Origin of the sequence: Pseudomonas sp. SCB32 (assembly GCF_009189165.1) — a bacterium.
Taxonomy (GTDB): domain Bacteria; phylum Pseudomonadota; class Gammaproteobacteria; order Pseudomonadales; family Pseudomonadaceae; genus Pseudomonas.
Map to the genome: position 1 here is coordinate 5093633 of NZ_CP045118.1, position 57671 is coordinate 5151303.

Here is a 57671-nt window from a genome sequence, read left to right on the forward strand (position 1 = left end):
CGAATCGCGGATGAATCCGCTACTACAAAAGCCGCTCATGCCCAAACCGAACCGTAGGGCGTATAACGTTCGACGTTATACGCCGCCTCACCTTGGCCACAATGCGCTCCATTGCTGGTCACAGAGCCGCAGTTTCACGACACTCCGGACCTCACCAGGGAACCGACCAGGCGCACAGTGAATCAGCGTACAACCGCGAACGGTTGTACGCCCTACGCTCCAGTTCGTGCCTCAACTCTCCGTCACCACCCGCGCCCGCGACGGCGACGCCGGCAGCAAATGGCTCACCAGCCACTTGCGCACCGGCACCACGCAGCGCTCCTGCACCAGCACGCAGCTCGTCACCATGAACAGCAGGAACAGCGGGTACAGCCACAGCGACAGCTGCTGGCGAGTCGCTGCATCGACGCAGAAGGCCCAGTCGGCCAGGCAGTCCCCCGGCGCGCGGATCAGCTTCTCGGTCCGCGAGAACAGGGTGAACAACGGCACGTGCAGGGCGAACAATGACAACGATGCCGCACCCAGGCGCGGCGACCAGCGACAGATCATGCTGTTGCGGGGATCGCGGAGCAGCCCGCAGAGGTACACCAGCATCAATTGCGCCGGCAGCAGCAGGCCGTTGTGCAGCAGGAAGTACCAGAACTTGGCGCCGTGGGTGTACAGGTAGTCCGCCACCAGGAAGTTCACCAGCACGAACGCGACCATCGCCAGTGTCATCCCACGCCCCGGTGTGCGGCCGGCATCCTTGTACTGGCGGAACAGCCCGTAGATGAGGATGCCGCTGAGGAACTCCGGCAGGCGCAGCAATGGATTGCGATGCAACAGGCCCGTCCAGGGCATGCCGTACTGCTGGCTGGCGACCACCAGCAGCGGCGGCACCAGGTACAGCAGCCAGAGCACGATCAGCAGCCGCCATTTGTTCTGCGCCCGCGCCAGGCGCGGTGCGACACAGGGGAAGCACAGGTAGAAGAAGAACAGCGTCGACAGCGACCAGAGCGGGGCGTTGAAGGTCAGGTAGTAGGGGTTCCACGCCTGCATCATGGTGAGCTGCAGGATGCTGTTGAACAGCAGCTCGCGGTCGCTCATCCAGTGATGGAACAGCTGCGGCTGAAGACGGCCGATCACCTCGTTGGTGTCATAGACGACGAAACGCGGCGTGGCCTGGTCGAGATCCGGGCCGATCCCCAGGCCACTGACCGTCAGCAGCACCGCGATGGTCAGCAGGATCGAGAAGATGTGCAGCGGGTAGAGGTTGGACAGCCGCTTGGTGAAGAAGCTGCGCGGGCTTTCGCGCAACTGCCCGTCACTGACGTAGACGTGACAGAGCAGGAAGCCCGACAGCACGAAGAAGGTGCTGGTGGCAAAGAAACCCAGGCTGGTCAGGTCGTCGAGGCCTGGGAACTTTTGCTCCGCCGGGTAGTTGTGCAGGGTGTGGTAGACCACCACATAAAGACCTAGCAGGAAGCGCAGCCATTCCAGGCCGATGAAGCGTTCCTTCTGACTCGTACTCACGCCGCTCTCCTATTCGAAACTTCGGTTCGGGCGCCCCGCCGGTTCAGCGCCGGCGGTCGAGAAAATTCACCACCAAGCGGTCCAGGGAACCCCATAGCCGTTCACGCAGACGCTTCCACCAGGGCCTGGCATGCCAGCTGCCAAGGTCTATTTCGCGGCTTTGCTCGAAGTCCGTACGCAGACATTCGGCGACCGCGGCAGTGAACTGAGGATCGAACGCTTCTACATTGGCCTCCAGATTGAAGCGAAGGTTCCAATGATCGAAGTTGCAGGACCCAACGCTGGTCCAATCGTCGACCACGACCATTTTCAGGTGCAGGAAGCGTGGCTGATATTCGAAGATGCGCACGCCCGCGCGCAACAGGCTCGGGTAGTAACGCTGCCCGGCGTAGCGTACCGGTGCATGGTCGGTGAGCCGGCCGGTGAGCAGCAGGCGCACGTCGACGCCGCGCTGGGCGGCTCTGCGCAGCGCCCGGCGGACCTTCCAGGTCGGCAGGAAATACGGCGTGGCCAGCCAGATGCGCTGGCGCGCGCCGCGCAGTGAACGAACCAGCGACTGCAGGATGTCGCGGTGCTGGCTGGCATCCGCGTAGGCGACCCGCGCCAGGCCTTCGCCATAATGCGGCGTCGGCGGCAGGCGGGTGAGCAGCACCTCCTCGCGCGGCTTCCAGGCGCGCACGCCGAAGGTGGCGTGCCACTGGCGCTCGAACAGGCGCTGCCAGTCGGCAACGATACTGCCGGTCATCTCGACCATCACCTCGTGCCAGTCGCTGCGGTTGTCCCGCGCTGACCAGAACTCGTCGCTGGCGCCCGTGCCGCCGACATAGGCGATGCGCTCGTCCACCAGCAGCAGTTTGCGGTGGTCGCGGTACAGGTTGCGCAACCCGGCCTTCCAGCTCAGCGGGTTGTACTGGCGCAGCTCGCCACCCGCTTCCAGCAACTGGCGCGTCCAGGCGCTGGAAAGCTTCAGGCTGCCGTAGGCATCGAACAGGCAACGTACCCGCACGCCACGCGCACGCACCGCCAGCAGGCGGTCCAGCAGCGCCTCCGCGCAGCTGCCGCTTTCCACCAGATAGAGTTCCAGTTCGACCTGGCGCACGGCGCCGTCGATGGCCTCGAACATGCGCGGAAAGAAGTGCTCGCCATCGCGGAGCAGGGCGAAGCGGTTACCGCTTCGCCAGGGGAAGATCGGTCCGCTCACCGCGAGGCGAAGATCAGCACGGCGCCCACTGGCACCGACAGGCCGATGCTTTTCAGCCCGGCGAGTTTGCGCAACTTCGATACGCCCGGCGCCAGGCCGAAGTCAGCGGCATTGACCACCAGCGGCGAGAGGGTCACCACCTGGAAGCGATGCTCGTCCAGGCGCGTGATCAGCACATCGGTGCGGTAGTCCTTCGACTGCCCGCGCAGCTCCAGGCGCAGCGGCAGGCGCATCTCCATCTGCACGCCGCTGGCCAGGTCGGTGATCGGCCGCAGGTCCAGGCGTGCGGCGATCCGCGCATCCGGGTAGTTCTCGGTATCGAACAGCGTCTCGCGTACCCGCTCGTCGCGCAGCGGAACGCCGGTGCTCACCGAGTCCATCTCGATACGCAACTCGGCCTGCCCCTGTTCGTCCACCTTGCCGTGCATCACCAGGAAGCGGCTCACTTCGGCAATGTCGGTGTTCTTGCTGGTGACGAAGGTCAGCCGCGACGACTCGTAGTCGAGGTACCAGGCCGCCTGGGCGGATGCGGCAAAACAGGTGGCGAGGAGGAAGGCGAGCAGCGAGCGCATGAAATCCCTTACATGAAAACCGGATGGATCAACGGCCAACGATAGCGGCCCACCGATAGCTTGCAAACCAGCCGACAGGCGAGCCGTTGGGCAGGCGAAGTGGGCAATGGTTCAGTCGGCCAGCAGCGCGGGAATTCCGGCCACCAGCGCATCGATGGCGCAACGGATCTTCGATGGCATATAGCGGGTCTTCGGCCAGACCGCATGAATCTCCAGCGGCGGCAGGTTGCAGCGCCCCTTCACCACCACCAGCTCGCCGTTCTTCACATGCCGTGCCAGCAGCCAGGACGGCAGGCGCGCCAGGCCGAAGCCGGCCACGGCGGCAGCGGTGATCGCCTGCAGGTCGTCCATGCTCAGTTGCGGGTCGATATCGATGCGTTTTGCGTGGCCATCGTCGTCCCGCAGGTCCCAGGGCGAGGTGACGCCGGCGACGGAATAGCTGATCGCTGCATGGCCGACCAATTCGTCGAGGTCCTGCGGCATGCCGTGCGCCGCGATATACGAAGGCGCCGCGCCGATGCTGGTGTACTGCACGCCCAGCTTGCGCGCGGCGAGGGTGGCGCTGTCGCCCAGCGGGCCGATGCGTATGGCGAGGTCGAAGCCCTCCTCCACCAGGTCGACGCGGCGGTCGGTGAAGGACAGGTCGATCTTCAGCGATGGGTACCGCCGCGCCAGCTCCAGCATCAACGGCACCACGCACAGGTGGCCGAAGGAGATCGGCACGCTGACCCGCAGCCGCCCGCGCGGCTCGATTCGCCCGCCTTCGAGCACGCTGTGCGCGGCATCCAGCTCGGCCAGGGCGCGCACGCAGCTGTCGTAGAACACCTGGCCGTCGTCGGTGAGGTTCTGGCTGCGCGTGGTGCGCTGCAGCAAGCGCACACCCAGGCGCGCCTCCAGCCGGGCGATGGCCTTGCCCACCGCCGAGCGCGTGAGGTTCAGGCGCTCCGCCGCCAGGGCGAAGCTGCCGGCATCCACCACCTGGACGAAGGTGGCGATGCCATCGAGTCGGTCATCCATCGGCCTGTCCGTTTGGGTCCTGACAAACCCCAATGATGGGACGAAATGGAGCCAATGGGGAACCCTGTTCTTTTCCAGAATGGTGCTTCGGAAACGGAGCCCCGCCCATGACTGCCATCCACAACCCTCGCAATCTCATCGCCCTGGCGGCGGTGTGCCTGTCCTCGATGATGTTCGGCCTGGAGATCTCCAGCGTCCCCGCCAGCCTGCCGGCCCTGGAGCGCGTGCTCCAGGGCGACTTCCAGGACCTGCAATGGGTGATGAACGCCTACACCATCGCCGTCACCAGCGTGCTGATGGCCGCCGGCACCCTGGCCGACCGCTTCGGCCGCAAGCGCCTGTTCGTCATCAGCCTGGCGCTGTTCGGCCTCACCTCGCTGCTCTGCGGGCTGGCGACCAGCATGCCGGCCATGATCGCCGGACGCTTCCTGCAAGGCGCCGCCGGCGGGGTCATGCTGATCTGCCAGGTAGCGGTCCTGAGCAGCCAGTTCAGCGACCCGGCCGAGCGCGTCCGTGCCTTCGCCGCCTGGGGCGTGATCTTCGGCATCGGCCTGGGCTTCGGGCCGATCATCGGCAGCGCCATCGTCGCCCTGGCGAGCTGGCAATGGGTGTTCCTGGTACACGGACCGATCGCCCTGCTCACCCTGGCCCTGGCGCAGTACGGTGCGGTCGAATCCCGCGATCCGGACGCCGTGAAGCTCGATCTCGGCGGCATGCTCAGTCTGTCCCTCGCGGTGCTCGGCACGGTCTTCTACATCACCCAGGGCGCCGAGCTCGGCTTCACCAGCCCGGCGGCGCTGGCGATCCTGCTGGGCAGCCTGGTCTGCCTGGCGGCGTTCATCGCCATCGAACGACGCGTGCCGCACCCGATGTTCGACTTCTCCGTGCTGCGCATCCGCGCCTTCGCCGGCGCCATGTTCGGCTCCGCGGGAATGAACGTCAGCTTCTGGCCATTGATGATCTACCTGCCGGTTTACTACCACGGCGTGCTCGGCTACGACGATGTGAAAGCCGGCTGGTCGCTGCTGGCCTACACCCTGCCGACCCTGGTGGTGCCGCCCATCGCCGAGCGCCTGGCACAGCGCTTCCAGCCGGGCTGGGTCATCCCCGGCGGCCTGCTGGTGATCGGCGCCGGCTTCTTCCTCATGCTCTGGGGCAGCGCCGCCGACAACGCCAGCTGGCTCACCCTGCTGCCGGGTTGCGTACTGGCCGGCATCGGCCTGGGGATGACCAACACCACGGTGACCAACACCTCCACCGCCGCCGTACCGAGCGCGCGCGCCGGAATGGCCTCGAGCATCGACATGAGCGCGCGGATGATTTCCCTGGCGCTCAACATCGCGGTGATGGGGCTGATCCTGCTCTGGGGCGTCGACGCGGGATTGCCGGGCGTGGATGACGGTGAGCGCCTGCAGCGGGCCGCGACCATCGCCAGCGGTCAACTGGGCAGCGACGATCCGGAGCGTGCGCGGGCCGCACTGGTGCAGGGCTTCGGCTGGGTGCTCGGTTATGGCGGCATCAGCGCCTGGCTATTCGCCGTGGGAAGCTTCCTGGTCTTCGGCGCACAGCGGACCACGGGGCGTAGACTGGAAGTCGCCCGATCCTGAAACACAGGAGAATCGCCATGAAGACCGCCCTGCTACTTGCCCTCGTACTCATCAGCGCCTCCAGCTGCGGCGTAGGCACGGGTTATCAATTCCACCATCCGGTGCCTGCCTTCGCGCTCAACACACAGGCCTGAGGGCAGCTCCCGCGGGCCTTTTCCCAAGATACTGAGGGACACGACGGAAGCCCTATCCAATCCATGGATGCGGCCACACGTCAAAAGCTAATATCATCGAACGTTATAGACAGTAAGCGGCGTATTCTCAGCTGTTTAACGCCTGATCAGCACACGCCTACTCAACAGAACAGGGTCCGGAAGTGCCGAACGGCGAGGACCAAAAGGAGTTTTGCACGACACCAAAGACGCGGGCCCAAGGTGGTTGCACACCCTGAGCCCGCTAACCACAAGCAGCTGACTAAGGAGCTGAATATGGCTACCGCCAATGATACGTCACACCCCGCTATAACTGAACGCGCCACCACCCACGGCTTCATCCCGCTGGCAACGACGTCACAACACAGCTACTTCCCCCGCGAAGCCATGCTGTACCTGCGTGCGGATGCACCCGCCGATGCCCTGTATGACGCGGCGGACAATCGGCTGGGCGCGGTGATCGATCTGCTGGCCGTGCTGGAAATGATCAATCAGGACGACATGCCAATCAGGAACGTCTTTCGCATCAGCCGTGCACTGTTGTTGCTGGTTTCTGATGCGCAGTCGTTGTATCAGGCCGACCACGAGCAGCGGCGGAAGCAGTGACGGCGTGAACTGGCGCCCGGCCCGACCGGGAGACTGAAATACCCCACACCCTGCCAAGGGAAACCTTGGCAGGGTGTTTTCATTCAAGGAGGTGTAATGCTGCGCAGGGGATGGCGAAGGTTTTGGCACTGGCTGCTCAGGCTCTTTCGGCGCCGCATTCGGGTCAAGCCTTCCGGCTGGCAACGCACCCGGCACGGCGGGGTGATACGGCGGGCACGCAAACCCGCCTGGGTCATCGATGAATTGGTGCGTTTGAAAGCACTAATGCCTAAGGCGGGATGTCGGCAGCTAACCGATACCTTCAATCGCCTGCATGCCCGACGCCGGCAGATGACGGTGAGTAAATCTTTCGTGGCTTACACCCTGTGTCGCGAGCAGTACGCGATTGAGTGCAGGCGCCGTGCATTGCGCAGGCGCGAACCCTACTCACCTGAACGGAACGCGGTGTGGGCACTGGACATGACCGGCAAGCAGGATGTCCACGGGGAACAACATGCGATCTTCGGCCTGATCGATCACGGCACGCGGCGGCTACTGCGTTTGGAAAACCTGACCAACAAGAACGCCTGGACATTGCTGGGCCATCTGTTTCTGGCCATTGGGCGTTACGGCAGACCAGCGGCGATTCGCACGGACAACGAGCGTGTGTTTACCGGCAAGGTCTTCAGCGGCGTAGTTCGGCTGGCGGGTATTCGGTATCAACGCACGGACAGGGGCTGTCCCTGGCAGAACGGCAGGATCGAACGGCTGTTTGGCACCCTGAAGGCCAAGCTCGATCAGTGGCGCGTGCTGGACGGCGGGCAATTGCAGGCGGCCTTGCAAACCTTCCACTTCTGGTACAACGCGGTGCGCCCACATCAGAAACTGAACGGGCGAACACCGTTGGAAGTCTGGAACGGGGTCGATCCTTACCGGCGAGCTCTAAAACGGGTGGAATGGTTTGAAGCCTGGGACGGATTGCTTTCGGGTTTTTACCTGAGCGGATAGCTGCCAACGCGGTTTGCCTTGGGAAAAGCCACCCGTCCACGGAGCAGGCGAATCCGGCTGGTCGGGCGCTGAAAAATTCAGGAAAGCGAGGGCTTTACGCAGAGAAAGTCAGTCGAAAAACCGACAGGCGGAAGGTGGCGAAGCGGGATTTCGGTAGTCCGTCTACGAAAAATCACCCCGCCAGCAGGCGGGGAAGGTGGTTTGGACGCTTGGACGGGACACCAGCTCGTTGGCTGGGGTTTTATATAAAGGGACCAAGATTACTAAACTGAAATTACGCATATAGCTGTAATACGCTGATCAGGTCTCTCATCTATAGGCACTCCCCAGCCCGTAACTTCAAGAACCCCATAGTTTCGATCAGTATAAAACTACTCCTCGGCCTCATCGAATTCTAGCGTTGTGAATGACAACAAATCTGAGACCAAGCTACCCAACCCTATAGCTCCCGGCAAAAATCCCTTATATATAAACCCCTCCGCAAGCTCTCCCGGAAAACTAAAATCATAAACCTTAATGGCAAACACCCTTCGATCCCGAACAAGAATAGAAAGAGCCGGCATCCCTCTTTTCAATTCATGGACGATCTCGTCATTAGCGATAGAAAAAGAATATCCACCATTTCCATGCTCATCAAAACCGCATACCAAACGAAGATCAGGGCCTTGGTCAAATCTATAAACCCTGCCATCTCTATCAACTAAATACCGCAGTAGCAAACACTCCAGCAAATCCACTTCTATATTCAGAGGCACTCCTGCCAAGGAGGCACTTGGAACAATAGGGGCGCACCAAGAGATAGCCAAGCTATTAGATTCTATCATTTGGGAATCCATGTATTGGCAACAGGATTTAACAGCACCTTCTGACCTTGCAGGTTTAAATACACCGTATTAGCGTCATAGATTGGAGTGGAAGGCCCCTGGAATGTAGGCCTATAAGTTAGAGGATCAATAACTTTAGCCTTGCTACCATCAACATATGTGACCTTATAGTACTCACCAACGTGAATTGACTTCACATCGCCGCTAACAGTTGACGGACTGTATTGAATTTCTTTAATACCAGTTGTACCACCTTCAACCTTATAAACCTGAGCATTACCCGACGTTCCAGTTTTTGGCGGAACATATGTGAGCTTTGCGCCATCCATTTTGAACGACTGCTGAATATCGTCGACAGACTTACCCCAAATGTTCGCAGGAGATTCAACCATATTCCGAGGAATACCGGCTTGTGCTGCGAGATCTTCTCGTAACCCTATCCGTGCGGCCATAGAGTTAGCAGGTACTTCCGGCGTTACAACCCCTTTTGCACTCCCCGCCGCTGACTTGTCAACCGGCCCCCACACCCCCATCGTCGGCAACGGATCGGCGCTGTCCACCTCGCTCAGCAGCCGCTGGTGCTCCGGCGAGCGCGCCTTTAGCGGTATCGGTCGTCCCTTTAGGTAGCTCTCCCGCCTTCAGCGCCTCCAGCAGGGCCTTGGCCGTGGGTTTACCTGTCACAGCGCCGCTCAGGCCCAGCGCATTGATGCTGAACGGATTGAAGCCCGATTGATCCAGATAGGCGCTGCCTTCGGCCAACCAACTGGCGTCGTTCTTCAGCCAGAGATTGGCAATCTGGTCCAGATGCATTTGCCCCGCCGCCGTCCAATCGACGACGTTGCGACTCATCATGAAGCCGTAGGCGATGTCGCTGTCCGTGCCGCCGGGATTGGCCGTTTCCTGACGCGTCACCAGGTCGTTAAGCGCCTGCGAGCCCGCATCGATTTCGGCACGTATCGCGGCGCAGGTTCCAGCCGCTGCACAGCCATTGAGGCGTTCGCGGTTCGCGTCGCTTCGGGCCTGGAAGTCGGGGGAAAAAAGGGGACAGATTTATTTTCTTTACTCTAATCCTGACTCGCCAAACCGCTTTAGAGTAGAAAAATAAATCTGTCCCCTTTTTCTCTGAGCTGGCGGATCAGTTCCGCATCGCTCACCCCCGGCGTTACTTTCAATACAATTTCCTCACCGATACGGCGTTGCAATACTAAATATCCCATCGCTTTCGTCCTCCATGTCGAAGATTACACAGTGAACGAATAGGCCAGATAAGCAATGACTGCCGGACGGCTTCGGCAATTACTGACACCGGACACGGCAAGATCAACATGAGGTGAAATAAAAACCCCCGGCAAGTGCCGGGGATTTTTGATTACGACGCGCTCAAGCCACAGACGGAAACAAATTCTGATATTGGTATATCTACAGAGCTTCCATCCCCAACAGAAAGGGCATCCTGCAAGTTGACAATGCCTTTCTGAAAATCAAAAGCAACATCAAAGCAATTAAACTCAAACTCCCTCATAAGAACACTTTCTGACTGCGCCCTCTCATCAAGAGCACCGTTCAAAATAGACCGAACATTGTTGTTCAGCTCCTGCTCGAGAAAGCGATCTACAAGGGATTTATTACAACCCATAAACCACCACCAATTAAAGAGGGAACGCTGTCTGAATTACACCATCCCGCACATTCACCTTAATAGTAGTTGTCGGCGCACCAGCAGCATTGGTACCGATAACCTTGCCCGCGTTGTACTCAATAACATACCCGCCGGGACCATTAGGGGAAACCTTTCCATATCGCAATGCGCTATCTACGTAACTAGAAACATCTTTGACAGATGTTCCTTGTGAGAACTTACTAACGTTCGAAAATCCTGAATCGGGCCCGTGACGATAGAAGACATGCTCTATCCCCGTCATCAGGCCGCCTTTGTTGTAAGTGCTTGCACTCCACGATGCATCTATTTGTCTTGGGCCTGGCAGAGCTTTAATTGCTTCGTCTGCCGCACCAGCAGTCCCTTTTGCACTCCCCGCCGCTGCCTTGTCAACCGCCCCCCACACCCCCATCGTCGGCAACGGATCGGCGCTGTCCACCTCGCTCAGCAGCCGCTGGTGCTCCGGCGAGAGCGCGCCTTTAGCGGTATCGGTCGTCCCTTTAGGTAGCTCTCCCGCCTTCAGCGCCTCCAGCAGGGCCTTGGCCGTGGGTTTACCTGTCACAGCGCCGCTCAGGCCCAGCGCATTGATGCTGAACGGATTGAAGCCCGATTGATCCAGATAGGCGCTGCCTTCGGCCAACCAACTGGCGTCGTTCTTCAGCCAGAGATTGGCAATCTGGTCCAGATGCAGTTGCCCCGCCGCCGTCCAATCGACGACGTTGCGACTCATCATGAAGCCGTAGGCGATGTCGCTGTCCGTGCCGCCGGGATTGGCCGTTTCCTGACGCGTCACCAGGTCGTTAAGCGCCTGCGAGCCCGCATCGATTTCGGCACGTATCGCGGCGCAGGTTCCAGCCGCTGCACAGCCATTGAGGCGTTCGCGGTTCGCGTCGCTTCGGGCCTGGAAGTCGCGTTGAACCTGATCGCAATTGCCTTGCACCTTGCACTTCTGCAAGGCCGCTTCAAGGTCCTTCACATCCTGGTGGTTGAGGAAGTTGTACTGCGTCGAGTTCTTCGCCGCCCAGGCCCCGGTTTCGAGCTGGCTGGAGCTGGCATTACTGTCCTGCGCCACCGCACCGATCAGGCCCACCAGTTGCGAACTCATGGTCAGCAGGGCTTCGCGGTTTTCCGGCGAGTAGCCGCTGACCAGTTTGTCCAGGTCCGCAACCAAGGCTTCGTTGAGCCCGGCACCCGCTGCGCCGGCGGCGAAGCTGTCGCCACGCGCCTCTGCGGCGAGTCCGCCCATCAGGGCGTGCATCACCACCATCTGCGCATCGCCGGCATTCAGGCCGTTCGCCTTGCCAAAGTCGCCAATGGCGTTGAAGCCAGCGGCGGCGAAGGTGTTGTAGACGCTGTCCTTGAGCGCATCGCCGAAACTCCCGCCTTCGCCCATGGCCTTGTTCAGCGCAGTGGCGGTGACGTTCTGCAATGCCTGATTCGCGGCGAAACCACCAATGCCGTTAGCCGTGCTCAAGGGCGAGACAATTTTGTCGGTCGGTACTTGGGTCTTGGTGCCGGTCAAGTCATCGAAGTAGCCTTGGGTCAGGCCGCCAACGAGGCTGGCGATGGCGACCTGCTTGAGGGTGTCGCTGTTGAAGGTCTTACTCAGATCGCCTTGGTTGTTGATCAGGTTGACCGCGGTGCTGCTGGCGAGACTGCCCGCCGCACCGACGCCGGCGCCCATGGCAAAGGTGCCACCCGCTACTCCCGCGCCACTGAGCGCTCCCGCTGCCGCCATGCCGCCAATGGCCGCCGCCGCAATGGCCACGGCCAGTTGTGTAGCCGGACCCATGCCGGAGTTGCTGTAGCTGTAGGAATCGTGGAATTCCTTCACCGCCCGCCAATCCACATCGCCCCTTTGCTCGGCGTCCTTGAGCCAAGCGAGATTCGGATCGGCTTTCACCATCGCATCGATGGCCTGGCTGACGCTGGCCTTGTCGATCTGCTTGTAGTCGATCTTCAGCCCGTCCACCGCCTTGATGGCGAGGTTGCCCTGGGCGATCAGTTCGCTCTGGCGCACGGTCTCATCCGTGCGGCCCTTGCCGCTGGAGCTGCTCCAGCTGAGGTCGCTGTCTTCCTTGCTATGGGCTTCCTGGTGCAGGTCCTTGACCGCTTCAAAGGTCACCGCCCCGCCGCTGACGATGGCGATGTCGTTGCCGGCGTCGAGCTTGGCGGCCTGGTATTTCTGGTCGCCGCCGCTGAGCAGGGTGATGTCGCCGCCGGCGCTGATTTCGCTGCTCACCGCTTTGACGTCGGTGACTTCGTCGTGGCGGGTCTGCTTGCTGCCCCAGGCGCCTTTGTCCTTCTTGTCGTAGAGGCTGTAGTCGCTGTCGTTGGCGGCAAGGATTGCGATCTTGTCGCCGGCCACCAGATAGGCCTCGTTGCCGGCGCTGACCTTGCTGCTGATGAGGGTGAGGTCGTTGCCGGCGGCGATCAGTACGTCGCGGCCGGCGCTCAGTTCGGTGCCACGCTGGGTGACGTGGTCTTCCTGGGTGGTGACCTTCTTGCTCTTGTCGTAGCTGTGCTGCTCGTCGGCGGCGGAGGCCAGGGTGACGTCGCGGCCGGCGCTTATGCCGGCGTCGCGGCCGACGTCGATGCGGCTGCCGACGACGCTGATGTCGCGGCCGGCGTCGAGGGTGAAGTCACGGCCAACGCTGATTTCGCTGCCCAGCTGGGTGGTGCTCTGGTTGTAGTTGCGGCCGCGCGTGGTGCCGTTTTCTAGCTCGACGCTGTGCAGGTTGATGTCGCGTCCGGCCTGCATCGTGAGGTCGCCGCCGCTGCTGATCGCGCCGCCCAGGTTGTTGATGTCGCGGCCGGCGCTGATGTCCATGCGCCCGGCGGACTCGATGCGCGCGGTGCTGTCGGCGAAGCTCTGGGTCCAGGTGCGGTTGCCCACGCCGCCGTCATGCACGGTGACGCTGCGCTGGTTGATGACATCGCCGGTGAGGGCGCTGAGGCTGACGTCGCGGCCTTTGATGATGCCGCCCTGGCTGTTGCTGAGGGTGTTCAGGGCGAGCAGGTCGAGGCGCCCGGCGGCTTCGATCAGGCCGGTGTTGTCGAGGTTGGCGGCGCTGGCGGCGAGGTCGCCGCTGGCGCGCAGGGTGCCCTGGTTGAGCAGGTTGCCGCCGCTGATCAGGGAGACGTCGTTGCCCATGATCAGCGCGCCGTTGGGCGCCAGGCGGTTGTTGGCCTGGGCCAGGTAGAGCACCGGCACCAGGACCTTTTCGCCATTTACGATGGCTTCTTCGAGCCAGACGAGGTCGTGGGTCAGGGCGGCGACCTGTTCCGCCGTCAGGCCGACGCCCAGGCTCAGGTGCAGGCTGTCCTTGTAGGCGATGGCGTTGTCCATCAGGTACTTGAACAGGCCTTCGTCGCTGGTCAGGCCGTCGATGTAGCGCTGGCCGGTCCGGGCGATGACGGCGTCGCGGATCAGGCGTTGTTCGTAGAGGCCGTCGCCGAGGCGCTTCTGGGAATGGTCCGGGTCGTAGCCGAGTTGGCCGAGCAGGTAGTCGGAGCCGAGGAAGCTCTTGAGGCTGGTGAGCTCGGGGTTGGTTTCGATGAGGTATTTGTGGCGGTTGTCCGGGCGTGCCGTGCTCGGTACGCCTTGCACCTGGGCAACGTTCAGGGAGGCGCTGGCCGCCGCGCCCTGGGCCGCGGCGGCGCCGTTCAGTTGTACGCTGTCGGTGCTGTCGACGGAGGTCGCGCTGCGTTGAACAGTACCGGTGGTGGTGGCGTCGCTGCGCTGCAGGTCGGCGGTCAGGCTGGTGGTGGCGTCGATGGTACGCTCGCGCTGGGACAGGCTGATGCTCTGGCCGGCGAAGCTGTAGTTACCGTCGCCGGTAACGGTCTGGGCGCTGCTCTGGGTGCCTTCCTGGCCACTCAGGCGGAACAGGCCGTTGCTGCCGGTGGGCAGGCTGAAGCCGGGGAGCGTGACAGGGTTGACCTGCTGCTGGGCGAGGTCGGGGGGCAGTTGGGCGTTGAGGGCGACGACGTTGGCGCTGTTGCCGGCAACCCCCGTATCACCCACGCGCGAGGCGCCGGACGATTGCGGGACGCCTTCGCGGATGACGCTGTTTTTCAGGTCCTGGGTGGCATTGATGGCGACATTGCCGCCGGCCTGGACCACGGCGCTGACGAATGAGCTGCCGGGGCTCTGGATGGTCAGTTCGTCGAAGAAGGTGGCGTTCTTGACCACCGCCGGCGCATCGACCAGGGCGCCCGGCTGGTAGTGCGGCATCTGGAAGTCCGCGAAGGGCGATGTGCCTGGAAAATCAAGACGAATAGAACCGAACTGGGCAAAGCGAGGGGCCTCTCGCCCGCCCTGCCTGATAGTTACCAGACTAAGGGACTCGTCCCAACCCCGGTTCCAGAAGTGAAGGTTCGGCCGTGTCATGTCGCCGGTAGGCGAGCGTAGACCGGCGTCATAATCCGGATCATTCGCGGCGTTGTACGCCATGACCTGGTCCCAGAAACTCACACCGCCCGAGAAGAGACCGCCGTATGCGTCCGAGCCATACGGAATCTCGAAGGAGCGCCGCACGGAGTGGTCGCCAATGGCGACACCGCTGTTGGTGAAGCTGTCCAGCATCATCGAGATGTTGCCGCTGGCGGCGATGGTCGATGCCTGGTTGAGCAGATTCTGGCCTTCGACTTTCAGATTGCCGCCTGCGCTGATGGCGGCCGAGGGAGAGCTTTCGCCCAGCTCACCTCGGTAGTTCTCGACCCAGACCATATGGCTGCTGGGTGTGCGCTCACCGGGCTGCGGGGCTACGGAGCAGTCATAACAACGCACTCCAATGGCGGCGGAAAGCAGCTCGCCGGCCGTCGTATTGAGCACGTCGGTGCGGTTCTCCGTCGTGCGAACCTTCAGGCTCATGTCGCCCAGGCTTTCCACGGTCGCCGAGATGTTTTTCAGCGCGCCGGCCAGGGCTTCCGGGGTGGCCCCGGTGATATCCAGGTTGCCCAGGCTGTAGATGTCGGCATAGCGGTTGATCAGGCTGCCGCCCACGCGCAGGGTCATGTCGCCGCCGCTGAAGATCAGCGCGCCATTGCTCTGGCCGTCGTTGAGCAGGTCCCAGGTGTTGATGCGCAGTTTTCCGGCGCTGCCGAGAGTGCCGAAGTTGTTCAGGCTACCGGTGTTGGCGGTGAGGTCACCCGCGGCGGTGATGCGGCCACGGTTGTTCAGGGTGCCGGCGCCGAGGGTGACGCCCTGGCCGCCGGTCACGCTGGCGCCCTGGCTGATGTCGAGCTGGTTGGCCGCGAGGTTGAGCGCGCCCAGGCTGGTGACGCGGCCGGCGCCGCTGTAGGTGCCGCTCAGCTGGATGTCGAGGCTGCCGTCGCTGGCCAGCAGGCCGTCGTTGTTCCAGTGGCCGCCGCGCCCGGTCAGGGCCTGGCTGGCGAGCAGCCGGCCGCTGGCGGTCTGGGTGAACTGGCCGATGTTGAGGGTGAGCCAGCCGGCCTGCAGGACGCTGCTGTTGCTCCAGCTGTCGGCAGTGATGTCGAGGTGGCCAGTGGTGACGAAGCTGCCGCCAGCTTCGGCGATCTGCCCGGCGTTGACCCCGAACTGGCCGCTGCCGACGTGCAGGAAGGCGCCGCCGTCGTTTCCAAGCCCGCCCAGGTCGAGGATAAGGTCGCTGTTGGCGCTTTCGACGCGGCCGTCCTGGTTGGCGAGGAAGCCGCTGCGGATCGTGGTGGCACCGTTCTGGCCCAGGGCGCGCAGGCGGCCGTTGCCGTTGTGGATCAAGTCGGCGCTCAGGTTGAGGCTGCCGCTGCTCTCGATCAGGCCATCGGTGTTGGCCAGCTCACCCAAGGCGAGGTCAATATTGGCGGCGCCGATCTGGCCCAGGGTGTTGCGCAGATAGTCGCTCTTGAGCGTAAGGGTCTGCCCGGCGTAGAGGCCGCCCTGATCATTGCCGATGACGGTGGCGACGATACGGCTGTCGCCACTGACGGCAGAGATATGGCCGCCACTGTTATTGAGGTTGCTGCCGGCGTCGATGTCGAGGCTCTGGGCCTGGGTGATGCCGGTGCTGTTGGTGAACCAGCCGGTGACCAGGTTGAGCGTGCCGTTGAGACTGGCGAGGGTGCCGCCAGCGTTGTAGGCGCTGGCGCTGGCGATGTCGACCGCGCCGTTCTGGCTGATGAGCCGGCCACCTTCGTTGCGCAGGTCCTCTTGCAGACGCAGGGTGATGTCCTGCTGGGCTTGCAGGCGGCTGCCCTGGTTGTCCAGGCGCTGGGCGCTGAGCAGCAGGGTGCCGCCCTGGCTAACGATGAGACCATCGTCGCGGTTGTCCAGGGCGCCGCTGAGCAGCAGGTTGAGCCCTTGCTGGCTGGCCAGGGTGCCGGCGCGGTTGTCGAACTGGGCGGCGTGCAGGTTCAGTTGGCGCTGGCTGATCAGTTGGCCACCCCGGTTGTCGATGTCGCCGGCAGTGAGCAGCAGGTCGCCGCCGCTGGCAAGCTGGCCGGCGGCGTTGTTCAAGGTGCCTTGTACGCTGAGGTTGAGGTCGCTCTCGCTGAGCAGGCGGCCCTGGCTGTTGTCCAGTTGTCCGGTTCGCAGCTGCAGTTGGTGGGCGACGATTTCGCCGCTGGCATTGTTCAGGTTGGCGGTGTCGATCTGCAGATTCTGCTGGGCGTTGATCAGGCCGCCGGCGCTGTTGTCCAGGGTGCCGGCGATGGTCAGGTCGAGGTTGCCCTGGCCGGAGAGGATGCCGCCCCGGTTGTCGAGGTTGGCCGCGCGCAGGTGCTGGTCGCCCTGGCTGACCAGGGCGCCTTCGCCGTGGTTGTCGAGGCGGCCACTCAAGGTGACGTCGAGTGCGCCCTGTTTGCTGGAGAGGGTGCCGCCGGTGCTGTTGTCGAGGTCGGCGGCGTTGATGGCCAGGCCTTGCCAGCCGGAGAGCAGGCCAAGGTTGGCGTTGCGCAGGCTGCCTGCGCTCAGTTGCAGTTGGCCGGCGCTGATGATGCGGCCGGCGTCACCGTTGTCGAGGCTGGCGCTATTGAGCTGGAAGCTGTGCTGGCTGGAAATCTCGCCGCCGCGGTTGTCGAGGTGGCGCAGGTTGTCGATGCGCAGCAGGCCGCCGACGCTGAGCACGGCGCCCTGGTTGTCGAAGTCGCCGCCGGCCAGGTCCAGGCTCAGGTCGCCGCCGGTGATCAGCCGGCCCTGCTGCTGGATCAGTTGCTGTACGCGCAGTTGCAGCGTGCCGCCCGCGGAGAGTTCGCCGCCCTGGCTGTTGTCCAGGCGGCTGGCGGTGAGCTCCAGGCCACCCTGGCTGGTGATGAGGCCGGCGCGGTTGTCGATGGCCTGGGCTAGCAGGCGCTGGCTTTGCTTGCCGCTGAGGATGCCGTTGCGGTTATCCAGGTCGCCGGTGGTGGCGTCGAGCTGGCCCTGGGCGGTAATGCGGCCGTGCTGGTTGTCGGTGGTGCCGGTGACGAGGGTCAGGTCCTGCCCCCCGGAGAGGCTGCCGCCCTGGTTGTTCAGGCTCGCGCTGGTGACGCTGAGACCGCCGCCGGCTGCAAGGGCGCCGTCGGCATGGTTGTCGAGGTGGACCTGTAGGCGGGCTTGTATCGCGCCCTGGCTGGCAACGGTGCCACCCAGGCTGTTGTTCAGGCCTGCGGCGTCCAGTTGCAGTTGGTTGCGCCCGAAAAGCACACCAGCCTGGCTGTTGTCCGCCGTGCCCTGGACCTGCAGGGTGAGGCTATCGCTGGAGAGGATGCGGCCGCCCTGGTTGTTCAGGGCGTTGCCGGTGACGCGCAGGGCGCCGCCGCTGGAGAGCACGCCGGCGCGGTTGTCGACCTGGGCGGCGCCGAGGTTCAAGGTGCCTTCGCTGAGCAGTTGGCCGCCGGCCTGGTTGTCGAGGCTATCCGCCAGGTTCAGGTCGAGGTCGTGCAGGCTGCTCAACGTCCCGCGCTGGCTGTTGTCCAGGCTGCGGCCACGCAGTGTCAGCCGGTCATCGCTGGCGATCAGGCCGGCGCTGTTGTCGAGCTGGCCGACGGTAAGGTTCACGGTGGCGCGACTGCTGATCTCGCCTCCCTGGTTGAACAGCTCGCTAGCCTGCACTTCGATGCCGTGCAGCGCGCCGACCCAGCCGCCCTGGCGGTTGTCGAGGCGTTGCGCGGAGAGGTTCAAGGCTCCTTCGCTGAGCAGTTTGCCGCCCTGGTTGTTCAGGGCCGCCAGTTGCAGGGCGAAGCCCTGTTGGCTGGACACTTCGCCGCCAGCGCTGTTGTTCAACTGCGCCAGGTTGCGCAGCAGCAACGCACCCGGAGTGGCGAGCAGGCCGCCCTGGCTGTTGTCGAGGCTGCCGCCGGCAAAGTCGAGATCGATACCGCCGTTGCTGACCAGTTGTCCGGCGCCATGCTGATCCAGCGTCCGGACCTGCCCGCTCACGCGACCGACCGCTTCGATGCGGCCGTGGTCGCTGTTGTCCACACGGGTGTGAGTGAGCTGCAGACCGGCACCGCCGAGGATGCGCCCGGCCTGGCTGTTGAGCAGGGTATCGCCACGCAGGTCGAGCGCGCCCTTGGCACTGATTACGCCGCTCTGACGGTTGTCGAGACTGTGCGCGGCAACGTTCAGCGTGCGGTCGGTGACCAACTTGCCGCCCTGGTTGTTCAGGGTGGTGCTAGTGACGTTCAGGGCGCCCGCGCTGGAAAGCGTGCCGGCACGGTTGTCGACCTGGGCGGCGCTGAGGTTCACGGCGCCTTCGCTGAGCAATTGGCCGCCGGCCTGGTTATCCAGCCGCTCGGCCAGGGTCAGGTTGAGGTCGCGCTGGCTGCTCAGCGTGCCGCCCTGGCTGTTGTCCAGGCTGCGGCCATCGAGGTTCAGGCCGCCCTGCCCGACCAGGCTGCCCGCACGGTTTACCAGGCTGTCGCCCTGCCAGTGCAGCAGGCCATCGCTGGCGATACGGCCGGCGCTGTTGTCGACGCTGGCGGCACGCAGGCTCAACGCGCCTCGACTGGAGATTTCGCCGCCCTGGTTGAACAGCGCAGCGGCTTGCAGGTCGACGCCCTGCATGGCGCCGATCCAGCCACCCTGGTGGTTGTCGATCTGCTGGGCCAGCACCTGCAGGTACGCTTCGCTGAGCAGCGCGCCGCCGTTCTGGGTCAGGCTGCCGACCTGGGCGTTGAGGTTGCCCTTGGCGGCGACCTGCCCGCCCGCTGCGTTGGCGACCGTGCGCGCTTGCACGCGCACGGCGCCGTCGCTCTGGATGGAGCCGGCATTGTTCAGGCTGTCGAGCGTGAGCTGTAGGTCCTGGCCTGCGCTGACCAGGCCCTGGTCGCGGTTGTCCAGGCTGCCGCCGGCGAGGTTCAACGTAGCGTCGCTGACCAGCGTGCCGCCCCGGTTGTCCAGTGCATTGGCCTGGACGTCGAGCGGGCCACGGCTCGATACCCGCCCGCCGTTCTGGTTGCTCAGCTGGCCCGCGCGCAGGTGTTGCGCGCCCTCGCTGATCAGCTTGCCGGCCTGGCTGTTGTTCAGCATGCCGCTGACCTGGGCGGTGAGTGCGCCCCGGCTGGACAAGGTGCCCTGCTGGTTGTCGAGGCTGGCCAGGTCGAGGTTGAGTGACTGCTCGGCGCTGAACAGGCCGAAGCGGTTGTCCAGCGCGCCGCCACGGACCTGGATGAACGGCGCGCCGACCTGGCCGCCGATATTGCTCAGTTGCTGGCCGGAGAGGCTCAGGGCGTTGGCAGCCAGCACGCGGCCCTGGTTGTTGCTCAGGCTACCGGCGCCCAACGTGGTGTTGCTACCGCGCAGGCTGCCGCCCTGGTTGTCGAGGCTGCCGCTGGCATTCACGTCGAGGTTGCGGCTGGCGACCACGCTGCCGCTGTTGCGCAGGGTCTGGCTGTTGATCGCCACGTCGCCCTGGGTGTTGCGGCTGTTGTCCGAGTTGACCCCGGCTTCGACGATGCCGTTGTTGCTGACCTGGGCACCCTGCAATTGCACGCGGGAGCCCGCCGCCAGTTGGCCGCTGTTACTCAATTGTCCGTTGGCCGTCAGTTCGACCGCCCCCGCCGCGTAGGCCGGGCCTGTGACGGCGATGTCCTGCGCCTTGGCACGCAGGCTGCCGACAGTGCTGGTCTGGGCCAGGCTCAATTGGCCGTTGGCATCGAGCTGGATATCGCCGGCGCTGGCGGCCAGGTTGCCGGCCAGCTTCACCCCCACGCCCTGCTCGGTGCCCACCAGGCGGATGGCTCCCGCGTACATGCCACCCAGCGCCGAACTGTCGATGGCCAGTTGCGGCTTGGCGCTGCCGTTGTCGGCCTTGGCGCTGGCGGCGAGGGTCTCGGCGTCCACCTGGTTGCGGCCGGTCACCACGGTCAGCTGGTTGGCGTACAGCTCGGCATTGAGTCTGGCGCTGCGGGTGATCAGCTCGAACTGGTCGAGGTTGCCGGCATTGAGGCCGGCGCCCTCGATGGCGATCTCGCCGCCGTCGACGTCATAACCCTGCAGGCGCCCGCCGTTGAGGACCGGCCTGCCGGTGGTGAGGGTGGCGCGCGGGGTGTTGATGAAACCGCAGCCGTTGCAAGTGATGCCGTGCGGGTTGGCGACGATTACATGGGCCGACTGGCCGGCGACCTCGGTGTAGCCGCGCAGCTGCGAGGGGTTGGCCCCGGTGACCTCGTTGAGGATCTTACTGGCGGCGGCACCCTTCAGGTTCGGGTTGCCGATGATGATCCCGCCCAGCTGGGTGGACTGGGTCTTGCCGGTGGCGTTGTTGAGGATCAGGCCGTTCTGGCCGACGCTGTAGTCGGAGAATTTATTGTGAGAGAGACCCGCACCGTCGGGCGTGGCGATATTCACCACCGGCACGCCATTGCCCGCCACGCCAAGCTGGGTATTGCCGCCCGCCGCCGCATCCACCGCCAGCTCGGCCGCTGCCGCGACGAGGGGGTTGAGGATCAGCAGGCCAGACAAGACGCTGGCAATCAGTTTGCAGGCGGGCTGGCGAATGTCCATTTTGCGCGTCTCGTCACGGAAACCGGGACGCAACACTAGCTTCAGGTCATTTTTTAGCCGAGTCGGTGCTTTCCCAACTTGCCGTCTGATGCTTCCTCATCCAACCGTTACAACCGTAGGAACCCGCTTGTTTGCGCTAACGTCACGCCTCACTGGAGGCTCAAGCTTCGCCATGAAGCGTTTTGTTTTCAGCACGTTGGAATCAGGCAGCGGGAGTATCGGGACGGTGAAAAGTCCTCAGACATGCGTTGATGACGAACTGGCGCAGGCACGTTACGACCACCTGCACGCCGAGACAGAGCGCGTGGGCATGGAGCGGCAGGGGGAATGGAAGGGGTTTCAGGCAACCTACTGGTTTCGCTGCCGCGAGGGGCACGAAATCAAGCGGTATATGAGGCCGTTTACCTTGCATTCGAAGCTTCCCGAATGCCAACTCTGTCTGGGAAAGCAACGTCTGCAACAGCTTCGCACCAAGGCCAAGAAAGCTGGCATCACCTTGTTGGACAAGCAATGGCTCGGGGAAAAGAAGAATCACCGTTTTCGCTGCGCCCAGGAGCATGTCTGGGAGCGGACAGGACGCACCGCGCTGGAGAATATGAGTTGTCCCGTTTGCAACGAAGGCCGGGCAAAACAGGCAGACACGCTATTGCTACCTGACGGTCTGAAACGCTTGCGTGCAGCCGCGAAACGGCATGCCGGAGAGTGCCTGTCAAAGCAGTATCTGGGGCTCATGAGAAAATACGAGTTCCGCTGCGACAAGGGACACGTCTGGCAGGTACGCGGATCGTCCATCATCAAGCAAGGTAGTTGGTGCCCCCGTTGCCAAAACTGGCCTATTGAGCGTGATATCTGGCAGGCGGATGGGTTGGCGCGTCTACGAGCCGCCGCCGCCCAGCATGGCGGCGTGTGTCTGACCAAGGAGTATCAGGGCGCCACTTCACGTTATCGTTTCCGCTGTGCGGGGAACCACGAATGGGAAGCAAGGGCTCACCATGTACTGGCAGGCACCTGGTGCCGAACCTGCGTGACGCTAGCCCAACGTCTGACCATCGAAGATGCCCATCGCATCGCCAAAGAGCGCGGCGGTAAATGTCTTTCCAGCGAGTACGTGAGGTGTCAGGAAAAGCTGCATTGGCTCTGCCATCGCGGCCATAGTTGGAACAGCGCATTCAGCAATATCCGTGCGGGTCAGTGGTGTCCCACCTGCGGACATATGAGCCGTCTGTCGAGCAGCAAATCGAAAGTACGGCAACGCTACGAAGCCTTTGACCGTTGACAGCAGGGCTACACGCTGGTGATTCCGCTCTGCGGCGGCGACAAGGGCATGAGCGAACTGGCGAGGGAAACCGGGCTACCCCGCGAGCAGCTCTATCGCTCCTTCAGCGAGCACGGCAACCCGACTCTGAAGACACTGCTGGCCGTCATGAAGGCGCTGGGTGTCGATATGACAGTGCGTCCTCATGTGAGTCATTAACCCTTCGGGCCCAGGTCATCAGACTGCAGCGCTCTACACGCCTTGGGTAGAAGCGGACTCTGTCCGCGATAAGCTTCGTGCCAAGCGGTCCTTGCCGGCTGAACGAGGACGGAGCCCGCTCCTACGAGAACCATCACGGCACCTGCTTGATCACCTGACGGAACCCCAGCACCGCGAACACGGGTACCTCAGGGGTGATCGACGGGAGATTGGCGACCGCCTTGAGCGGCTCCAGCCTCTCCTCCAGATCGAAGTCGATCAGCTTGAGCACCAGTGGCTCCAGTGTCGTCACCTCGATACGCCCCTCGCCGGGCCGGCTGACCAGCACTTCGGATTTCAGCCGGCGCCGCTGGCCATGCAGGTCGAGGATGAAGTCGATGGTTTCCGGCCGCGACTGGCCCACCTGCAGATCGTCATAGCGGCTCAGGTCGAGCTGGCTGGTGATGGTCGCCTCCGGGTAGCGCTCGACCTCGAAGAACGCGTTGCGCATACGCTCGTCGCGCAGTGCCAGGCCGCTGTCGATGGAGGCCAGCGATACGACCAGGCGCACCGCTCCCTTGTCGTCGATCTGCCCGGAAAGCTGGTCGAAGCGCTGGACCTCCGCCATCTTGCCGCGCTTGACCGAGACGAAGCTGATCCGCGAGGTGCCGCCGTCCAGTTGCCACTCGGCCAGCGCCAGGGGGCTGGCGAGAATCAACAGCGCGCCCAACAGCGCACATTTCAGAGAAGGCATCGTTCCTCCAGAGCGGGTCGCCCCGCTCCGTGGAACGCGCCCGTCAGTGGTTGGGCAATTCATCCGCCTGGGGCATCAGCCGGCATCCTTCGCGCGCGCCGAGCCAGGTGGCTGTCTGGGTACTGCCGAGGCCACGGGCGGTCACCCGCTTGTGCGCTTCGTCGTCGCGGAAGGCGCTGATCGGCACGTACTGCTGGGTATAGGCCCGGCAATAGTCCGCAGAGTTCCCCATGACGTAGCGGCAGGAGCAGTACTCCTTGGCGGTGTAGGCGCCGATGATGCCGGGGAAGGCGGCGAGATGGACGCGGTTCTGCCAGGCCGTGGCGGCAAGCATGAGCAGCAGCAGGACCAGGGCGGTGATGACCGGATGACGGCGGATCATGGCTGCACCTCCCCATGGGCGAAGGCCGCCCGGGCGAGCTTGAGGAAGGCGTCGTGCTGGTAGCTGCCGTCGCGGTCGTCGGCGTAGCGCACGATCACCAGTTTCTCCTCGGGGATCACGTAGAGCGCCTGCCCCCAGTGGCCGAGGGCGGCGAAGGTATCCTCCGGCGCGCTCGGCCAGGGCGCCGGCGCGCCGGCCACCGCGCGATTCAACCACCATTGGCCGCCGGGCACCGCTTCGCCGGGTTTCTCCGCCTGCGGCTTGTAGTTGGGGAATGGCGCCAGGACGAACTGCAGCCACGCCTGTGGCAGCAACTGGCGCTCCTTCCAGCGCCCGCCGCGCTGCATCAGCAAGCCGATGCGCGCCATGTCGCGGGCCGTCATGTAGGCGTAGGACGAACCAACGAAGGTGCCGCTGGCATCACGCTCCCACACGGCCGACTGGATGCCCAGTGGCTGGAACAGCGCAGTCCAGGGGTAGTCCGCATAGGCCTGTGGTCCGACCATCTGCCTGAGGGTCGCCGAGAGCACGTTGCTGTCGCCGCTGGAATAGCGGAAGCGCTGTCCCGGGATCGCGTCGAGCGGGAAGTCGGCGGCGAATTTCGCCATGTCGTCGCGCCCACGGGTGTAGAGCATCGCCACCACCGAGGAGCGCACCGGGGCGTATTCGTAGTCTTCCTGCCAGGCCAGGCCCGAGGCCCAGTTGAGCAGGTGGCGCATGTGGATGTCGCGGTGCACTGCGAAGGGTGCGTAGTGGCTCGCCACCGGGTCGTCGAGCTGGAAGCGGCCCTCGCCGTAGGCCACCCCGAGCACGCTGGCCATCACGCTCTTGCTCATCGACCAGGCCAGGTGCGGGGTCTGCGCGCTGGTGGGGCCTGCGTAGCGTTCGTAGATCAACTGGCCATCGCGGATCACCACCACGGCGTCGGTACGCACACCCTTGCGGGTGGCATCGTCGCGGCTGGGGAAAGCGTAGCTTTCGAAGGCCTGGACAGCGGCGCCACTGGGCGTGGCGCCGTGGGGCCAGTCGGCCTCGGGCCAGGTTTCGGCACCAAAGGCGTGGCCGCCCAGCAGGCAACTGGCGAGCGCCAGGGCACGCAATAGCGGCCTGCGCGGGGAAAAGCGCGGGAGGGTGGGCATCGGTGGGCCTCTTGTTATCGGGTCGGCCCGCACCCTAGCACGGCGAAGATGACGAAATAAGCGCCGATCGTGCCGAGTTCAAGGACGATTGGCGCAATCGGTCAGAGCCTGTTCACGATCTGCTGCGCATGAGCTGACTGCGACTCTCAGCGCGGTACCTGGTAATCCTCCGGGCCCAACAGGTCCATGCCGCACTGCAGGTTTTCGATCCAGTAGAGGAAGGCGCTGATCATGGCCTTGCCGACAAAGGGCCGGCCGTGCTGCGGCACGATCATCTCGACGTCCATGCCACGGACCATCGAGGCCCACAGTCGGGCAACCTTGTTGGACGCCATGTAGCGGCGGTGGAAGCCTTCCATGTGCGGCAGATGGGCGGCGAAGTCCTGCACGGGGCTCGCGTCGTCCACCAGGGAGGCGCCCATGTCGCCGGAGAAGAGGATCTTGCTCACCGGGTCGAAGACCTGGAAGTTGCCCACCGAATGCAGGAAGTGCGCGGGGATCATCTTCAGCTGGCAGCGCCCCAGTTGCACCGACTCGCCACGGTCGGGGAGCGGAATGACCCGGTCATAGGTGGAGATGCCGTGGTTGACCGCCAGGTAGTTGGCCGTCAAGTGCGGCAGGAAGCGCGCCCAGAGCTTGGAACAGATGACCTTGGCGCGGGTGTGCAGCAACCACTTGTCGAGGGCGGCGATGATGTCCGGGTCCTGGTGCGAGGCAAAGATGTAGTCCAGGTCCTGCAGCGGGAACAGCTTGGACAGCTCGAGCGACAGCGGCGTGTAGGTCAGGTCGCCGCCCGGATCGAGCAGCAGGCGCTTCTCGTGGTCGACGATGAGGAACTGGTTGGACTGCACCCCATCGCCACTCACCAGATCGTCGAAACACAGGCACTGGTGTTTGCCGTCGTCGAACAGCACGATGGGTTCGCGTCGCATGGGGAGATTTCCTGTCGAGAGAGTGGGAAAACAGTGGGTAGCCTTGCGGGTATTTCTGGGTATCACCTCAGAAACGGCCGCAAAGGCTAACCACCCCTTCCCTCGCGCTCACTGACCTGGATCAAGCCCCAATACCGCACGGGCTTTCTCCAGGCGCTTGGCCCGCGCAGCGCCGGCGATCGCCAGGACGCCTCGGTCGCGCTGCCAGGCTGCGGCCAACGTCGGATCAGCCCCGGCGAACGCGGCGTCCAGTGCCGCCGACAGGCCTTCGAACTGACTGAATACCCCAGCCAGCAGCAGATGGGTTTCAGCCTGGTCGGCCGGTTGCCGGCTCACTTCCGCGCAACCGGCCAGCACGCCGACCAGGCGCAACGTCAGCTCAGCCGGCCAGCGCAGTTCAGTGCCCAGGCCGTAGAGCCAGGCGCAGATCGCCGCCAGCACATGGGTGTCTTCCAGGGTGCGGAAGGGTTTGCTGTAGGTCTCCCAGCCATCGCCGGGCAGGCGCTCGCAATGGGCGCCGTCGAGCAGCAGGCGGGCGTGGGGGATGTCCGGCAGCAGCGGCAGGGCCGGCAACGGCTCAAGCCGTGCGCCCGGCGCGCCGGCCAGCACCACGGCCATGGCCAGCCGTGGTGCTTCGCCATCGTCTTCGTCGCGCGCCGCCACCAGCCACCAGGCCGCGCGGTCGGCGGCGGTGGCGAAGTCCTTCTGGCCGTGCAGCACCAGGCCGTCCAGGCGGGTCTGCAGGTCCGCCGGACGCACGCTCTTCTTCTCGGTCACGCACAGCGCCCCCAGCCCCAGCGGCGCGGCCGGCCAGAGGGCGCGCAGGGCTGCCTGGTAGCCGGCAAGGAATGCCAGCCCCGGAGTAGCCGCGAGACGGCCGCCGAGCACCGCCAGTTCGAAACTGCCGACATGACCGGCGCGCTCGAGCAACTCGGCGAACCAGTCGTCCAGGGGGACTCCAGCGGGCAGTCGATCCTGCGGGCCGAGCAGGCATTTCCAGGACATCACGGCGCTCCTTCTTCAAGCCATTCGTCGTTGTCATACAAGCATCACTGCACCGTCATGGCCGTGACACTGCTGATTTCTAGCCTGAGCTTGCACAACAAAGCCGACCGGCCGCAACCCGCATGGCCGGCTCACGGAGGCACTCGCATGAGTCAGATCGTCCTCTCCTGTGACACCCCGGCAGAACGCCGTCTCAAGGCCGTGCGTCTGCGCGGCGCCCGCGCCCTGCGCGAAGCCCAGGCCCTGCGTTACCGTGTGTTCAGCAGCGAGTTCGATGCCCAGCTCAAGGGCGCGGACCAAGGTCTGGACATGGACGACTACGACCGCCACTGCGCCCACATCGGCGTGCGTGACCTGACTACCGGCGCGCTGGTCGCCACCACCCGCCTGCTCGACCACCGCGCCGCCCAGCGCCTGGGCCGCTTCTACAGCGAGGAAGAGTTCGCCCTCGACGGCCTGGACAACCTGCAAGGCCCGGTGCTGGAAATCGGCCGCACCTGCGTCGACCCGGACTACCGCAACGGCGGCACCATCGCGGTGCTCTGGAGCGAGTTGGCCGAAGTCCTCAATGAAGGTGGCTACCGTTACCTGATGGGCTGCGCCAGCATCCCCATGCGCGACGGCGGCATCCAGGCCCGCGCGGTGATGCAGCGTCTGCGCGACCGCTACCTGTGCCAGCAGAACCTGCGCGCCGAGCCGAAGACCCCGCTGCCGCCGCTGGACCTGCCGGACAACCTCACCGCCGAGCTGCCGCCGCTGCTCAAGGCCTACATGCGCCTGGGTGCGAAGATCTGCGGCGAGCCCTGCTGGGACCCGGATTTCGGCGTTGCCGACGTGTTCATCCTGCTCAAGCGCGACGAACTCTGCCCGCGCTACGCGCGCCACTTCAAGGCAGCGGTGTGATGCGCAGCCTGCGCGCCTGGCTGCGCGTCGTCCGCCTGCTGCTGGTGCTGACGATGGGCCTGGCGCTGGCTTGCTTCGTCAGCCTGCTGGAACGCCTGCCCGGCCGCGACTGGATGCCCCTGCGCCAGCGCCTGACCCGCTGGTTCCTGGCACGCCTCACCGCCGCCCTGCCGTTCGAGGTGAAGGTGCACGGCGAGCCGTCCAGCCAGCCGATGCTGTGGGTTTCCAACCATGTGTCCTGGGTCGATATCCCGCTGCTCGGCGCGCTGCTGCCGCTGACCTTCCTGTCCAAGGCCGAAGTGCGCCAGTGGCCGGTGGCCGGCTGGCTGGCGGAGAAGGCCGGCACCCTGTTCATTCGCCGTGGTTCGGGCGATTCGCGAATGATCAACGCGCAACTGGCCACGCACCTGTCGCGTGGCCGCTCGCTGCTGGTCTTCCCGGAAGGCACCACCACCGATGGCCAGGGCCTGCGCACTTTCCACGGCCGCTTGATGGCCAGCGCCATCGAGGCCGGCGTACCGGTGCAGCCGGTGGCGCTGCGCTACCGCCGCGACGGCCAGGCGTGCGAACTGGCGCCCTTCATCGGCGACGACGATCTGGTCAGCCACCTGAAGCGGTTGTTCGGCAATGATCGGGGAGTCGTGGAAATCCATCTGCTGCCGGCGCTGTCCAGCGCTCACCAGGACCGCAATCTCCTGGCGAAACAGGCGCACGCAACGATCCACGCTGTGATCTGCGACGTACAGGAAGAGTCGGCCATAGCGGCCTGATCAGGAAAGAAGGCAGGCAGGAATGATGTGGAGCCCGCCGTAACCTACGGCCGGCGGGTTCCCACTCTGACGAAACGGCTTTCAAACGGCACCGGGCAGCACCCTCGAGCTGCCCGGTGAAGCCTGAAAACAGTCTCCAGGCGCCGGAGGATCAAGCCTCCGGCGGCACGACCAGGATGTCACAATCCAGCTCGCGCAGAGCGTAGTCGGCAACACTGCCGATCAGGGCACGCTTGATCCCGCCCATACCCCGAGTCCCCATGACCAGCAGGTCAGGCCGATGCTTGTCGACCATCCGCTGCAGCACGTTGCCCGGCAGCCCGACGGCCACCAGTTGTTCGTCGATGCGACCGTCCAACTGTTCGTCACGCAGGAAGGTCTTCAGCTCCTCCACGGCCTGGCGCGTCTCGGTGCCGACGAATTCGTCGACCCGCTCCTCGCTCACCCCGGAGTACTGCATCATGCCCTTGGCCAGCGGGCTGAAGGCGTAGACCCCACGACGCACCGCGCCGTCGAGCAGGCCCAGCGCCCCCGCGACATTCACCGCGTTGGCCGAGGCATGGGAAATGTCCAGCGCCAGCAGCAGGTCGCGGTACTCGCCGGTCGCCGGCTGGTTGACCACCAGCACCGGCAGCTCGCCAGCTCGCAGGACGCGCTCGACCGTGGTGCCGACGAAGATGTCGCGCAGCACGCTCTTGCGATGGGCACCCATCACCAGCAGTTCGACATTGCAGCTCTTGGCGGCAGCGAGAATCTGCTGATTCGGATCGCCCCGCTCGACCATCAGTTTCGGGCTGCTGCCGCCCAGTTCGGCAAGCTCGACCAGGCGCGCCTCCAGCATCATCTTGACCTGGGTCGCCTCCTGCTCGACCAGCGCAGCCGGCTGGTCCTCGTCGACCACGTAAAGCACGGTCCAGGGGCAGGCGAAGCGCTTGGCAAGTGCCGCGGCGCGATGCAGAGCCTTTTCCGAACGGCCCGACAGATCCGTTGCGACCATTAACGACTTCATCTTGCAGCTCCTCTCGTCGTCCTTCAGATGTGTCTATTGCACACGCGATGGAGCGGCGGGCGGTTGACGCACATCAAGTCAAGTCGGACCGTCCATCGATTCCGGCAGCGTTCTGACAAAGGCTTGCAATTCGGGATAGAACTCACGGAAATCGTGGCTCAATGGCAGGTACAAGCGCTCCAGTTCATCCCAGGCGCCCTCCAGCAGGGCCGGACGCGACAGGCGCCGGGACATCCCGGACACCACGTCCTGCAGCACCTCGAACTCCCGATAACTGCCGAGCCAGTCCTGCGCGGCCATGCGCGGTGCAATGCGGGCCAGACGCTCCGGCAAGCCGGGCGTACGGCCCAGTACACCGTAGACGCGATGGGTGAACTGCTCCAGCGGCTCCTCGGAGAAACGCCCCCAGTCGCGGGCCAGGCAATGGTCGAAGAACACGTCCAGAAGCACGCCAGCCATGCGCCGGCGCTCCTGCGGGAAGCGCGTCTTGGCAATGTGTATCAAGGGATGACTGTCGGTGTAGGCGTCGATGCGCCGATGCACCCGGATCGCCGCTTCGATGTCGGCCGGCCATTGCCCGGCCAGCGGCCCTTTGACGAAATCGCCGTAGAGGCTGCCGAGCAGCTGGGCGGGCCGGTCGCCGCCCAAGTGGAGATGCGCGAGGTAGTTCATGGGGCAGAGAGTAGCGCGGAATCGAGGCAAACCTGTAGGAGCGCCCAATGGGCTCGAATCGCAGGCATGGCCCGCTCCTATGTTGCTTTCTGGGTCCCCGCGTTCGCGGGGATTACGCCAAGGGAGGGCAAGTCCCACCCCGTCACTCCCGCGAACGCGGGAGCCCAACAGACAGTTGCTCCTGCAACCGCACCGGAGTCCGCTCCTACGACGGTGCCAAAGGCTAATATCACCCCTGTCGATCATTACTATCGCCTCAAACGAATTCATATCGTTTTTCACCGATATATAGTTCGTCTCAACGCGATATACCGATGCGCCCATGACTGAACATCCCACTCTCGATCCTGATATCGATCTCGACGAAATCTTCAAGGCCCTGGCCCATCCGGTGCGGCGCGACATGCTGCGCTGGCTCAAGGACCCGGAGCGCTACTTCGTCGAGCAGGAGCACCAATCCTTCGAGATCGGCGTCTGCGCCGGCAAGTTCGACCAGCGCACCGGTCTGTCGCAATCCACCGTCTCCGCGCATCTGGCCACCCTCCAGCGCGCGGGCCTGGTGACCAGTCGAAAAGTCGGCCAATGGAACTTCTTCAAACGCAATGAAGAAACCATCCAGGCCTTTGTTCGCCACCTGAGCGAAGCGCTGTAACCCGGCTACTGCCAGCCAAGACAATTTCCACTTCCAGGAGCAGGCGCATGCCCACTTCGCTTCTCGTCCTCGCTTTGTCCGCGTTTGCCATCGGCACCACGGAATTCGTGATCATGGGCCTGTTGCCCGAGGTCGCCGGCGACCTGTCCGTGACCATCCCCGCCGCCGGCTGGCTGGTCAGCGGCTACGCCTTCAGCGTCGCCATCGGCGCGCCGATCATGGCCCTGCTCACCGCCCGCCTGCCGCGCAAGACCGCGCTGCTGATGCTCATGGGCATCTTCATCCTCGGCAACCTGCTCTGCGCGGTGGCCGCCAACTACGGCCTGCTGATGCTGGCGCGGATCATCACCGCCCTGTGTCACGGCGCCTTCTTCGGCATCGGCTCGGTGGTTGCCGCAAGCCTCGTCCCAGCCAACCGCAAGGCGTCCGCCGTGGCCCTGATGTTCACCGGCCTGACCCTGGCCAACGTGCTCGGCGTACCGGCCGGCACCGCGCTGGGCCAGGTCGCCGGCTGGCGCTCGCCGTTCTGGGCGGTGACCTTGATCGGTGTCTTCGCGCTCATCGGCCTGTGGCGTGTGCTGCCGAAGAAACACGATGAGGAAGCGGTGGACATGCGCAAGGAATTCGCCGCACTGCGCAACGGCCCGCTGTGGCTGGCGCTGGGCACCACCGTGCTGTTCTCGGCAGCTGTCTTCGCGCTGTTCACCTACGTCGCGCCGCTGCTGGTTGAGGTCACCCAGGTTTCCCCGCGCGGCGTTACCTGGACCCTGGTGCTTATCGGCCTCGGCCTGACCCTGGGCAACATCATCGGCGGCCGCCTCGCCGACTGGCGCCTGGGCACGACCATGGCCGGTGTGTTCGCCACCATGGCCGTGGTCTCCACCCTGCTGAGCTGGACCAGCGCCTCGCTGATCCCGGCCGAGATCACCCTGTTCATCTGGGCCGCCGCCGCCTTCGCCGCCGTGCCTGCCCTGCAGGTCAACGTGGTGCGCGTCGGCGGCGCCGCGCCGAACCTCGTCGCCACCCTGAACATCGGCGCCTTCAACGTCGGCAACGCCATCGGCGCCTGGGTCGGCGGCAGCGTCATCAACCACGGCCTGGGCCTGACCCGCGTGCCCCTGGCCGGCGCCGTGCTCTCCGTACTCGCGCTGATCGCCGTGATGATCGCCTTCAGCGGCAAGCCCAACCAGACCCAAACCGTCCTCGATTGATCCTCCACCTCACGCCCCGGAGTAACGCAATGACCACGCTTTTCGATCCCATCGTCATCGGTGACCTGGAACTGCCCAACCGCATCGTCATGGCACCGCTGACCCGCTGCCGCGCCGACGAAGGCCGCGTACCCAACGCGCTGATGGCCGAGTACTACACCCAGCGCGCCGACGCCGGCCTGATCCTCAGCGAGGCCACCTCGGTGACCCCGATGGGCGTGGGCTACCCGGACACCCCCGGCATCTGGTCCGATGACCAGGTTCGCGGCTGGAGCAACATCACCAAGGCGGTGCATGCCAACGGCGGGCGCATCATGCTGCAGCTGTGGCATGTGGGCCGCGTCTCCGATCCGCTGTACCTGAATGGCGAAACCCCGGTGGCGCCGAGCGCGATCAAGCCGGCCGGCCACGTCAGCCTGGTGCGCCCGATCAAGGAATTCGTCACCCCGCGCGCCCTGGAGACCGAAGAGATCGCCGACATCGTCGAGGCCTACCGCCAGGGCGCCGAGAACGCCAAGGCCGCCGGTTTCGATGGCGTGGAAATCCACGGCGCCAACGGCTACCTGCTCGACCAGTTCCTGCAGAGCAGCACCAACCAGCGCACTGACCAGTACGGCGGCTCCGTCGAGAACCGCGCCCGTCTGCTGCTGGAAGTCACCGACGCCGCCATCGAGGTGTGGGGTTCCGGCCGCGTCGGCGTGCACCTGGCGCCGCGCATGGACTCCCATGACATGGGCGATGCCGACCCGCTGGCGACCTTCGGCTATCTGGCCCGCGAGCTGGGCAAGCGCGGTGTGGCCTTCATCTGCACCCGCGAGAAGGCCGGCGACGACAGCATCGGCCCGAAACTCAAGGAAATCTTCGGCGGCGTGTACATCGCCAACGAGCGCTTCACCAAGGAAACCGCCAGCGAGTGGCTGGAAAGCGGCAAGGCCGACGCGGTCGCCTTCGGCATTCCGTTCATCGCCAATCCGGACCTGGTGACCCGCCTGGAAAAAGGCGCCGCCTGGAACGAGCCGCGCCCGGAGACCTTCTACGCCAAGGGCGCGGTCGGCTATCTGGATTACCCGCGCCTGTAAGGGCTGGCTCCAGCGTCAAAGAAAAGGGCGCCTTCTTGCGAAGGCACCCTTTTTTACATTCCGGTGCCAACTTGTAGGGCGCATAACGCCTCAGGCGTTATCCGCCATCGCGGCGGATAACCCGTTCCGGGTTATGCGCCCTACACCGAGCTCCAGCGCAGCGGCGCAACAGTGTTTCTCGACGACAACCGATACCCTGTCGTCGAACACCGCGTCGCCTCTGAGCAGCCCTTGCAACTCCCACACGCCGCCGGCTCTGGCGCGACCTTTTCCACCACGCCCATCGCCAGCAGCCGTTCCAGCAGCGCTTCGAGCAGAGCCTTCGAGGCGCCGAGGCGTTGCGCCAGCGTCGGCACATCCGCCTCGCCCATCTCGCCGAGCAGGTTGCGCACCGCGATTGCCGTAGCCATCAGTGGCAACTCCCCGCTGGCGCGGCGCGCAGTTCACGCTCGCCATCCACCTCCAGGCCGCGCCGACCAACCCAGCGCAGGATCAGGAACAGCATCAGGTTGAACACCAACACCAACGCGATGGCCACCGCGCTGTACTGCGGATGCTCGGCGAAGCTGAACACCTGGTAGCAGAGGGTCGCCAGCGAGTACGCCACATTCAGCCCCCAGAACACCGCGAAGGTCATCCAGCCGCGCCCAGTCTCGCGGGTCAGCGCGCCGAGGGTCGCCACACAGGGCACGTAGAGCAGCACGAACACCAGGTAGCTGTAGGCCGCCAGCGGGCTACCGAACTTGGCGGCAAAGGTGCCCATCGAGCGCTCCTCCATCTCGCCGTCGGCCATGCTCGCGGCGACCGGATTGGAGAGCACGCTGAGACTGAAGGCGTCGCGCAGGCCATCCAGCGTATCCGCGCCGGCCTGCTTCAGCTGCCCCAAGAGGTCGTAGCCGTCGGCATCGAAGGCTTCGCCCTGGATGTGCTCGGCGGTGTACAGGGTGTTCAGCGTGCCCACCACCACTTCCTTGGCCAATGCACCGGTAACCAGGCCGACGGTGGCCTGCCAATTGTCCTCGTGCACACCCATGGGTTTGAGCATCGGCGTGACCTGGTGGCTGAGACTGGCGAGCGCCGAATCGGCGATGTCACCCTGCACTGGACGGCCATCGAGGGTGACGCTGTTCAGGCCGCCGATCACCAGGCTGGCCAGGATGATCACGGTCCCCGCGCGGACCACGAAGGCGCGCAGGCGCATCCAGGTCTGCAGCAGCAGGCTGCGCAGGTGCGGCACGTGGTACAGCGGCAATTCCATGACGAAAGGCGAGGCCTCGCCGCGCATCAGCGTGTGCTTGAGCAGCAGGCCAGTGAGCACCGCTACGACTATGCCCAGCAGGTACAGCGAGAAGATCGCCAGCGCGCCTTGCTGGCCAAAGAACGCAGCGGCGAACACGGCGAAGATCGCCAGCCGCGCACCGCAGGACATGAACGGCGCCATCATCGAGGTCATCAGGCGCTCGCGCTGACTATCCAGGGTGCGGGTGCCCATGATCGACGGCACGTTGCAGCCGAAGCCGACGATCAGCGGCACGAAAGACTTGCCCGGCAGGCCGAGGGCCTGCATCAGGCGGTCCATGACGAAAGCGGCGCGGGCCATGTAGCCGGAGTCTTCCAGCAGGGCGAGGAACAGGTACATCAGACCGATCTGCGGGATCAGCGGCAGCACCGCGTTGATGCCGCCGCCCAGACCCTGGGCCAACAGCGCGGTGAGCCAGTCCGGCGCGCCGCTGCGCGCGCCCAGCCACTGGATGCCGTCGATGAAGAGTGCCGAGGAGCCCTGGTCGAAGATCGGCTGCAGCGCGCCGCCCAGGGTAATGGCGAAGAAGAACATCAGGTACATCACGAAGAGGAACACCGGGATGCCCAGCCAGCGGTTCAGAGCAACGCTGTCCAGCACCTGGGTCAGGCGGTGCGGTGCGGCCTCGCGGTGGTTGCTGGCACGCTCACAGAGTTCGCCAATCAACTGGTAGCGCGCATCCACCAGCAGCAGCTCGGGGTCCTCGCCACCGCTGCAGTGGACGGCATCGCGCGCGGCCAGCAGGCGCTCAGGGTCGAGGTCGAGCTGGCGTGCACTGTGCAGGTCCCCTTCCAGCGCCAGCATCGCCAGCCAGGCCTGGGCCGGTGATGCGTCGGCGGGCAGCAGTTGGTTGACAGCTTCGCTCAGCGACTGTGGATAAGGCACCTGCAAGGGTTGTTGCGGCGCCAGCGCATCGATGGCGACCTTCAGCGCATCGATGCCCTCGCCACGGGTCGAAACCAGCGGCACCACCGGGCAGCCCAGTTCCCGCGAAAGCGCGTCGAGATCGATCCGCAGGCCCTGGCTGCGGGCGATGTCGAGCATGTTCAGCGCGACGATGCAGGGCAGGCCCGTTTCGCGCAATTGCAGGGTGAGATAGAGGTTACGTTCGAGATTGGCCGCATCCACCACGTTGACCAGCACGTCCACCTCGCCACTGACGATGCAGCGCCGGGCGATCTGTTCATCGAGGGACGCCTGTGTGGATATCGTGGTCAGCGAATAGGTGCCGGGCAGGTCGATCAGTCGTACGGACTGGCGCGGGGTGCGGAAGCTGCCTTCCTTGCGCTCCACGGTGACGCCGGCCCAGTTGCCGACCCGCTGGCGAGCGCCGGTGAGCTGGTTGAACAGGGTGGTCTTGCCCGCGTTGGGGTTGCCGATCAGGCCGATGCGCAGTTCGTCCATGCCGGCTCAGTCCTGCGGGGCGAGGTCGAGGAGCGCCAGGTCGCGGCGGCGCAGCACCAGGCTGCACTGGCGGGTGTCCACCTGCACCGGATCGCCCAACGGCGCCACGCGGCGCACGTGCAACTCGGCGCCAGGCAACAAGCCCATGGCGAACAGGCGCTGACGGAAGGCCGCGCCGATTCCGGGACGGTACCCCGTGATGCGGTAGCGGCGGTGCGCTTGGACAGGGTGCATGGGATGCCTCCAGGCGAGGGTGCCTGCTGAGAAGAATCAGAATGACTCTCATTTGCCAGGCATTATTCACCTCGCCCTGCCGCCAAAAACTGATCTGCGGCAAGACTTGCGATCGTCATCGCCGGGCTCCGCACAAACAAAAAGCCCCCGCTCCGGCGGAGCGAGGGCTTGTGCGGTAGCGGCCGTGCTGAAGATCAGCGCGTGCTGAGCTGCTGCTGGAGATTCTGCACCTGCTGCTGCAGGGTATTGATGTTGCGCATCACCTGGATGCGGAACACATCGAACTCCTTGGTATCGCTGTTGGCCTGGCCCTGGCGGCCGTCAACCTCGGCACGCAGCAGCATCAGGTCGTCCTGCAGGCTCTTGATCGCCTGGCTCTGGTTGCCCTGCTTCTTCAGGTTGGCGATCTCGGTGTTGAGCCCCTGGATCTGCTGGTTGGCGGCAGCCAGGTCGCTCTGCATGTTCTTGAACTTGGCCTGCTCCTCGGAGATGGACTTGAGCTTGCCGTCGAGCTGGGCCACCAGTTGCGCTGCATTCTCCTGCTGGGCCTTGAGATCATCGCTGATCTGCGCCAGGCGCTTGCCCTGGGCACCGTCGAATTCGGACAACGAGGTCTGCTGCGCCTTGGCCTGCTCGGCCAGGCGGCCCTGCAGTTGCTTGACCTGCAGCTTCAGTGCCTCGCGGTCGCTGGTGCCGCTGGATTCGTTGGCGACGAACTTGCCGCGGATGTCGTCGAGGCGGCCAGCGGCCTCCTCGCTGATCTTGGCGAAGCTCTCCTGGGTCGCGATCAACTGCTGCTCCATCAGCATCAGCTGCTGGTGGCTCCACCAGCCCACTCCGCCCAGGGCGATGGCCATGGCGGCGACCAGTGCCCACAGCGCCCCGGTGCCGCCGCCGCGCTTCACCGGCTGGGGCAGCGGACGACCGCTGGGCTCGACCACACGGCGCGGGTGATGACCGAACTCGTCGCGGTCGGCGGCGTCGGTGGAGAGACTGGGCACATCATCGAATTCGTCGAACGAGTCGTTACGCATGGAGTAAACCTGTGGGGATAAAGCGGCGTGTTGCCTGCGCAACGCGCAGTATATCCGTTCGGGCACAGGCGTGAGCAGCGTGCCATCACGGAGCGCGACGCACCGCGTCGGCGCACAGAAGACCCTGACAGGGGCCATGCAGTTCCCCCGCAGCCCGCCAGTTCCGGCCTTGAGCCATCGTGGCATGGCGCTTGCTGCCGCCCCAGAAACTGGGGGCCGTCCTGGCGCCCGTCGCGGGGAGGAAGTTGGGTGATCGAATTCAACAAGGCCATCCTGGACTGCATGCGCGAATTGCGCCGCCGGCTGCGCGAAGAGCAGGGGCTGGATATTCATTTCCAGCAGGATGATGCCATCGTACGGATGCTCCGGGCCTGCGCCGCTTCCGACCGGGAAGACACGCGCCTGCTGGGCCAGCGGCTCGGCGAACTGAGCGGCGTGGCACTACCCCGCATGATGCAGGAGCCGAGCTTCCTGCCGGCACAGGACGGTGCGCGGCAGTATTCGGGGCCGCTGCGGGGCTAGCTGCGGACTCTCCCTGTAGGAGCGCGCCATGCGCGCGATCGCGGGCGTGGCCCGCTCCTACGATTGAAACACCGGCGCAGGGCGGTAGGGCGCATAACGCTCCGCGTTATACGCCGATTGAACTTGGTATCACCTCGCTCGGGAGCGAGCCGGTATTGACTGGCCAAGTTCAGCCGCGGTAGTGGATGGGAGATCGGAGTATCGGCGTATAACCGCGAACGGTTATACGCTCTACGTCAGCGTGATCTTCACGCGCCGCGCAGCTTCCACCAGCCACAGAACTCATCCAGCGCATCCCACAGGCTCGCCTGCGGGTCGTAGTCGAGGAACTGGCGGGCGCGGGAGATATCCAGGGAAAAGTCCTTGGCCATCACCGCCATGCCCAAACGATGCAGGGTCGGCTCGGGGCGCCCCGGCAGCACCTTGCATACCCCTTCGTTGAGCAGCGCCAGCGTGTAGGCCAGCGGATAGGACATGTGCCGCGTCACCGGCGGCAGCTCCAGGCGGCGCATCACGTAGTTGACCACGTCCCACAGCGGCAACGGCTGGCCGTTGCTGATGTTGTAGGCCTGCCCCAGCGCCGCGTCATCCGCCATCAGGCCGGCGAACAGCGCGTCGTTGAGGTTCTGCACGCTGGTGAAGTCGACCTTGTTCAGTCCCTGGCCGATGATCCGCAGGCGGCCCTTGCGGTGCGCGGCGATCAGGCGCGGGAAGATACTGGTGTCGCCGGCACCGGTAACGAAACGCGGCCGCAGCGCCAGTACTTCGAGGCCGAACTCCTGGGCACCGAGGGCGACCAGCTCCGACTGGTACTTGGTCGAGCCGTAGTGATTGGCGAAGCGCTTGGGCACCTGCTGTTCATTGATACCGACATGGGAGCGGCCGTCGAAGTAGATCGACGGCGACGACAGGTGCACCAGACGCCGCACCTTCTGCTTCAGGCAGGCCTCGACCACCGACTCGGTCATCACCACGTTGGCCTGGTGGAAGTAGTCGTGGCTGCCCCACACGCCCACCGCGCCGGCGCAATGCACCACGGCATCGACGTCGTTGCACAGGGCGCGCACCAGCGCCGGATCGGCGAGATCGCCGGCCATGAACTCGGCGCCGCGCGCCACCAGCGGCTGCAGCGCCTCGGCGCGCCGTCCGTTCACCCGCACCGCCAGCCCCTGCTCCAGGGCGAAACGGGCAAAACGCCCGCCAATGAACCCGCTGGCTCCGGTGACCAGAATCTTCATGCACGCCACTCCTGTTCTTCTGATGCGGCGACTCTAGCAGCCGCTGCCCCCTACTACCCTGGCCTTGTACGCCAGAAACGAGTCCTTGCAGACCGCGCCCCGCCGCCAGGGTTGCACGACTTGCGGTCGGTGACAGCCAGGGGGCGAATGGAACTACGCTCTAGGGATTGGGTTTTCAGCGAGAGCAGAGCATGAGCAAGCCCCACTGGATGATCTACGGCGCCAACGGCTACACCGGCCGGCTGGTGGCCGAACAGGCGCAGCGCGAAGGCCTGACGCCACTCCTCGGCGGCCGCAACCCGGCCAACCTGCACGCCCTGGGCAGCACGCTCGGCCTGGAGTGCCGGGTCTTCGATCTCAATGACAGCGCCGCCGCCAAGGCCGCGCTGGAGGATGTCGCGGTGGTCGCCAACTGCGCCGGCCCCTTCTCCGCCACCGCCGCGCCGATGATCGAAGCCTGCATCGCCAGCGGCGCGCACTACGTGGACATCACCGGCGAGATCGCCGTGTTCGAATACGCCCACAGCCTCGACGCGGTTGCCCGTGCGGCGGGCATCGCGCTCTGTCCCGGCGTGGGCTTCGACGTCATTCCCACCGACTGCGTGGCTGCCTGCCTGAAGGAAGCCATGCCCGAAGCCGCTCACCTGGCCCTGGGCTTCGACAGCGGCAGCGGACTGTCGCCGGGTACCGCCAAGACCACGGTGGAAGGCCTGAAATTCGGCGGCAAGGTGCGCGAGGCCGGACGCCTGCACGACGTGCCGCTGGGCTACAAGCGCCGCGACATCGACTTCGGCCGTGGTCTCAAGCACGCCGTGACCATTCCCTGGGGCGACGTGGCGACAGCGTACTTTTCCACTGGCATCGGCGACATCGAGGTCTACCTGCCGGTACCTCCGGCCGCCGCCATCGGCATGCGCGTGATGGACAAGCTGCGCCCGCTGCTGGGCCACGACCGTGTACAGGACTGGCTCAAGGAGCAGGTGGACAAGCGCGTCCAGGGCCCCGATGAACTGGCCCGCGGCAAACAGCGCACCTGGGTCTGGGGCGAAGTGCGCAATGCCCGTGGCGAGCGGCGCACCGCGCGGCTGGAAACCGCCAATGGCTACGACGTGACCCTCCACGGCGTGCTCTTCGCCGTGCGCCATCTGCTGGCCAACCCGAGCAGCTCCGGCTACTTCACCCCGTCGAAGCTGTTCGGTGCACGCTGCATCGAGCAACTGCCGGGCAGCGGCAAGATCGTCATTCGCGGCTGATCGGCACCAGCAGCCCCGGCGCCTTCGCCAGCAGGTGCCGGGTCAGCGCGGCGAGCAACTCGCCGCCGTTGCGCCAGTGGTGCCAGTAGAGCGGCACGTCGATCACCCGCCCCGGCAACATGTCCACCAACTCACCACGCGAAAGCTCTCCCTGGACCTGCTGCTCGGGCACCAGGCCCCAACCGAGCCCACCGCAGGTCATGCGCACGAAGCCTTCCGACGATGGGCACAGGTGGTAGCTGAAGTGACCGTCGACGCCCAGGCCCTGCAGATAACGGTGCTGCAACTGGTCGTCCGGGCCATAGACGATGGCCGGGGCGCGCACCAGGTCCGCCGGCGTCACACCCGAGGGGAAGTGCCGGGCGATGAACGCCGGGCTGGCGAGACCGCGATAGCGCATGGCGCCCAACGGCTCGCTACGCCCGCCGGCCACCGGGCGTGGACTGGCGCAGACGCAACCGGCTACTTCGCCGGCGCGCATGCGCTTGAGACCGACTTCCTGGTCCTCCACCACCAGGTCCAGCAGCACATGGCGCTCACCGCAGAAGTCGCCCACCGCGTGGGCCCACCAGGTCGCCAGGCTGTCGGCATTCAGCGCCAGGCGCAGGCGCTCGGGCGCCGCGCCGTCGTCCAGCGCCGGCACCCACTGCTGCAGGTCGCCCTCCAGCAGCCGCACCTGCTGCACATGGTTGAGCAGACGCCGCCCCAGTTCGGTGGGCTGGGGCCGCGCCGAGCGCACCAGAACCGGCTGGCCGACCCGCGCCTCGAGCAGCTTGATGCGCTGGGAGATCGCCGACTGCGACAGCCCCAGCACCTGGGCGCCACGCTCGAAACCACCCTGCTCCACCACGGCAGCCAGCGCCGCGAGCAGCTTGTAATCGAACAAGATCAGTTTTCCTAATGAGATATCAGCAACATTGGTTTTTCTTATACAGCCGAACACCGGACAATCGCCAGCATTCCCCCCTCTTCTATGGACCTTCCCATGGCTGGCGAAACCTCCCTGGCCGCGTTGCTGCGCGGCATGACACCGGCACTCAACGACGGCGAGTACGTGTTCTGCACCCTGCCCGACGGCCAGTTGCCGGCCGGTTTGCAGCCGCTGGGCAGCTTCCGTGAACGCGAAGGGCTGACGCTGATCCTGCCGCGCGCCGAAGCCGAGGACGCCGGGCTGGCCTTCGACTACGTCGCCGCCTGGCTAGCCCTGGAGGTGCATTCGGCGCTCGAGGCTGTGGGCCTCACCGCCGCCGTGGCCACCGCCCTGGCGAAGGCCGGGATCAGCTGCAACGTGGTCGCCGCCTGGTACCACGATCATTTGTTCGTCGCCCACGCCGACGGCCCGCGCGCGCTGGACGTGCTGCGCGCCCTCGCCCTCAATCCAGAAGGAATCTGAACCATGTGGCAGAGCTACCTGAACGGCCTGCTGGTCGCCGCCGGCCTGATCATCGCCATCGGCGCGCAGAACGCCTTCGTCCTCGCCCAGAGCCTGCGCCGCGAACATCACCTGTCGGTGGCCGCGCTGTGCGTGCTGTGCGACGCCATCCTGGTCAGCGCCGGGGTGTTCGGCCTGGCCAAGATCCTCGCCGAGAACCCCACCCTGCTGGCCATCGCGCGCTGGGGCGGCGTCACCTTCCTGCTCTGGTATGGCCTCAAGGCGCTGCGCCGGGCCATTGCCCCCGAAGCCATGGGCGATGCAGGGGAGACCGGGCCGCGCTCGCGCCGCACAGTCTTGATGGCCGCGCTGGCGGTGACCCTGCTCAACCCACACGTCTACCTCGACACCGTGCTGCTGATCGGCTCCCTAGGCGCCCAACAGGCAGCCCCCGGCGCCTACGCCATGGGCGCCGCCAGCGCCTCGCTGCTGTGGTTCTTCACCCTCGCCCTGGGCGCCGCCTGGCTCGCCCCCTGGCTGGCGCGGCCGGCCACCTGGCGCCTGGTCGACCTGATGGTGGCGGTGATGATGCTGGGCATGGCGGCGCAACTGGTGTTCGCCGCCTGACGGTGGAAATATCTGAACGACGATCCGTCATCCCGGTCGGCGCATAGTGAGGGGCGAGCTCCGGTGTGGTCGCTGCTGCCGGGTCTTTGACCCTACAGATGCTGCGTGGATATGCCCAAGGTCGGGTGCTATGATCCGACCTTCGCGGCGCCGGAAGCCACGGCTTCCGGACGCAACTGGCGCGCTGTCCTGGTCCCTTGGGGACGCATTGCAGCTACGCCCGGATGCCGCGACAAATACTTCAACCGGCCCCGTGTACCGGTCGCGCGTTCGCCGCGCTAGCCCAGACTGAGTGAGATAGGAGAGAGAACATGGCTTTCGAATTGCCGCCGCTGCCTTACGCGAAGAATGCCCTTGAGCCGCACATTTCCGCGGAAACCCTGGAATACCACCACGACAAGCACCACAACACCTACGTCGTGAACCTGAACAACCTGGTTCCGGGCACCGAGTTCGAAGGCAAGAGCCTGGAAGACATCGTCAAGACCTCTTCGGGCGGCATCTTCAACAACGCAGCCCAGGTGTGGAATCACACCTTCTACTGGAACTGCCTGAGCCCCAACGGCGGTGGCCAGCCCACCGGCGCCCTGGCTGATGCCATCAACGCTGCCTTCGGTTCCTTCGACAAGTTCAAGGAAGAGTTCAGCAAGACCTCCATCGGCACCTTCGGCTCCGGCTGGGGCTGGCTGGTGAAGAAGGCCGACGGTTCCCTGGCCCTGGCCAGCACCATCGGTGCCGGCTGCCCGCTGACCAGCGGCGACACCCCGCTGCTGACCTGCGACGTATGGGAACACGCCTACTACATCGACTACCGCAACCTGCGTCCGAAGTACGTGGAAGCGTTCTGGAACCTGGTGAACTGGGACTTCGTAGCGAAGAACTTCGCTGCCTGATTCCCCCCAGCGTGACCCTGGAAACCCGGCCTTGTGCCGGGTTTCTGCGTTCTGGACGCGCAAGACGGCGAGGTCGGCTAACCTGAAAGGCCTAGGCTGTCAAAAATGCAACGATGGCCCTTTGACGCCATAGCTCCAATTGCCAATACTCAGACCAGTATTTCGCCCCAGGCGATGAACAAGGAAAGCCCCTTGAAACTGGACCCCCGGCGCAGCCTCTCCCTCAAGCTGCTGCGAATGGTGTTGCTCGCGGCCCTCGTGGTCGGGGTTGTGCTCAGCTGTGCGCAGATCGTCTTCGATGCGCACAAGGCCCAGCAAGCCGTACACAACGACGCCCAGCGCATCCTGGCGATGGTCCGCGACCCTTCCACGCAGGCGGTCTACAGCCTCGACCGCGACATGGCGATGCAGGTCCTCGAAGGGCTGTTCCAGCACGAAGCCGTGCGCTACGCCGCCATCGGCCATCCTGACGAGCCCATGCTGGCGGAGAAATCCCGCCCGCTGCTGGAGTCCCCCACCCGCTGGCTGACCGACCCCATCCTCGGCGCCGAGCAGAACTACGCCATCCGCCTGGCCGGCCGCAGCGGCTCCAACGAGTACTACGGCGACCTGAAGATCACCCTGGACACCGCGCCCTACGGCGAGGACTTCGTCACCACCTCGGGGATCATCTTCCTCTCCGGTCTGCTCCGCGCCCTGGCCATGGGCCTGGTGCTGTTCATGGTCTACCACTGGCTGCTGACCAAGCCGCTGTCGAAGATCATCGAGCACCTGGCCGCGATCAACCCGGACCGCCCCAGCCAGCACAAGCTGCCGATGCCCCTGGGCCACGAGAAGGACGAGCTGGGCCTGTGGGTCAACACCGCCAACCAGTTGCTCGCCTCCATCGAGCGCAACGGCCACCTGCGCCGGGAGGCCGAAGACAGCCTGCTGCGCATTTCCCAGTACGACTTCCTCACCGGCCTGCCCAACCGCAAGCTGCTGCAGCAGCGCCTGGACCAGATACTCGAAGGCGCCTCGCGCCTGCAGCGCCGCGTCGCCGTGCTGTGCCTGGGGCTGGATGACTTCAAGGGCATCAACGAGCAATACAGCTACCAGTTCGGCGACCAGCTGCTGATCGCCCTCTCCGACCGCCTGCGCACCCGCAGCGCGCACCTGGGCGCTCTGGCGCGCCTGGGCGGCGACCAGTTCGCCCTGGTCCAGGCCGACATCGAGCAGCCCTATGAAGCCGCCGAACTGGCCCAGCAGATCCTCGACGACCTGGAAGCGCCCTTCGAGCTGGACCAGCACCTGGTGCACCTGCGCGCCACCATCGGCATCACCCTCTTCCCCGAAGACGGCGAGACCACCGAGAAGCTGCTACAGAAAGCCGAGCAGACCATGACCCTGGCCAAGAGCCGCTCGCGCAACCGCTACCAGTTCTACATCGCCAGCGTCGACAGCGAGATGCGCCGCCGCCGCGAGCTGGAGAAGGACCTGCGCGAAGCCCTGGCGCGCAACGAACTGCACCTGGTCTATCAACCGCAGGTGGATTACCGCGATCACCGCGTGGTCGGCGTCGAGGCGCTGTTGCGCTGGCAGCACCCGACCCAGGGCTGGGTCGCGCCGGACCTGTTCATCCCCCTGGCGGAGCAGAACGGCAGCATCTTCAGCATCGGCGAGTGGGTGCTCGACCAGTCCTGCCGGCAGCTGCGCGAATGGCACGACCAGGGGTTCGACGACCTGCGCCTGGCGGTCAACCTGTCCACCGTGCAGCTGCGCCACAACGCCCTGCCGCGGGTGGTCAGCAACCTCCTGCAGATGCACCGCCTGCCGCCGCGTTCGCTGGAGCTGGAAATCACCGAAACCGGCCTGATGGAAGACATCTCAACCGCCGCGCAGCACCTGCTCAGCTTGCGCCGCGCTGGCGCGCTGATCGCCATCGACGACTTCGGCACCGGCTACTCCTCGCTGAGCTACCTGAAAAGCCTGCCGCTGGACAAGATCAAGATCGACAAGAGCTTCGTCCAGGACCTGCTGCTGGACGACGACGACGCCACCATCGTTCGCGCCATCATCCAGCTGGGCAAGAGCCTGGGCATGCAGGTGATCGCCGAGGGCGTGGAGACGGTCGAGCAGGAGACCTACATCATCGCCCAGGGCTGTCACGAGGGTCAGGGCTACCTCTACAGCAAGCCGCTTCCGGCGCGCGAACTGACCCTCTACCTCAAGCAGGCCCGGCGTCTGGCCGAAGTGGCCGGCGGCGGCTCCAGCGGAGTGGAGCGCCACTGACCGGCGCAGCACCCTTCCCCCTCGCTGCCACCACAGCACCGTAGGAGCGGGCCATGCCCGCGATTCGCGCGCATGGCCCGCTCCTACATCGCCCCGCTGCAATCCTCTCTCCCCGCCCTGCTGGCGACCTGCCGGCCACCTGACGAGAAGGCCTCCCTCGAACACCCTTTTCAAAAATGCAAATCTTTCGCATTATGTTGCCGTTTTTCTTGCGCAGTTCGATTTCGTGCGCCTCCTACCCTTCAAAGGAACCCGTCATGACACGTATGCCCTGGGCCACTGCCAGCCTGCTCGCCATCGCCATTTCCCTCGCCGGCTGCGGCGATGACAAGAAAGCCGAAGCCCCTGCGAACCAGGCCGCCACCCCCGCAGCCAGCGCCCAGAGCAACGCCCCGGCGGCAGCCAAGGTCGACGAGGCCGAGGTCAAGGCCGTGGTGAAGAACTACGCCGACATCGCCGAAGCCACCTTCAGCGACGCACTGACCACCGCCAAGGCCCTGCAAGCCGCCGTCGACGCGCTGATCGCCAAGCCCAGCGACGCCACCCTGAAGGCCGCCCGCGAAGCCTGGCTGGCCGCGCGCAAGCCCTACTCGCAGAGCGAAAGCTTCCGCTTCGGCAACCCCGTGATTGACGACTGGGAAGGCTCGGTCAACTCCTGGCCGCTGGACGAAGGCCTGATCGACTACGTCGCCAAGGACTACCAGCACGCCGAAGGCAACGCCGGCGCCACCGCCAACATCATCGCCAACACCGAGATCCAGGTCGGCGAAGACAAGATCGACGTGAAGGAAATCACCAGTGAGAAACTGATGAGCCTGAACGAGCTGGGCGGCTCCGAAGCCAACGTCGCCACCGGCTACCACGCCATCGAGTTCCTGCTCTGGGGCCAGGACCTGAATGGCACCGGTCCCGGCGCCGGCAACCGCCCGTTCACCGACTACGCCCAGGGCAAGGACTGCACCAGCGGCCATTGCGACCGTCGCGCCGCCTACCTGAAAGCCGCCACCGACCTGCTGGTCGCCCAGCTGGAGGAAATGGTCGGCAACTGGAAAGCCGGCGTGGCCGACAACTATCGCGCCAAGCTGGAAGCCGACAGCTCCGTCAACAACCTGCGCAAGATGTTCTTCGGCATGGGTAGCCTGTCCCTCGGCGAGCTGGCCGGCGAGCGCATGAAAGTCGCCCTCGAAGCCAACTCCACCGAAGACGAAACCGACTGCTTCAGCGACGACACCCACCACACCCTGTTCTTCGATGCCAAGGGCATTCGCAACATCTACACCGGCGAGTACAAGCGCGTGGATGGCAGCGTGGTGAAAGGCCCGAGCCTGTCCGACCTGGTGGCCAAGGCCAACGCCCAGGCCGACGCCGACCTGAAGGCCGACCTGGAAGGCACCGAAGCCCGGATGCAGGCCATCGTCGACCGCGCCGAGAAGGAAGGCGTGCACTTCGACCAGATGATCGCCCCGGACGCCAAGGACGATCAGCAGAAGATCCGCGATGCCATCGCCTCGCTGGTCAAGCAGACCGGCGCCATCGAGAAGGCCGCTGCCTCGCTCGGCGTGCAGGACCTGAAGCCGGACACCGCTGATCACCAGTTCTGATCCGCGCCCGCCGGTGCTGCGGCTCCACGCCGCAGCACCGGTTGTGTCCTGACAAAGCCCCGCCACGCGGGGCTTTGTCGGTCTGGAAGGCCAAAGCACTCAATTCTCAAATACAAATTTTTCATATTTGCATTTAGCGCCCTTGATAAGATGGTGCGCTGCAACAACACGCCCTGGAACCTCGTCAATGCTCCACCGCCGCGCCGCCCTGCGACTCGTACCGTTGCTCTGTGCCCTCACCCTTGCCGCCTGCAAGCCGGAGACCTCCCGGCACGCCGTGAGCGAGCCCGGCGAAGCGCTTTCCGGCGGTGCCGCCACGGTCGGCCAGAGCGACCGCAACGCCTACTCCATGCCCTCGGCCAACCTCACACCGAGCCGCCGCCTGGACTTCAGCGTGGGCAACAGCTTCTTCCGCAACCCCTGGGTGATCGCCCCGTCCACCACCACCGCGCGCGATGGCCTGGGCCCGTTGTTCAACACCAACGCCTGCCAGAACTGCCACATCAAGGACGGCCGCGGCCACCCGCCGGAACTCAACGACATCAACGCCGTCTCAATGCTGGTGCGCCTGTCGATCCCGGCCGGCCTGGAGGATGCACGCACCCTCAAGCGCCTGGGCGTGGTGCCCGAGCCGGTATACGGCGGCCAACTGCAGGACTCGGCGATCCCGGGCGTGGCGCCCGAAGGCAAGGTGCGGGTGGATTACCAGCCGATGCCGGTAACCTTCAAGGACGGCACGGTGATCGAGCTGCGCAGGCCGACCCTGCGGATCAGCAACCTCGGCTATGGCCCGATGCAGGCCAACACCCTGTTCTCCGCACGCATCGCCCCGCCGATGATCGGCCTGGGCCTGCTGGAGTCGATCCGCGAGGAAGACATCCTCGCCAACGTCGATCCGGACGACCGCAACGGCGACGGCATCCGTGGCCGGGCCAACCTGGTCTGGGACGATGCGCGTCATGAAACCGTGCTCGGCCGTTTCGGCTGGAAGGCCGGGCAGCCCAACATCCCCCAGCAGAACGCCCATGCCTTCTCCAGCGACATGGGCCTGACCAGCGACCTGCTGCCCGCCGACGACTGCACCGAAACCCAGGTCGACTGCCGCAATGCCATCGACGGCGGCAAGCCGGAAGTCAGCCAGCACCTCTTCGACCTGGTCGCCTTCTACGCCCGCAACCTCGCGGTACCGGCACGACGCAAGGTCGACGACCCGCAGGTGCTCACCGGAAAGGGACTGTTCTTCGACAGCGGCTGCACCAGCTGCCACACCCCGAAATTCACCACCGGGCCGAATGCCGCCGAGCCGGAACTGGCCAACCAGGTCATCCGCCCCTACAGCGACCTGCTGCTGCATGACATGGGTGATGGACTCGCGGACAATCGCCCGGAATTTCTCGCCAGCGGACGCGATTGGCGCACCCCGCCGCTGTGGGGCATCGGCCTGACCGAGACGGTCAACGGCCATACCCAGTTCCTCCACGACGGCCGCGCCCGCAACCTGCTGGAAGCCGTGCTCTGGCACGGCGGCGAAGCCGAAGCGGCCAAGCAGCGCGTACTGACTTTCGACGCCGAGCAGCGCAATGCCCTGCTGGCGTTCCTGAATTCACTCTAAGGAGCCGAGCCGAACATGTTCCGCCCCCGCCTACTGATCACCAGCCTCGCCATCGCCCTGGGCGCCTGCTCGCCCACCGACCCGCAGGCCACCACCAGCGCCACGCTGGCCCAGCAGGTGATCCTGCCGACCTACAGCCGCTGGGTGGACGCCGACCGCGCCCTGGCCGCCAGCGCCCTGGCCTACTGCCAGGGCAACGAGGACCTGGCCAAGGCCCGCGCCGACTACATGGCCGCGCAGAAGGCCTGGGCCGAGCTGCAGCCGCTGCTGGTCGGCCCGCTGGCCGAAGGCAACCGCGCCTGGCAGGTACAGTTCTGGCCGGACAAGAAGAACCTGGTCGCCCGTCAGGTCGAGCAGCTGCTGGGCAGCGGCAACCCGATCACCCCGGCGACCCTGGACAAGTCCAGCGTCGTGGTCCAGGGCCTGACCGCCTACGAATACATTCTCTTCGACGCCAGGATCGACCTGGCCAACGCCGAGACCAAGGCACGCTACTGCCCGCTGCTGGAAGCCATCGGCGCGCACCAGCAGGCCCTGGCGGAAGGCATCCTGGCGCAGTGGAAGCAGGACGGCGGCGTGCTCACCCAGCTCTCCAAGTTCCCCAACGACCGTTACGCCGATGCCCATGAGGCCATCGCCGAGCTGCTGCGCGTACAGGTCACCGCGCTGGACATGCTGAAGAAGAAACTCGGCACCCCGCTGGGCCGCCAGAGCAAGGGCATCCCGCAGCCGTTCCAGGCCGAGGGCTGGCGCAGCGATACCTCGCTGGCGAGCCTCGACGCCGGCCTGACCGGTGCCCAGGCACTGTGGAACGGCACCGACAATAAAGGTCTGCGCGCCCTGCTGCCGGCCGAGCAGAAGGAGCTGGCCAGCAAGATCGACGCCGCCTATGCCGACACCCACGGCAAGCTGAAGGCCATCAATAAGCCGCTGAGCGAACTGCTCAAGGACGAGGCCGGCATCCAGCAGCTGAACGCGCTGTACGACAGCCTCAATGCCGTCCACCGTCTCCACGAGAGCGATCTGGCGAAGGCGCTGGGCGTGCAGCTGGGCTTCAACGCCAACGACGGCGATTGATCTGGCGAGCTAGAGCCAGATCAAGGCGTATGAGATGAAAGAGGTGAACGCCATGTTGCGACGTCACGTACTCGGCCTGGGCAGCCTGCTGCTCGGCGCCCTGACTTTCGGCGGCTGGACGCTGTCGCGCAAGGGCAAGGAGCCCCTGCTGCTGTCCGCCCGTGACGACGCGGATGGCAAGCACTACGCCGTGGGCTATCGCCTGGATGGCAGCCGCGTGTTCGCCACGCAGGTAGGCCTGCGCTGCCACGACATCGTCCAGCACCCCAGCCTGCCCGTGGCGCTGTTCGTCGCCCGCCGTCCCGGCCGGCAGAGCTACCTGATCCACCTGGACGACGGGCGCCTGCTGCAGACCCTGGATTCGCAGCAGGACCGCCACTTCTACGGCCACGGCGTGTGGCACAAGGACGGCGAGTGGCTCTACGCCACCGAGAACGACACCACCGATCCGGGCCGCGGCATGCTCGGCGCCTACCGCTTCGACGGCGACAGGCTCAGCCACACCGGCGAGATTTCCACCCACGGCCTCGGCCCGCATCAGGTGTCCTGGTTGCCGGACGGCGAAACCCTGGTGGTGGCCAACGGCGGCATTCGCACCGAGGCCGAAAGCCGCGTGGAGATGAACCTCGACGCCATGGAGCCGAGCCTGGTGCTGATGCAGCGCGACGGTTCGCTGATCTCCAAGGAAACCCTGGCGCAGCAGATGAACAGCGTGCGCCACCTGGCCATCGCCGCCGACGGCACCATAGTCGCCGGCCAACAGTACATGGGCGACAGTCACGACCACGCCGACCTGCTCGCCATCAAGCGGCCCGGGCAACCGTTCCAGCCCTTCCCCCTGGCCGACGAGCAGCGGCTGGCGATGACCCAGTACACCGCCAGCGTCGCCATCCACAGCGACCTGCGCCTGGTGGCGCTGACCGCCCCGCGCGGTAATCGCTTCTTCATCTGGGACCTGGATACTGGCGCCGTGCGACTGGATGCGCCGCTGCCCGACTGTGCCGGCGTTGGCGCAGTGAAGGACGGTTTCGTCGTCACCTCCGGGCAGGGCCGCTGCCGCTTCTACGACTGCCGCGGCGAGCGCATCGCAGCCGCCCCGCTGGAGTTGCCGCCAGCGTTCTGGGACAACCACCTGCACCTGGCCTGAAGCAATTGCCGGGGGTAACCGGCGAACGCAGAGCGAGTTCTACGCCAGCATTCCCTTGCAGGAGCGGCGGGGGCGCCTAGCCCATGCCCGCGATCGCGCGCATGGCGCGCTCCTACATGTCTGCTCTGTCGCTTCGATTCCACGTGATCAACACCGCCGGAACGCCCGTCCCAGAGCGGCTGAAACGCCTACCATTCGTCTGCCTGTACTCAGGAAGACGCCCACCCTGCCGATGCAAAGGCTGACCGATTCCCACCCTGCGTCTTAGAGGCGTAAACACGATGTCCCCCAACACATCCTTGCGTACCCAGATTCTTTCGCTGCTGGGCGGCAGCCTGCTGCTCGTCCTGCTGATCGCCCTCGCCTGCTTCCACTTCCTCTCCGGCAGCGTCAGCGCCTACCAGCGCCTGCTGGACGGCCCGTTGCAGGAGTCACAACTGGTCGACCAGGCCAACGTCGCCTTCAAGATCCAGGTGCAGGAATGGAAGAACGTCCTGCTGCGTGGCCAGCAACCGTCCGACCTGAACAAGTACTGGGGCCAGTTCGAGGACCAGGAGCGCGCCGTGCAGGACGTCCTCCAGCGCCTGGAGCAAAGCGCCGCCGCCGACCCGCAGCTCAAGTCCCAGGTGAGCCGCCTGCGCGACGAGCACCGCCAGCTCGGCCAGGCCTACCGCAAGGGTCGCGACGCCTACCTGGCCGCCGGTAGCGACCCGCGCGCCGGCGATGCCGCGGTGAAAGGCATCGACCGCGCCGCCAGCGAGCAGATGGCCGCCCTTGTGAGCAGCCTGCACAGCGATGCCCAGCAGCAGTCCAAGGCGATCGCCGACAGCGCCAGCAGCACCGTGGTCAGCGGCAGCCTGATCCTGCTGATCTCCGGCCTCGCCCTGGGCCTGCTCAGCCTGTGGCTGGTCAACCGCAACCTGATCGGCCCCATCGCCCGGCTGATCGAACACATCGCCCAGCTCAGCGAAGGCAACTTCGGCGAACGCGTCGACGCCAGCCGCCGCGACGAGCTCGGCCGACTGGCCCGCGCCGCCAACACGCTGCGCGACTTCCTCGCCGATACCTTCAACCGCCTCAAGCACAGCACCAGCGAGCTGGACACCGCCAGCGGCGAGCTGAACGCCATCGCCACCCTGATGGCCGAAGGCACCCGCGAGCAGTTCTCGCGTACCGACCAGGTGGCCACGGCGATGCACGAGATGTCCGCCACCGCCCAGGAAGTCGCCCGCCACGCCTCCGACGCCGCGCGCGCCGCCGACGATGCCGACCAGCACGCCCAGCAGGGCGGCGAAGTCATGCAGAGCACCATCGTCACTATCACCGAGATGAGCAGCGAGATCGCCAACACCGCCGACGTCATCCGCCGCCTGGAAAGCGACAGCGGGCGCATCGGCAAGGTGCTGGAAGTGATTCGCGGCATCGCCGACCAGACCAACCTGCTGGCGCTCAACGCCGCCATCGAAGCGGCCCGCGCAGGCGAAGCAGGTCGCGGCTTCGCCGTGGTCGCCGACGAAGTGCGCACCCTGGCCCAGCGCACCGCCGAGTCCACCGCCGAGATCCACCAGATCATCGACACCGTACAGACCGGCTCGGTGAACGCCCTGCGCGCCATCGAGAACGGCCAGACCCGCAGCGAACAGGGTGTGGAGCGCGTCACCCAGGCCGGCGAAGTGCTGCGCAGCATCACCCTGGCGGTGGAAGCGATCCGCGACATGAACCGCCAGATCGCCACCGCCGCCGAGGAGCAGACCTCGGTCGCCGAGGACATCTCGCGCAACCTCACCGAGATCACCGCCATCGGCGCCACCAACGAAGAAAACGTGGTGCGCACCCAGAGCGCCAGCCGCCACCTGCACGGCCTCTCCGGCGAGCTCGCCGAAGTCACCCACAAACTCAGCGCCTGACCCGCTTCAGCCACATGGACGTGGCTCCCCTCCCGCCTGCGCAACACCGCACCGATTCAGCGCGCTTTGCGCACAATCACATCCTCTTCTTCGCGAAACGCCTTGTAATCGCAGCCCTTTGACTCTCCACCCGTTCAGGCATAAGGTGCGCAATTACGCCCCGCAATGGGGCGTCCCCCGTATCGGCTTCAAGGCCTGATCGACATCCCGCGAACGGAAGGCCGTCCTGCAGTTTCTGGACGAGCGAATCGCGGTGGATTGCTGCCAGGCACGTACCAAGGAACAGGAAGATGTTGCGCCGCATGCTGATCATGCTGGTCGTGGTTGCCGTCATCATTGCGGTGCTCGCCGGCTCGAAATACCTCTCCATCCAGAAACAGATCGCCATGTTCTCGGCGCCACGCCCGCCGGTCAGCGTTACCGCGACCGACGCGGTGCAGCGCAACTGGCAGAGCCGCCTGCCGGCCATCGGCACCCTGCGCGCCGTGCAAGGCGTGACCGTGACCGCCGAGGTCTCGGGCATCGTGCGCAGCATCCTTTTCGTCTCCGGCGACAAGGTGAAGCGGGACCAGCCCATCCTGCAGATGGATGACGACGTCGAGCAGGCTACCCTGCGCAGCGCCGAGGCGGACCTGGGTCTTGCCAAGGTTGAATACGAGCGCGGCCGCAACCTGATCGACCGCCAGGCCATCTCCCGCAGCGACTATGACCGCCTCGCCGCCCAGTTGAACCGCTCCACCGCCACCGTGGCGCAGTTGCGCGCGGCACTGGCGAAGAAGCGCATCCTCGCGCCCTTCGATGGCACCGCGGGCATCCGCCGGGTGGACGTTGGCGACTATGTTTCACCAGGTACCGAGATCGTCACCCTGCAGGACCTGTCCAAACTGCTGATCGACTTCTTCCTGCCGGAACAGGACTTCCCCCTGCTCAAGACCGGCCAGACCGTCAGCGTGCGGGTCGCGGCCTATCCGGGGCAAACCTTCGAAGCGCGCATCGAGGCGATCAGCCCACGAGTGGACAACGAGACGCGCAACCTGCTGGTCCGCGCCAGCATGGTCAACCCCGAAGGCAAGCTGCTGCCGGGCATGTTCGCCAACCTGGAAGTGCAGTTGCCCGACAGCGCGCCGCGCATCGTGGTCCCGGAAACCGCCGTGGCCTTCACCCTCTACGGCAACTCGGTGTACGTGGTCGGCCCGCAGAAGGACAAGGACGGCAAGTCCAAGAGCGACGACAAGGGCCAGCCCGTCCTCGCCGTGGAGCGCCGCTTCGTCAAGACCGGCGAGCGCCGCGAAGGCAGCGTGGTGATCCTCGATGGCCTCAAGGCCGGCGAGCAGGTCGTCACCTCCGGCCAGCTCAAGCTCGACAGCGGCACGGCAGTAGCGATCGTTCCGGACGCGCAGTAACAGACAGCAGTGCCCTCGCTCTTGGCGAGGACAGCGAGAGTACGGATTTCGCGAGCTGGAGCCAGGCAAGGCGGCATGGCCGACGCGCAGCAGATCCGCAACAAAGGATTGAGTTTATGGGCTTCACCGATCCCTTTATCCGTCGCCCCGTGCTGGCGACCGTGGTCAGCCTGCTGATCGTCCTGCTCGGCATGCAGGCGTTCAGCCGGCTGGTGATCCGCGAATATCCGCAGATGGAAAACGCGCTGATCACCGTCACCACCTTCTATGCCGGCGCCAACGCCGAGACCATCCAGGGCTACATCACCCAGCCGCTGCAGCAGAGCCTCGCCAGCGCCGAAGGCATCGACTACATGACCTCGGTGAGCCGGCAGAACTACTCGGTGATCTCGATCTACGCGCACATCGGTGCCAACACCGATCGCCTGGTGACCGAGCTTCTGTCGAAGATCGGCGAGGTGAAGACCCAGTTGCCGCCCGACGCCGAGGACCCGGTGCTGGACAAGGAGGCCGCCGACGCCTCGGCGCTGATGTACATAAGCTTCTTCAGCGAGCAGATGAACAACCCGCAGATCACCGACTACCTGTCACGGGTGATCCAGCCCAAGCTCGCCACCCTGCCGGGCATCTCCGAGGCCGAGATCCTCGGCAACCAGGTGTTCGCCATGCGCCTGTGGCTGGACCCGGTGAAGATGGCCGCCTACGGCATCACCGCCGGCGACATCGACAGCGCGGTGCGCCAGTACAACTTCCTCTCCGCCGCCGGTGAGGTGAAGGGCGAGATGGTGGTCACTTCGGTGAACGCCTCCACCGACCTGAAATCCCCGGAAGCCTTCGCTGCCATCCCGCTCAGGACCCAGGGTGATCGCCGCGTGCTGATGGGCGACGTGGCGCGCATCGAACTGGGCGCGGCGAGCTACGACTCGGTCAGCTCGTTCAACGGCATCCCCTCGGTATACATCGGCATCAAGGGCACGCCCAGCTCCAACCCGCTGGACGTGATCAAGGAAGTCCGTGCCAAGATGCCGGAGCTGGAAGAACAGTTGCCGCCGAGCCTGAAGGTGACCATCGCCTACGACGCCACGCGCTTCATCCAGGCCTCCATCGACGAGGTGGTGAAGACCCTGGGCGAGGCGATCCTGATCGTCATCGTGGTGGTCTTCCTGTTCCTCGGCGCGTTCCGCTCGGTGATCATCCCGGTGGTGACCATCCCGCTGTCGATGATCGGCGTGCTGTTCTTCATGCAAATGATGGGCTACTCGATCAACCTGCTGACCCTGCTGGCGATGGTGCTCGCCATCGGCCTGGTGGTGGACGACGCCATCGTGGTGGTGGAGAACATCCACCGCCACATCGAAGAGGGCAAGACGCCGTTCCAGGGCGCCATCGAGGGCGCGCGGGAAATCGCCGTGCCGGTGGTGACCATGACCATCACCCTGGCCGCCGTGTACGCGCCCATCGGCTTCCTCAGCGGCCTGACCGGCGCGCTGTTCAAGGAGTTCGCCTTCACCCTGGCCGGTGCGGTGATCATCTCCGGCATCGTCGCGCTGACGCTGTCGCCGATGATGTGCTCGCGCCTGTTGCGACACGACGAGAACCCCAGCGGCCTCGCCCATCGCCTGGACCTGATCTTCGAGGCGCTGAAGCAGCGCTACCAACGCACCCTGCACGCCACCCTGAACAGCCGGCCGGTGGTGCTGGTGTTCGCCGCGCTGGTGCTGGCGATCATCCCGCTACTGATGATGTTCACCCACAAGGAACTGGCGCCGGAGGAAGACCAGGGCATCGTCTTCATCATGTCCAACGCGCCGCAGACCGCGAACCTGGACTACCTGTCCAGGTACACGGCCGAGTTCGAGGAGATCTTCCGCAAGTTCCCCGAGTACTACTCCGCGTTCCAGATCAACGGCTACAACGGCGTGCAGACCGGCATCGGCGGCATGCTGCTCAAGCCCTGGGACGAGCGCCAGCGCAGCCAGATGGAGCTGCTGCATGCCGTGCAGGCGGAGCTGGACAAGATCCCCGGCGTGCAGATCTTCGGCTTCAACCTGCCGTCGCTGCCGGGCACCGGCGAGGGCCTGCCGTTCCAGTTCGTGATCAACACCGCCAGCGACTACCAGTCACTGCTGCAGGTGGTCGAGCGGGTGAAGAAGCGCGCCGAGGAGTCGGGCAAGTTCGCCTTCCTCGACCTCGACCTGGCCTTCGACAAACCTGAACTGGCGGTCGATATCGACCGCGCCAAGGCCGCTCAGATGGGCGTGACCATGCAGGACCTGGGCGTCGCCCTCGGCGCGCTGCTGGGCGAAGGCGAGATCAACCGCTTCACCATCGACGGGCGCAGCTACAAGGTGATCGCCCAGGTCGAGCGCGCCTACCGCGACAATCCGGGCTGGCTGAGCAATTACTACGTGAAGAGCCAGAGCGGCCAGCTGATTTCCCTGTCGACCCTGGTGACCTTCCACGAGCAGGCGCGGCCGCGCCAGCTCAACCAGTTCCAGCAGCTCAACTCGGCGATCATCTCCGGCATGCCGATGGTCAGCATGGGCGAGGCGATCGACACCGTGCGCAGCATCGCCGAGGAAGAATCGCCGCGTGGCTTCTCCTTCGACTATGCCGGCGCCTCGCGGCAGTTCGTGCAGGAAGGCAACGCGCTGATGGTCACTTTCGCCCTGGCGCTGGCGGTGATCTTCCTGGTGTTGGCGGCGCAGTTCGAGAGCTTCCGCGACCCGCTGGTGATCATGGTCACCGTGCCGCTGTCGATCTGCGGCGCGCTGGTGCCGCTGTTCCTCGGCCTGTCGAGCCTGAACATCTACACCCAGGTGGGGCTGGTGACGCTGATCGGGTTGATCAGCAAGCACGGCATCCTCATCGTCGAGTTCGCCAACCAGCTGCGCCATGAGCGCGGGCTGTCGGTGCGCGAGGCGGTGGAGGAAGCCGCCGCCATTCGCCTGCGCCCGGTGCTGATGACCACCGCCGCCATGGTGCTGGGCGTGATCCCGCTGCTGCTCGCCACCGGCGCCGGCGCGGTGAGCCGCTTCGACATCGGCATCGTGATCGCCACCGGCATGAGCGTGGGCACCCTCTTCACCCTGTTCGTGCTGCCGTGCGTGTACACGCTGCTGGCGAAGGAGGAGCCGAAGCCCGTTGGCGACGGCTCGCCAGCTTCGGCGCACTGAATGAAAAAGCCCCGCTGATGCGGGGCTTTTTTGTGGCTCATTCCACGACCGGGAGGGCGCCATAGTGCGGATAGCGTTCGACGTAATCCACCGTTCAGCCCGGGTTCCAGCGCACTCCGAACGCGTCCCCGGAGCCTTTGGTATGTCGGCGCGCGCAGCCTGTAGGAGCGAGCTTGCTCGCGAACAGACTATCCGTCGGCTCCAGTGTTAAGCGGGTTCGCCAGCAAGCTCGCTCCTACGAAGAGCCGGAGCCCGCGATCAAATCGCGGAAGGCAGCCGCTCGCACAGTTTCGCCAGCGCCTTTGCCCACAGCGCCTGATCGTTCAGGCAGGGCACCAGCACCATCTCTTCACCGCCCGCCGCCTGGAACTGTTCGCTGCCGCGCTGGCCGATTTCCTCCAGCGTCTCGATGCAGTCGGCGACGAAGGCCGGGCACATCACCAGCAGGCGCTTCACGCCCTGCTTGCCGAGCTGCTCCAGCTGCGCCTCGGTGTAGGGTTCGATCCACTTGTTGCGGCCCAGGCGCGACTGGAAGGACACCGACCAGGCGCCGTCC

At 65.2% G+C, this 57671-nt stretch carries 44 protein-coding genes and 1 pseudogene (1 of these 45 cut by a window edge); 23 read left to right on the forward strand and 22 right to left on the reverse strand.

The features are described from left to right. Positions 1-231: 231 nt before the first annotated feature. The 4 genes from GA645_RS23265 to GA645_RS23280 form a co-directional block, all read right to left on the reverse strand. Complete coding sequence (locus GA645_RS23265; protein ID WP_152225878.1) at positions 232-1512, reverse strand: acyltransferase; 1281 nt, start codon at positions 1510-1512, stop codon at positions 232-234. Between the two features lie 43 nt (positions 1513-1555). Next, positions 1556-2713 carry a phosphatidylserine/phosphatidylglycerophosphate/cardiolipin synthase family protein gene (locus tag GA645_RS23270; RefSeq protein ID WP_152225880.1) on the reverse strand — a complete coding sequence of 386 codons (1158 nt, stop codon included), beginning with the start codon at positions 2711-2713 and terminating at the stop codon, positions 1556-1558. Then, positions 2710-3285 carry a YceI family protein gene (locus GA645_RS23275; protein WP_152225882.1) on the reverse strand — a complete coding sequence of 192 codons (576 nt, stop codon included), beginning with the start codon at positions 3283-3285 and terminating at the stop codon, positions 2710-2712. Before GA645_RS23275 ends, GA645_RS23270 begins: the two co-directional genes overlap by 4 nt. A gap of 111 nt (positions 3286-3396) precedes the next feature. Continuing rightward, entirely contained in the window at positions 3397-4302 is a 906-nt protein-coding gene (locus tag GA645_RS23280; protein WP_152225884.1) for a LysR family transcriptional regulator, read from the reverse strand. 107 nt (positions 4303-4409) lie between these two features. Here GA645_RS23280 and GA645_RS23285 point away from each other — a divergent pair, with 107 nt between their 5' ends. From GA645_RS23285 to GA645_RS23295, 3 genes are all read left to right on the forward strand, one after another. Then, on the forward strand, positions 4410-5909 hold the full coding sequence (locus GA645_RS23285) for an MFS transporter (RefSeq protein WP_152225886.1): 1500 nt from the start codon (positions 4410-4412) through the stop codon (positions 5907-5909). Between the two features lie 428 nt (positions 5910-6337). After that, entirely contained in the window at positions 6338-6667 is a 330-nt protein-coding gene (locus GA645_RS23290) for a hypothetical protein (RefSeq protein ID WP_152225888.1), read from the forward strand. Positions 6668-6763: 96 nt separating this feature from the next. Continuing rightward, positions 6764-7654: an integrase core domain-containing protein gene (locus tag GA645_RS23295; RefSeq protein WP_152225890.1), complete on the forward strand. Its 891-nt coding sequence runs from the start codon at positions 6764-6766 to the stop codon at positions 7652-7654. Positions 7655-8025: 371 nt separating this feature from the next. Here the strand turns inward: GA645_RS23295 and GA645_RS23300 are convergent, their stop codons facing one another. The 4 genes from GA645_RS23300 to GA645_RS23320 form a co-directional block, all read right to left on the reverse strand. Beyond that, positions 8026-8478 carry a hypothetical protein gene (locus tag GA645_RS23300; protein WP_306092908.1) on the reverse strand — a complete coding sequence of 151 codons (453 nt, stop codon included), beginning with the start codon at positions 8476-8478 and terminating at the stop codon, positions 8026-8028. After that, positions 8475-9038, reverse strand: coding sequence for a hypothetical protein (locus GA645_RS23305; protein WP_152225892.1), 564 nt, complete (start codon positions 9036-9038; stop codon positions 8475-8477). The genes GA645_RS23300 and GA645_RS23305 overlap by 4 nt, the downstream gene beginning before the upstream one ends. Then, the gene (locus GA645_RS23310; RefSeq protein ID WP_152225894.1) at positions 8989-9390 is read right to left on the reverse strand and encodes a hypothetical protein; all 402 of its coding nucleotides are present in this window, start codon (positions 9388-9390) and stop codon (positions 8989-8991) included. Before GA645_RS23310 ends, GA645_RS23305 begins: the two co-directional genes overlap by 50 nt. Before the next feature lie 737 nt (positions 9391-10127). Then, entirely contained in the window at positions 10128-21083 is a 10956-nt protein-coding gene (locus GA645_RS23320) for a DUF637 domain-containing protein (protein ID WP_152225898.1), read from the reverse strand. Between the two features lie 172 nt (positions 21084-21255). On the opposite strand from GA645_RS23320, the gene GA645_RS23325 reads away from it, so the two are divergent. Together GA645_RS23325 and GA645_RS23330 are read left to right on the forward strand one after the other, a co-directional pair. Continuing rightward, complete coding sequence (locus GA645_RS23325) at positions 21256-22359, forward strand: hypothetical protein (RefSeq protein WP_152225900.1); 1104 nt, start codon at positions 21256-21258, stop codon at positions 22357-22359. Between the two features lie 42 nt (positions 22360-22401). Then, positions 22402-22557, forward strand: a pseudogene (locus GA645_RS23330) (addiction module antidote protein); the annotation flags it as partial. A 133-nt stretch (positions 22558-22690) separates the two neighbouring features. Here GA645_RS23330 and GA645_RS23335 read toward each other — a convergent pair. From GA645_RS23335 to GA645_RS23355, 5 genes are all read right to left on the reverse strand, one after another. Next, entirely contained in the window at positions 22691-23290 is a 600-nt protein-coding gene (locus tag GA645_RS23335) for a YceI family protein (RefSeq protein WP_152225902.1), read from the reverse strand. Between the two features lie 43 nt (positions 23291-23333). Further along, the gene (locus tag GA645_RS23340; protein WP_152225904.1) at positions 23334-23672 is read right to left on the reverse strand and encodes an amidase; all 339 of its coding nucleotides are present in this window, start codon (positions 23670-23672) and stop codon (positions 23334-23336) included. Further along, positions 23669-24811: a serine hydrolase gene (locus GA645_RS23345; RefSeq protein ID WP_152225906.1), complete on the reverse strand. Its 1143-nt coding sequence runs from the start codon at positions 24809-24811 to the stop codon at positions 23669-23671. The genes GA645_RS23340 and GA645_RS23345 overlap by 4 nt, the downstream gene beginning before the upstream one ends. Before the next feature lie 146 nt (positions 24812-24957). Then, on the reverse strand, positions 24958-25743 hold the full coding sequence (locus GA645_RS23350) for an MBL fold metallo-hydrolase (protein WP_152225908.1): 786 nt from the start codon (positions 25741-25743) through the stop codon (positions 24958-24960). A gap of 108 nt (positions 25744-25851) precedes the next feature. Beyond that, positions 25852-26748 (reverse strand): acyl-CoA/acyl-ACP dehydrogenase, encoded by an 897-nt coding sequence (locus tag GA645_RS23355; RefSeq protein WP_152225910.1) that lies wholly within the window; start codon positions 26746-26748, stop codon positions 25852-25854. A gap of 147 nt (positions 26749-26895) precedes the next feature. On the opposite strand from GA645_RS23355, the gene olsB reads away from it, so the two are divergent. Further along, positions 26896-27651 carry an L-ornithine N(alpha)-acyltransferase gene (gene olsB / locus GA645_RS23360; protein WP_152225912.1) on the forward strand — a complete coding sequence of 252 codons (756 nt, stop codon included), beginning with the start codon at positions 26896-26898 and terminating at the stop codon, positions 27649-27651. Next, positions 27651-28421, forward strand: a complete 771-nt coding sequence (locus GA645_RS23365; protein ID WP_152225914.1) for a 1-acyl-sn-glycerol-3-phosphate acyltransferase — start codon at positions 27651-27653, stop codon at positions 28419-28421. Before olsB ends, GA645_RS23365 begins: the two co-directional genes overlap by 1 nt. A gap of 151 nt (positions 28422-28572) precedes the next feature. Here GA645_RS23365 and GA645_RS23370 read toward each other — a convergent pair whose 3' ends face one another. Together GA645_RS23370 and GA645_RS23375 are read right to left on the reverse strand one after the other, a co-directional pair. After that, positions 28573-29430, reverse strand: a complete 858-nt coding sequence (locus GA645_RS23370) for a universal stress protein (protein ID WP_256676005.1) — start codon at positions 29428-29430, stop codon at positions 28573-28575. A 78-nt stretch (positions 29431-29508) separates the two neighbouring features. Further along, positions 29509-30102 (reverse strand): ACP phosphodiesterase, encoded by a 594-nt coding sequence (locus GA645_RS23375; protein WP_152225916.1) that lies wholly within the window; start codon positions 30100-30102, stop codon positions 29509-29511. A gap of 322 nt (positions 30103-30424) precedes the next feature. On the opposite strand from GA645_RS23375, the gene GA645_RS23380 reads away from it, so the two are divergent. The 3 genes from GA645_RS23380 to GA645_RS23390 are packed head-to-tail and all read left to right on the forward strand — an operon-like array spanning position 30425 to position 33044. After that, complete coding sequence (locus tag GA645_RS23380) at positions 30425-30754, forward strand: helix-turn-helix transcriptional regulator (protein ID WP_152225918.1); 330 nt, start codon at positions 30425-30427, stop codon at positions 30752-30754. Positions 30755-30801: 47 nt separating this feature from the next. Next, the gene (locus GA645_RS23385; RefSeq protein WP_152225919.1) at positions 30802-31965 is read left to right on the forward strand and encodes an MFS transporter; all 1164 of its coding nucleotides are present in this window, start codon (positions 30802-30804) and stop codon (positions 31963-31965) included. Between the two features lie 29 nt (positions 31966-31994). Then, positions 31995-33044 (forward strand): alkene reductase, encoded by a 1050-nt coding sequence (locus GA645_RS23390; RefSeq protein WP_152225921.1) that lies wholly within the window; start codon positions 31995-31997, stop codon positions 33042-33044. A 140-nt stretch (positions 33045-33184) separates the two neighbouring features. Here the strand turns inward: GA645_RS23390 and GA645_RS23395 are convergent, their stop codons facing one another. The 4 genes from GA645_RS23395 to GA645_RS23410 all read right to left on the reverse strand — a co-directional run bounded on the left by GA645_RS23395 (position 33185) and on the right by GA645_RS23410 (position 37016). Further along, entirely contained in the window at positions 33185-33454 is a 270-nt protein-coding gene (locus GA645_RS23395; protein WP_152225923.1) for a FeoC-like transcriptional regulator, read from the reverse strand. Then, positions 33454-35748, reverse strand: a complete 2295-nt coding sequence (gene feoB / locus GA645_RS23400; protein ID WP_152225925.1) for a Fe(2+) transporter permease subunit FeoB — start codon at positions 35746-35748, stop codon at positions 33454-33456. Before feoB ends, GA645_RS23395 begins: the two co-directional genes overlap by 1 nt. A 6-nt stretch (positions 35749-35754) precedes the next feature. Then, positions 35755-35982 carry a ferrous iron transporter A gene (feoA, locus tag GA645_RS23405; RefSeq protein ID WP_152225927.1) on the reverse strand — a complete coding sequence of 76 codons (228 nt, stop codon included), beginning with the start codon at positions 35980-35982 and terminating at the stop codon, positions 35755-35757. A gap of 194 nt (positions 35983-36176) precedes the next feature. Beyond that, complete coding sequence (locus GA645_RS23410; protein ID WP_152225929.1) at positions 36177-37016, reverse strand: ATPase; 840 nt, start codon at positions 37014-37016, stop codon at positions 36177-36179. 252 nt (positions 37017-37268) lie between these two features. Here GA645_RS23410 and GA645_RS23415 point away from each other — a divergent pair, with 252 nt between their 5' ends. Beyond that, positions 37269-37538: a hypothetical protein gene (locus GA645_RS23415; RefSeq protein WP_256676211.1), complete on the forward strand. Its 270-nt coding sequence runs from the start codon at positions 37269-37271 to the stop codon at positions 37536-37538. Positions 37539-37786: 248 nt separating this feature from the next. Here GA645_RS23415 and GA645_RS23420 read toward each other — a convergent pair whose 3' ends face one another. Further along, positions 37787-38776, reverse strand: coding sequence for an NAD(P)-dependent oxidoreductase (locus GA645_RS23420; protein ID WP_152225933.1), 990 nt, complete (start codon positions 38774-38776; stop codon positions 37787-37789). A 191-nt stretch (positions 38777-38967) separates the two neighbouring features. Between GA645_RS23420 and GA645_RS23425 the strand changes: the two genes are divergently transcribed. Continuing rightward, positions 38968-40029 (forward strand): trans-acting enoyl reductase family protein, encoded by a 1062-nt coding sequence (locus GA645_RS23425; RefSeq protein ID WP_152225934.1) that lies wholly within the window; start codon positions 38968-38970, stop codon positions 40027-40029. On the opposite strand, the gene GA645_RS23430 is transcribed toward GA645_RS23425, so the two are convergent. Then, the gene (locus GA645_RS23430; protein WP_152228280.1) at positions 40016-40921 is read right to left on the reverse strand and encodes a LysR family transcriptional regulator ArgP; all 906 of its coding nucleotides are present in this window, start codon (positions 40919-40921) and stop codon (positions 40016-40018) included. The genes GA645_RS23425 and GA645_RS23430 overlap by 14 nt on opposite strands. Positions 40922-41014: 93 nt before the next feature. Here GA645_RS23430 and GA645_RS23435 point away from each other — a divergent pair, with 93 nt between their 5' ends. The 11 genes from GA645_RS23435 to GA645_RS23485 all read left to right on the forward strand — a co-directional run bounded on the left by GA645_RS23435 (position 41015) and on the right by GA645_RS23485 (position 57115). Next, complete coding sequence (locus tag GA645_RS23435; protein WP_152225936.1) at positions 41015-41422, forward strand: ACT domain-containing protein; 408 nt, start codon at positions 41015-41017, stop codon at positions 41420-41422. 3 nt (positions 41423-41425) lie between these two features. After that, positions 41426-42028, forward strand: a complete 603-nt coding sequence (locus tag GA645_RS23440; protein ID WP_152225938.1) for a LysE/ArgO family amino acid transporter — start codon at positions 41426-41428, stop codon at positions 42026-42028. 311 nt (positions 42029-42339) lie between these two features. Then, on the forward strand, positions 42340-42921 hold the full coding sequence (sodB, locus tag GA645_RS23445) for a superoxide dismutase [Fe] (protein WP_152225940.1): 582 nt from the start codon (positions 42340-42342) through the stop codon (positions 42919-42921). A gap of 192 nt (positions 42922-43113) precedes the next feature. Next, entirely contained in the window at positions 43114-45192 is a 2079-nt protein-coding gene (locus tag GA645_RS23450) for a bifunctional diguanylate cyclase/phosphodiesterase (RefSeq protein WP_152225942.1), read from the forward strand. Positions 45193-45449: 257 nt separating this feature from the next. Next, a complete protein-coding gene (locus GA645_RS23455; RefSeq protein ID WP_152225943.1) occupies positions 45450-46793 on the forward strand; it encodes an imelysin family protein in 1344 nt (447 codons plus the stop codon). A 187-nt stretch (positions 46794-46980) separates the two neighbouring features. Then, positions 46981-48405: a di-heme oxidoredictase family protein gene (locus GA645_RS23460; RefSeq protein ID WP_152225945.1), complete on the forward strand. Its 1425-nt coding sequence runs from the start codon at positions 46981-46983 to the stop codon at positions 48403-48405. Positions 48406-48420: 15 nt separating this feature from the next. Then, positions 48421-49482, forward strand: a complete 1062-nt coding sequence (locus tag GA645_RS23465) for an imelysin family protein (RefSeq protein WP_152225947.1) — start codon at positions 48421-48423, stop codon at positions 49480-49482. A 52-nt stretch (positions 49483-49534) separates the two neighbouring features. After that, the gene (locus GA645_RS23470; RefSeq protein WP_152225949.1) at positions 49535-50629 is read left to right on the forward strand and encodes a DUF1513 domain-containing protein; all 1095 of its coding nucleotides are present in this window, start codon (positions 49535-49537) and stop codon (positions 50627-50629) included. Between the two features lie 281 nt (positions 50630-50910). Then, a complete protein-coding gene (locus GA645_RS23475; RefSeq protein ID WP_152225950.1) occupies positions 50911-52536 on the forward strand; it encodes a methyl-accepting chemotaxis protein in 1626 nt (541 codons plus the stop codon). Between the two features lie 290 nt (positions 52537-52826). Further along, positions 52827-53939, forward strand: coding sequence for an efflux RND transporter periplasmic adaptor subunit (locus GA645_RS23480; RefSeq protein ID WP_152225952.1), 1113 nt, complete (start codon positions 52827-52829; stop codon positions 53937-53939). Between the two features lie 116 nt (positions 53940-54055). Then, entirely contained in the window at positions 54056-57115 is a 3060-nt protein-coding gene (locus tag GA645_RS23485) for a multidrug efflux RND transporter permease subunit (RefSeq protein WP_152225954.1), read from the forward strand. A gap of 258 nt (positions 57116-57373) precedes the next feature. On the opposite strand, the gene hemH is transcribed toward GA645_RS23485, so the two are convergent. After that, positions 57374-57671: the 3' end of a ferrochelatase gene (gene hemH / locus GA645_RS23490; RefSeq protein WP_152225956.1), read on the reverse strand. It continues 725 nt past the right edge of the window; only the last 298 of its 1023 coding nucleotides appear in the window; its start codon lies off the right edge, out of view — the gene reads right to left on this strand; its stop codon occupies positions 57374-57376.

Coding starts and splice junctions, on each gene's coding strand:
- GA645_RS23335 (WP_152225902.1), bottom strand. CDS start 23,290: ATGCCTTCTCTGAAATGTGCGCTGTTGGGCGCGCTGTTGATTCTCGCC.
- GA645_RS23345 (WP_152225906.1), bottom strand. CDS start 24,811: ATGCCCACCCTCCCGCGCTTTTCCCCGCGCAGGCCGCTATTGCGTGCC.
- GA645_RS23480 (WP_152225952.1), top strand. CDS start 52,827: ATGTTGCGCCGCATGCTGATCATGCTGGTCGTGGTTGCCGTCATCATT.
- GA645_RS23290 (WP_152225888.1), top strand. CDS start 6,338: ATGGCTACCGCCAATGATACGTCACACCCCGCTATAACTGAACGCGCC.
- GA645_RS23280 (WP_152225884.1), bottom strand. CDS start 4,302: ATGGATGACCGACTCGATGGCATCGCCACCTTCGTCCAGGTGGTGGAT.
- GA645_RS23465 (WP_152225947.1), top strand. CDS start 48,421: ATGTTCCGCCCCCGCCTACTGATCACCAGCCTCGCCATCGCCCTGGGC.
- GA645_RS23325 (WP_152225900.1), top strand. CDS start 21,256: ATGAAGCGTTTTGTTTTCAGCACGTTGGAATCAGGCAGCGGGAGTATC.
- GA645_RS23275 (WP_152225882.1), bottom strand. CDS start 3,285: ATGCGCTCGCTGCTCGCCTTCCTCCTCGCCACCTGTTTTGCCGCATCC.
- GA645_RS23385 (WP_152225919.1), top strand. CDS start 30,802: ATGCCCACTTCGCTTCTCGTCCTCGCTTTGTCCGCGTTTGCCATCGGC.
- GA645_RS23340 (WP_152225904.1), bottom strand. CDS start 23,672: ATGATCCGCCGTCATCCGGTCATCACCGCCCTGGTCCTGCTGCTGCTC.
- GA645_RS23295 (WP_152225890.1), top strand. CDS start 6,764: ATGCTGCGCAGGGGATGGCGAAGGTTTTGGCACTGGCTGCTCAGGCTC.
- GA645_RS23380 (WP_152225918.1), top strand. CDS start 30,425: ATGACTGAACATCCCACTCTCGATCCTGATATCGATCTCGACGAAATC.
- sodB (WP_152225940.1), top strand. CDS start 42,340: ATGGCTTTCGAATTGCCGCCGCTGCCTTACGCGAAGAATGCCCTTGAG.
- GA645_RS23420 (WP_152225933.1), bottom strand. CDS start 38,776: ATGAAGATTCTGGTCACCGGAGCCAGCGGGTTCATTGGCGGGCGTTTT.
- GA645_RS23395 (WP_152225923.1), bottom strand. CDS start 33,454: ATGGCTACGGCAATCGCGGTGCGCAACCTGCTCGGCGAGATGGGCGAG.
- GA645_RS23350 (WP_152225908.1), bottom strand. CDS start 25,743: ATGCGACGCGAACCCATCGTGCTGTTCGACGACGGCAAACACCAGTGC.
- GA645_RS23455 (WP_152225943.1), top strand. CDS start 45,450: ATGACACGTATGCCCTGGGCCACTGCCAGCCTGCTCGCCATCGCCATT.
- GA645_RS23435 (WP_152225936.1), top strand. CDS start 41,015: ATGGCTGGCGAAACCTCCCTGGCCGCGTTGCTGCGCGGCATGACACCG.
- GA645_RS23425 (WP_152225934.1), top strand. CDS start 38,968: ATGAGCAAGCCCCACTGGATGATCTACGGCGCCAACGGCTACACCGGC.
- GA645_RS23285 (WP_152225886.1), top strand. CDS start 4,410: ATGACTGCCATCCACAACCCTCGCAATCTCATCGCCCTGGCGGCGGTG.
- GA645_RS23390 (WP_152225921.1), top strand. CDS start 31,995: ATGACCACGCTTTTCGATCCCATCGTCATCGGTGACCTGGAACTGCCC.
- GA645_RS23460 (WP_152225945.1), top strand. CDS start 46,981: ATGCTCCACCGCCGCGCCGCCCTGCGACTCGTACCGTTGCTCTGTGCC.
- GA645_RS23440 (WP_152225938.1), top strand. CDS start 41,426: ATGTGGCAGAGCTACCTGAACGGCCTGCTGGTCGCCGCCGGCCTGATC.
- GA645_RS23410 (WP_152225929.1), bottom strand. CDS start 37,016: ATGCGTAACGACTCGTTCGACGAATTCGATGATGTGCCCAGTCTCTCC.
- feoB (WP_152225925.1), bottom strand. CDS start 35,748: ATGGACGAACTGCGCATCGGCCTGATCGGCAACCCCAACGCGGGCAAG.
- GA645_RS23370 (WP_256676005.1), bottom strand. CDS start 29,430: ATGAAGTCGTTAATGGTCGCAACGGATCTGTCGGGCCGTTCGGAAAAG.
- olsB (WP_152225912.1), top strand. CDS start 26,896: ATGAGTCAGATCGTCCTCTCCTGTGACACCCCGGCAGAACGCCGTCTC.
- GA645_RS23470 (WP_152225949.1), top strand. CDS start 49,535: ATGTTGCGACGTCACGTACTCGGCCTGGGCAGCCTGCTGCTCGGCGCC.
- feoA (WP_152225927.1), bottom strand. CDS start 35,982: ATGCACCCTGTCCAAGCGCACCGCCGCTACCGCATCACGGGGTACCGT.
- GA645_RS23475 (WP_152225950.1), top strand. CDS start 50,911: ATGTCCCCCAACACATCCTTGCGTACCCAGATTCTTTCGCTGCTGGGC.
- GA645_RS23365 (WP_152225914.1), top strand. CDS start 27,651: ATGCGCAGCCTGCGCGCCTGGCTGCGCGTCGTCCGCCTGCTGCTGGTG.
- GA645_RS23320 (WP_152225898.1), bottom strand. CDS start 21,083: ATGGACATTCGCCAGCCCGCCTGCAAACTGATTGCCAGCGTCTTGTCT.
- GA645_RS23485 (WP_152225954.1), top strand. CDS start 54,056: ATGGGCTTCACCGATCCCTTTATCCGTCGCCCCGTGCTGGCGACCGTG.
- GA645_RS23375 (WP_152225916.1), bottom strand. CDS start 30,102: ATGAACTACCTCGCGCATCTCCACTTGGGCGGCGACCGGCCCGCCCAG.
- GA645_RS23355 (WP_152225910.1), bottom strand. CDS start 26,748: ATGTCCTGGAAATGCCTGCTCGGCCCGCAGGATCGACTGCCCGCTGGA.
- GA645_RS23300 (WP_306092908.1), bottom strand. CDS start 8,478: ATGATAGAATCTAATAGCTTGGCTATCTCTTGGTGCGCCCCTATTGTT.